Below are 57671 nucleotides of genomic sequence, written 5' to 3'. Positions count from 1 at the left end.
ATTAATAAGCTCTTGCAAATAGAATTGTCATAGTTGCAGGTTTACCTGTAACTGGACAAATTTCTGTTAATAATGGTTCATTAACGATAACACGTGCAGTAGCACCTGTTTCTGCTTTAATTTGGATTTCAGCATCTTGACCAGATACTGACATCTTAATGTAACCACCATTCTTTAAATGTTGTTTAAATTCATCATAAGTTTTAGCAACATTCGTATGTGTTTGAACATGGTTTAATGCTGCTTGATACATTTCTTCATGCATTTTAGCGATTGCTGGTTCAACAAATTCAACCACATCTTCAATTGCTAATAATGATTTTTCTCTTGTGTGACGGAAGACAACTTGAACATTACCTTGTTCAAGATCTCTTGGACCTACTTCAATACGAAGTGGCACACCTTTCATTTCATATTCAGCAAATTTCCAACCTGGTGATTTCTTAGAATCATCAAGTGCTACTCTAATACCACGTGCTTCTAAGTCTTCTTTTAATTTATTTGCAGTTTCAGTTACTTGATCGTTTGCTGCAATTGGAATAATTACGACTTGAGTTGGAGCAACATATGGAGGTAAGACTAAACCTTCATCATCACCATGAACCATGATGACCGCACCAATTAATCTAGTTGATACACCCCAAGAAGTTTGGTAAGCAAGTTCTAATTCGTTATTTGAGTTTGTAAATTTAATACCAAATGCTTTAGCAAATTCTTGACCAAAGTAGTGTGAAGTACCTGATTGTAAAGCTTGTCCATCGTGCATTAATGCTTCGATTGAATAAGTTTCAAGTGCACCGGCAAATTTTTCCTTTTCAGTCTTTCTACCAGTAACAAATGGAATAGCAAGTAATTCTCTACCTAGTTTTTCGTAAATTTCTAACATCTTTAATGTTTCTTCTTTAGCTTCTTCAGCAGTAGCATGGACTGTATGTCCTTCTTGCCATAAGAACTCTTTACCACGTAAGAAAGGACGAGTTGTCTTTTCCCAACGTACAACAGAACACCATTGGTTGTATTTCTTTGGAAGATCTCTATGTGATTTAACAATCTTAGCATAGTGAGTACCAAACAATACTTCTGATGTTGGTCTAATTAATAAACGTTCAGCAAGGTCTTCAACCCCAGTTGTTGTAACCATAGCAACTTCTGGTGCGAAACCTTCAACGTGTTCTTTTTCAATTTTAAATAATGATTCAGGGATTAACATTGGCATATATACATTTTGATGCCCTGTTTGTTTGAACTTCTTATCTAAATATGCTTGGATATTTTCCCAAATTGCATAGCCTAATGGACGATAAATAATAAACCCTTTAGCATCGCTATAGTCCATTAATTCTGCCTTTAAACAAAGGTCAGTATACCATTGGCTAAAATCTACATCACGTGATGTAATGCTTTCAACTAATTTTTTATTGTTACTCATTCTCTGTCACCAAATATGTCTTTCCGTCTTTAAAATTAATTTTTCTTGTTTTATATAATAAACCTAACGCACGTTTAAATGCTTTTCTTGATAAACCAAAAGTTTCAACAATTAATTCACTTTCGGTATCCGCTGTATAAGGCATTTGTCCACCATGTGATACTAAGTAATCTAGAATCATTTTAGAATCATCAACTCTAACTTCTTCTTTAAACTTACTTAAACTACCTTCATAGCCTTGTTTACTTTCATAAGTAATCTTTACTGAAACTTTTTCACCAAGACGATAATTATGTCTTACATTCGATTTTTTTACTAAGACAATATTACCATCTGCAGTATGAATGAAATAACCAACTTGACCGATTGCTTGTACTGACCCCTCAACATCTTGTCCAATTTCATAGTTACCAATAACTACTCTAAATTCAGAAGGTGGGATAAGTCGTGCAGTCATTCTTGTTTTCACTTTTAAATCAACATAGACCTCATCACCCGGTTCGGGCCATAATGCTTCATCTTGCGGGAGGTCATCTTTAGATAGTAAGACGTCTTTTGAAATCCCAAGATCTAAGAATACACCTAAATTTGGATTTTTAGAAACAACTTTTAATGTTCCTGGTTCACCAACTTGAACATAAGGTGTAGATAGTGTTGCAGCTTCTCTGCCTTTTGCATCAAAATATAAAAAAGCTTCAACTAAGCTACCTCTTGTTAATTCTCTTTTCCCTGATTCATTGACGTGAAGGAAGATTTCTTCCCCTTTTTCATTCTTCAGGATATATGCAATATCAGTTTTTCTATCAACTTTAAGGACGTTGATTTTACCTATAGTAAATGCCATATAATCACCTAACTTATTATAGCATAATAAAAAAATCCTGTTGAGGATTTTTTATTTTTCTAAGTATTCAATATAATTTTCGTAAGATTGTAGTAAAAGGTGGTAAATGTATTCTACAAATGGAGAAATGTCTTTCTCAACTTTAAATGTATCGATATGTTGTAGATAAATATCTTTTTGATCTAATGGGATTGAAACTGGCATATAACCGTCAAATAATAAGATGTAGTTTAGAACAAGTCTAGCAAGACGTCCATTACCTTCTAAGAAAGGATAAATTTTAAGAATTTGCATGTGTGCAAAACATCCTTTTTGCACAGCAGTTCCTTTAAAATTATCTAAATCATAAAAGAATTTTGCCATTCTGTCATAAACTTTAACGTAATCTGGTGGTTGGTGCATAGAACCTTGAATTTGAACATTAACTTTACGGTATTGTCCTCCGACAAATATTCCATCCACTAATATTTCATGTAAATCTTTTAATGTTTCTTCATCGAGTCGTTTACGTGATGTCACTAACTTAAATACATGTGCAAAAGCTTTCTTATAATTGAGTGCTTCCTTTTGCTCTCGCTCTGGTAATTGAATAACGATTACTTCCTTTTCAAGTAAGTTCGCGCATTCATCAAAACTTAAGTCATTCTTGCCTTCTATAGTTATGGATTCATAGGCAAACCTCTTAACAAACTCATTTAAAAGTTGTAGAAACTTTGTTTCTCCAACGGATTCTCGAAGTTCGTTAAAGTGTAGTTTATCTACTTCCAAAAGATCATGATTCATCGTCATCGCCCCTTTAAATTTATTATAACAAAAAAATCGAAAAAAAAGAGGTTTACGAATAAACCTCTTATTTCAATAGCGGATTAAACCTTTAATACGCTTGCAGCTTGATCGCCACGATCTGATGATTTGATTTCAAATTCAACCGCGTCGCCTTCTGCTAATGATTTGTAACCATCAGCTTTGATTGCTGAATAGTGAACAAATACATCTTTACCGTTTTCAGCAGTGATAAAGCCGTAGCCTTTGCCTGCATCAAACCATTTAACAGTACCCTTCATTAAATGCGTTACTCCTTCTTCATATCTAGGTTTTTACACCTACACTCATTATACACGTTAACAATTCAAATAACAACTAAAAACCCTTACGAAAAAAAAGAAATGATTTTGGGTAATTTTTATTGCCATTTGTTGGCTTAAATGAGAGAAAAAATGCACTTTTTTTGAATTATTAATAATCATGTTAAATAAAGTTATTCATACTTGGTCAAAAAAGGGCTTTATTTTTAATAAAGTCTTTGATATAATCTTTTTGCATGCCAAACTCGCCCCCATAGGTTAGTGGCAAACCGCATCCATGGTAAGGATGAATTGCAAGTTCGATTCTCGCTGGGGGCACCATTTAACAAAAAGTTATTCCTTCATAAAAAAGCGTTCTTGAGAAATCAAGGACGCTTTTTGTTTCTATTTATCTATTTTTAATTACTTTGACTCTATTAATGAATATGGTTTATTTAACTAAAGTACTTTCTGCTGTCATCATTTCTTTATTTTCTATTTTAGGTGCTCTTAATCCTTCCTTCATAAGGTTTTTCATAAAGAGCGGTATGAATGATAAAATCACCATAAAAATACCTGTTATTAAGATAACATGAGAAATATCCATTTGATCAGCAAGTGGTCCAAAGATTAACATACCAAGGGGCATTGAAGCTGTTTGAATTAGACCATAAACTGAAAAGACTCTCCCTATGTATTCTGGTTCTACTTTTTCTTGAACAAGTGTGACAAGTATTGGTGATGATAAACTCATGAAGAACCCCATAATACCCCAAACGATAATGTAAATCCAAAAGTCATAAGGTAAGCCTAATCCAATTCCACCAGCACCAATTAGTAAATAAGAAATAAAGAATGTTTTCAGTCGATTTTTAAAGCCACCCCAAAGCGAAATCGTAATTGACCCCAACACCATCCCAACTCCAAAGAAAGCTTCAAGGTAAGTTAGTCGCCATAACTCACCACCAAAGACTCTTCCCACTTGAATGTAAGTAAGGAAAGCTGGTGCTGCCATTAAAAAGACAAATAAGAATCCGAAAACAAGGATACTTAAAACAAACTTATGATTCTTCGCATAAACTAAACCATCTTTGATATCTTTGATATAATGAATTTCTTTCTTTTCTTCTTCTGCCTTATGTTTTGGAAGTTTAATAATAAAGATTAACATCCAAACTGCAATTGCAGCAGTAATTACGTCAATTAAGAAAATAAACTCAATTGATATTTGTGATAAAAGAAAACCTGCTAAAAGTGGTAACCCAACCATCGATGCTGATTGAATACCTTGATTAATACCTTGAACTTTTAAAAGTTTATCTTCTGGTACAATTTGTGGATATACAGCTGAAACCGCTGGTTGATGGATTGCTTGTCCGATGGATCTACCAACAGATACAATAAAAATAATCCAAATATCTTTTATGCCAAAAAAGAATAGTATTGCAATCACTAATGTTACTAAGGCAATCGCTAAATCAGCCACGATCATCAATGCTTTTCTATTTAACCTATCTGCCCAGACACCTGCAAATGGTGTGAGAATTAAACTAGGTATAAATGTACATAACACCATGATCGTCATCATTAAACCTGAATCACTATCAAGGGCAATATACCACATAATGGCGTACATAACCATCATTGAGCCTAGTAACGATATCGATTGACTGGTAAGAAACAACGTTACTCTTTTTTCCCATTTTTCCATGTTTAACCTCCCCCTCCGGATTAAAAACACTGCTTTTTTATCTTACCAAACATTTGAGGTTCAAACATTTATTTTGCATCAATTTTCTAATAGTTCTTTCAATTTTCTAACTGTATTTACATTTCTAATTGTTAATAGTTCATAAACTTTTGTACCGACAATTTTTATTAATCCACTTTTAGATTGGTTGTTTCTTGATACACAAACAATTAGTGCTTTATCGTGATAAACTGTATCTTCAATTTCTTTTTTAACTGGTATCGAATCAATCAAATCTTGAGTGATTTCAGGATAGTAAAATAAGACATCCGCTTTAGATTCATCATTATTTTGATAATTTTCTGGAATATGATTTGCTATATCAATAAATTCATGTTCACCAATAACTAATGTTCTTGAATCCACATTAAATACTTTTAAAATTAAATCATGAATTAATACTTGATGTTTTTTAACATCTTTGATCTCACTTTCAAAAATAATATTCCCAGAATTAATGTATGTTAAAACATTTATTAAACCCGCTTGTTCCATCTTTCTTTTTAAAGTTTTCATGTCAACCTTATTATTACCACCAACATTAATCCCTCTAAGTAAACATACAAATTTCAAGTTATCATCCCCTTATTTAATTTATTATAAGTCAAAAAGAAAAGCTCCTCACTTGGAGGAACTTATTATTCATTATTAAACAACCATACCGTATGTTAACCAAATTAAGAGATAACCCGTTATAACGGTGGCTAGTGTCGTTGGAACAGAAAGTTTTAAGTATGTACCTAAAGATACTGTATGGCCTTCTTTCTTTAAAATACCAATCGCTGCAACGTTTGCTGAGGCACCAATTGGTGTAAAGTTACCACCAAGTGTCGCACCAGAAAGTAAACCGAAGTATAGTACAGTTGGATCAATACCTAAATTAGTTGAAACTAATGCAATAATCGGAAGCATTGTTGCAACATATGGAATATTATCAATAAAAGCTGATACGATAACTGAAATGAAAACAATTAAAGTGTAAAGTAAGAATAAATTTCCACCAGCTACATCGCTAAAGAAATCTCCAATTAATGCAATTAACCCAGCGTGTTCAATACTGCTAATAATCACAAATAAACCAGCTAATATTAGGAGTGTTGTATAATCAATTTCTTTAATGTGTGGTAACACTGATTTAACTGATTTTTCTTTAATAGATTGATAAATTAAACCAACTAAGAACCAGAAACAACAAATCACACCATTTAATAAGGCAAATTCTATATTTTGACCAACAAATGATACAATCACAAGTGAAACAATAATTGCAACCAATAAGACAGTAGGGAAGAAAGATTTCACTTCTGTTTTCATTGATTCATCAAACTCAAGTGGTTGATTTTGATTTCTAAATATAATGTATAAAACTACTATAAAGATTACTAACGCGATTTGAATTAAAAAAAACATTCCAGGACGTCCTAAATACCAGAAGAAATCAAAGAATGTCATACCTAATTTTCCACCAAGTAAAATAGCTGTTGTATCCCCTACAAGGGTAGCAGCACCTTCTAAGTTTGAAGCAAGTGCAATCGCAATTACTGGTGCAACTGGTGATACTTTTAACTTTTTACAAATCATAATTGCAATAGGTGCAATAATGATAACAGTTGCTACATTATCAACAAAGGCAGATACTAAACCTGCAAAAATTGCTAAATAAATAACAGTCCATTTTAAATTCTTACTTTTTTTAATTAAACCATCTGCAATGAGATCAGGCATTTTAGATTCAATAAAAAGGTTTACAACACCCATAATCCCAAAGAGCATTAATAAAATATTCCAGTCAATGGATGGTAAGACATCATTTAAAGGAATTGTTCCAGCAAGAATGAAAATTAATGCGGATCCTAATGCTACAAAATGTTTATGGTTGGGGAAGGCAAATAATAATATATAAGTAACAATGAATAAAATCACTGCGAATGTTAATTCTGTCATTTTGTTTTCTCCAATCAGATAAATATCTTTTCATATTATAACAAAGTTATTTGAAAAAAGTTTGTTATAACTTTATGAAAATACTTTCAACATTATTCAATTTTCTTAAAGTCTTCTTTTAATTCAAGTGGAGCATAAATCCAAGCTGTTGAACTAGAATAATTATTTTTTGAATTACTTAAATAGGTTGATTCATCACTTTTTCCTAAGAGATGATTCGTTAATCGTTCATAATATTCTAAAACCCTTTTATCGACTTTAAATTCGATTGAAGGCTTTTTAGCTAACAACTCTTCTACTTTAAGATAGTTTTTCCTAGATTGATAGAAATACAACATGAAGTGATAAATCATTAAACCATCTTCACCCTTAGATAATCCTTTTTCAATTCGCTCTAGTTTATCATCAATCGATGTACAACTAATTCTTCCTTGGAAGGTTACCTCATCTAGATAAAAGGATAGTATTGTCAAATAGATTCGGTCATTTACTTTCGTATACTTTTCTAAGTACTTAACAATTTGTGGCCAAAGATAATCAACACTTTTTTCATCTTTCTCAACAAGATTAACAATTTGTAGAAAATAAGATAATCTAAATGATTTATTTAGATCAAGTGCTTTAATTGCAGCATAATCTCCATACATACCACCTTTAGCTATCCTGCTGGATAGAATCGCTAAAATAGTCATAATTGAAGTGATTAATGCATAAGTGAATAAGAAACCATTAAGTAGATAAAACGGTGTTAAAAAGAATGCTAGGAATGTTAAAACAACCACAGCCCCATAGATAATTGAAGCATTAGGTCCTGCAATTAAAACTTTCTTGAATTTTTCAACAATAATTAATTCATCTTCACTACTTCTAATCGGTATGACATCAGGAATTACAATACCACCTAAAAGTAATAAAAATTTAGGAATAAATTTGACTTTCCATCGACCATCTATTTTAACAAAAGCAAAACATAGTACATACATTGCTTTAACATTGATACCTAATCTCTTAAAAGCAATAAAGTGTCCTAACTCATGAAAAAAGATTGCCATGTATAATGCAATGATCGCGTAAAGCAAATGAATATAAATAGGCACAGAGCTTGTACCTTTAAAAAAATTTACCCAGACATCGTTATAATGAAGTATGGTATTTGAATATCCTAAGATAAATCCAAGGAGTAAAACTACGCCAATTGTGGCAAAGAATTTTTTCATTTTTATCATTCCTATCAAGTTTCATTATAACATTTAATGATTCCTATTTATTTATAAATAAATCTTACAAAAATAATTGACATTATGTATATAGTTGGTATAATACTGATAGATTAATTTTGTAGTTAATTGCGAATTAAAAAAAACTACAAAAAATATACAATGATGCTTGACATTTTATAGGTTCATTTGTTATCATAATAAAGCACGAAGACGACGTCGGTGTCGTATAATGGTTATTACAAGGCCTTGCCAAGGCTTAGACGGCAGTTCGATCCTGCTCACCGGCTCCAGTTGATATTAAACCCCTGAGAACTCAGGGGATTTTTTTTTGCCTTTTACTTAAAAATGTTAGAATGATATTAGATACCAAATGAGGTGATACAATGATTGAAAAACTATCCATTAACTCCAAAATACTTAATTCAAAGAGAAATTTAAGAATCTTTATTCCAGATCAAGTTGATGGTCCATTCCAAGTATTATATATGCATGATGGACAAAATCTTTATTTTGATCACGATGCTTCATACAATCATGCTTGGCATATTCATGAAACTGTCGCTGCCATGATTCATTCTAAAATGTTAAAACCAACGATAATTGTTGGAATTGATCATACCGATGATAGACTATTAGAATATTCTCCAGTAGATGTAAGTAGAATTTCAAAAGAGTTAAAGATTACTTTTGATAAACCGTATTTTGGTGATTTATATGTTGATTTTATAGTTCATGAGTTAAAATCTTTTATCGATGAAAGATACCAAACACTTAAAGATCAATCAAATACATTAATTACAGGAAGTTCGATGGGTGGTGTCATTTCAATGTATGCAGCATTAAAATATCAACACATCTTTGGAGGTATTGGTATGTTATCTACTGCTTCTTGGTACAACCAACCAGCATTCTTAAATTTAATTGATACATTAAAAACCGATCATACTCAAAAATTCTTTATTGGTGTAGGCACATCAGAATCCTATGACAAACCATCCTTAAGTAAATTGTATGTGAAAACTAATAAACAATTATTTAATAGGATTAAAAAAATGTCACCAAAGACAGTATTAAGAATTTATCAAGATGCAATTCATAATGAAAGTTTCTGGCGTGTAATTGCTGCTGAAATGTTATTAAATATACAAACTAAGTAAAAAGAAAATCCTCTATTTAAACAGCTATCCTATTTGTTGGTGTGTTTATTTTAGAGGATTTTTTATTTGTTTACTTTTTTAATATTTTACTTTCATACATAATCTTATCAACTGCTTTATGGAAATCAGTTAAATTGTGATGTACTTCTTTGTTATAGACACAGTAGCCAATAGAGGCTTGTAGTTTAAATGAATCGGATGTTTCATTAAACTTACGGATATTCTCATGAACGTTTTGAATAATTCTTTCAACATCTATGAGCTTATTCAAATTAGTTACAACAAAGAATTCATCACCACCAAATCTTGCAAGAAAATCATTATCTGAAATACTATCTCTGATAATCTCTGCAACTTTAACTAACGCTTGGTCACCTACTGGATGTCCAAATGAGTCATTAATCATTTTAAAGTCATCAATATCTACTAAAATTGCTGTAAATGTCTCATGTTTTTTCGCAGCTTTAATTTTATCTTGTAAGTAATAATCTAGTTGTCTTCTATTAAATGTACCAGTTAGATAATCACTCTTCATACGTTTATTTTGGACAAAGATATAAAGAATGGTGATTGCTAATGCGATTGCATTTAAGCTATAAGAAATTCCATAATGAACACTTTGAGCAATAAGCGCTAATCCAGGAATCAGTCCAAATATTAAATAAAGTAGAAAATGATTTTTAGTAAATCTCTTACGCTCAAGAATTAGCATTCCAAAAGTAATGATCATCACTGTAACGCTCATCACCTCAGGTAACATGTACATCGAACCTCGATGGTAGATGTTTTCCGCATCAATATAATAAATCCAACCATTGAACAATGAACCAATGACTAGAAACGCATTAAATAATAAAATTGGAATTGAACCAATTGTGAACCTTTTAATCATTTTCTCATTTGAATAAATTTCATAATGTATATACATAAACCACATAATTGAAATTAATGGATTAAATAAGAATAAAAAGAAATTACCAACGTGATTTAAAAATGGGTATATGGGTTGACTTAATCCATCAAATCTTGAAATTAAGTCAAAAAAGAGCATATAAATGGTTGTCATTAATAAATGATTAAACAACCTGTCTGAGGTTCCTTGTTTTCTAAATTTTAAGTTGGCAATGAGTATTCCAAAAAGCAACACATTTGAATAAATATAAAGTGCAGTATTAATCATTAGATAAAAGTGCATTGACGTTCTCCCCTACTATCGATGCAATCTAACCGAATAATGGTATTAGATTACTTTTAATTATATTTAAAATTAAATATTTTGAAAGTAAAATAATAATTTAATTAACGGAAAGATGAAAAAATAAGTCCTAAACAACATAGGACTTACCATTTATTTTACTTATTTCCCTTTTGATATGCTTCAATGACATAAGGTTTTTCAGCATATTTATGTGCAACAGAACTTGCAGCTGCAGCTGCAATCGCACCAACTAAATCATCAAAGAATGTGTTACATTTTTTACCTTGTGGATCTTTGTTGTCTAATTTTTGCATCACACCGGGTTTTAGTTTATCAACATAGCCAAAGTTAGTTGAACCAATTGTTCCATAAACGTTAACAATTGATAATGCTAAGATTTCATCAATACCGTATAAGCCATAATCTTTCATTAAAATTGTTTGAAGTGGTTCTGAAAGTAATCCTTTTTCTGCTAACATATCAAGTTCGATACCAGTCAAGATTGCATGTTGAACTTCTCTTTTCATCAAGACTCTTCTAATATGATCTAAACAGATTTCTAAAGTTAACTCTGGTAAATATTTTATTTGAAGATTTAAAGTGATATCAGCAATTTCTTCTAATGAAACGCCTCGTTCTGCCATTCTTTTAACGATTAATTCGTATTTAACGATATCGTGATTCTTGTCATTTTCTTGCATAATTTTTTCTCCCTTTATGCCTTATTTTTCTAGTGATTTTAAGTGACGTACATCTATTATAACTCAAAGTCTAAATAAAATAAAAATAGAATCAGATATTCTGACTCTATTCCTCATCTTCTTCTTGTTTAACTTTGTTTTTGGATTCTTGTTTAGACTTGTATTTATCTAAAATAACCTTGAATTGTTCATAATGTGCTTTGACAGTTCTTTTATCAAACGGTGGACGGCGTTCTTCAATCCAAACTTTTAAATCATCAATTGCTTGATAAATAATTCTTTGAACTTCTTCTGAATAATGCATATCCATTGAGTGTTCATCAAAATCCTTTTGGTCTAAGACAACTAATTTACCATTTGGAAATACTTTAATATCTAGATCATAATCAATATACTTAATCGCTTCACCATCATAGAGATATGGGGATGAAATATTACAATAATAATGTATACCATCACGTTTAAGCATTGCTATGATATTGAACCATTCTTTTTCATAGAAATAACAAATGGCTGGTTCTTTGGTATACCAACTTCTACCATCTGATTCGATCACTTTAGTTGCCTGATTACCAGTAACTAATGCTTCTGCAGTATCATCAATAACAAAAGATGATGTCCACACACGGTGTAGTGAGCTATCATGCTTATAACTTTGAATTTGGACTTTTTTACCTGCTTTAAGCTTCATACTAATGACCTCATTAAGATTATAACACAGTTATTTTTGATAGGTAATCTAGAAAACAAGAGAATTTTATTAACAAAAAAGGGGCTTCATTCATAACCCCTTATATTTATATATAAATTATCTTACAAATCTTCAATTATTGACAGGTATTAATAAACCTTTAAAATAATCTAAAGATGTTGATGCAATGAAACCTCTAATATCAAGGTTTACATCTAATCTTTTCTAAGTTATTTTGAATTATTTTCTTCTGTAAGTGTATAACTTATATAATGATGATACGCTTGACCGTTTTTTAGAATAACATTATTAAAATTTGGATTATTTATTGCATCCGGTTCAATCTGACATTCAATAGCAATCGCTCCATATATTGGAATTTCTTTTAAGTCTTTGGTAAGTTGTTTAAACTTATGATTACATGAATAAACTTGAACAGCTGGATAACTTGTATCTATTGAAAGTTTTTTATTTTTATACTTTAAAACAACTTGAGGATTACTTTCACCATTAAAGATGAATGCATGATCTAATCCTCTAACATTTTGTCGGTTTAAAAGTTTGATACTTTCTCCAATAACTCTCTCTTTGGTAAAATCGAGTGGTGTTTGTTTGGAATTTAAAAACTTGCCAGTTGGAATCAACTCTTTATCGACTTCTAAGATATGATTAGCATTGATGAAAAGTTGATGATTCAATACATCTTTATCACCTAAATTAAAATAACCATGATTGGTAATGTTTAGAATCGTATCTTTTGTTGTTGTAGCATCATATGAAAGTTTTAAATTATTTCCATTGAGTTCATATGTTACATATAATGTAACCTCTCCTGGAAAGCCCATTTCCATATCTGGAGAAATATATTTAAAAACAATTTTTGTTTCAGTGTGATCAACAACGTCAAATTTTTTTACATTAAAACCTTCTGGACCACTATGTAAATTGTTTTTATTAAAATCATTTTTATGTAATTCATAGGTTTTATTTCCAATGTTAAAAGTAGCATTTATGGTTCTATTTGCCACTCTACCTACTGTTGAACCAAAGTATCCTTTGCCGGAATCCAGATAATCTTCTAATTTGTGATTGTTTAACATAATAGATGTTTTATCAGAATAAGCAATCCACTCATAAATAGTGGCGCCGTGATCTAATAAGGATATGTGTTGAAAATCATTTTTAATTTCATATATATGCATTTTGAATTTCCTTTTTTAGAAATATTAATTTAAAAACATTATTAAAAATAAATACCTACAATTACCTTTTAATTCCTATTATACAACGAATAGATTTAACCGTTAGAAAACAAAAAGAAAACCGAGATTTCTCTCGGTTCAAATAAGCTTACTTTTTATTTTTCTTTCTTAAGATAGATGCTTTTCTTTGATTTTTCTTTAAATGTTTACCTTTACGGTTTTTGGCCATGATCATATTTGTAGCCCTCCTACCATTCATTATAACATAGCCTAATTTATTGACCTAATTTATCATGCCCTTTCTAGAGCATTATATGAAGTAAACCGAAAAATAAAAGCTAACCCTAACGAGTTAGCTTATGTGTTTTTATAAATTATGATAATTTCACTAAACTTGCTGCTGCAACAGATTGTCCTAGACGACGGAATTTCTCATCAGGTAATGAAATTGAAATTTTCTTCTTCAATTCAGGGAAAACATTTTTTAAGACTTCGTTTGCCTTTTTAAGAATAATATTTCCACCTTCACCTGACATCACGCGTCCTAATAATAAGACTTCGCTAATGTCATAGAAGTATTCATACCATGCTAAACCATATGCTAAGTATGTACCAATCGTTTCAAAGATTTCAACAAATCTTAAATCGTTTTTGTCTAATTTTTGAACAACTTTTAAACGTTCTGCTAAGGTTTGATTTTCTTCAAAAGTAATACCTGCTTTTTCTGCAAGACGAATTACAGCATCTTGTGAGAAGTATTTATTACCTGTTCCAAAATCTCCACTCCACTCGTCTACTGGGCCGTTTTCTTGGAAATCAACTGGGACGAATGCAAGTTCATTTAACCAACCTTCAATATTTCCCTTTTCATTTACGTAACCTGCTGCTTCACTTGTTCCCATCGCAATTCCAAGTAACTTCGTTTTGTTTAAAGTCATTGAACCAGCAAGTGCTGTAACATCACCATCATTAGCAACAATAATTGGAACATTTAATTCTTTTGCTACATCAATATAAATATTTCTAATATGTTTGTCAAATAATTCTTCTGGAACTTGGATAAATAATGATGCGACACGCGCTTCATTATTAATGTATACACCAGCAGATGAAACACCAATTGCATCTACTTTTGGTAACACCTTAGCAGCTCTCATAATTGCATTTCTAATATGTTGTTTATGATACTCTGGATCACTATTTAATTTTGGAAGCCATACGATTTCTTCACTAAATAGCACTTCTCCATCTTTAACAGCTGATACTTTCATATCAGAGCCACCAGCATCAAATCCAATACGATTACCATCTAAGTGTTTACCAATAGCTTCATCACCTTTTTTAATTTCAGGTAATGTATCGCTATGTAAGACTTCAAATTTTTCTAAATAGATACGTTCCATAAATTCTTTATCAAATTTGCGGAAACCATCCATGAAAATATGCTTAATACGTGCATAAACTTCTTTATTGCCAACAACGATGATCTTATAACCACCATATACCCATAATAAAGATTTTACGATACGTTCTAAGATAAAAATGTTTTCATCCATTTTTGCTGGATTTGAGAAAATATTTTGAGTAAATACTTCATTGAATCCATCATTTCTTTCAATTACGATTGAAAGTTTTTCATTAGCTTCATTTTTAACACGGTCGTTAAAGTCTCTAATTACCATTACCGCCGGTTTAAAATTTGGATCTAATTTTAGATTAGTCATAATAAAACTTCCTTATCAATTTTATTTTAGTAAAAGGCTTGCTGCATCTTGATCTAAATAAACATGTACATTTGGATGTTTTTGTAAGATTGATGCTGGAAGTGATTCAGAAACCTCACCTTTAATCATACCATATACTGCTTCTGCTTTGTTTTTACCAGTTGCAATTAAGACAATTTCTTTAGCACGCATAATATCTGCAATCCCCATAGTGACTGCCTCATGTGGCACTTCATCAATGTTTGAAAATAAACGTGCATTATCTTTTCTTGTTTTCTCAGCAAGCGTTACTTTATGTGTATGTGAATGAAATGAAGTACCTGGTTCATTAAAACCAATATGACCATTTGAACCAAGCCCAAGTAATTGAATATCAATATGTGCTTTATCTAATAATTCTTGATAGTTTTTGATTGCAGTTTCTGCATCAATTGAACCATCTGGAATAAAAGTCTTATCTAAGTTAATATCCACATGATTGAATAAATTATCTCTCATGAAGAAATAATAACTTGCTTCATGACCTTTAGGTAGACCTACATATTCATCTAAGTTATAAGAAGTTACATTTTTAAATGTAATTTCACCTTTATGATTGGCTTTAATTAATCTCTTATAAAGCGGAATTGGGGTAGTACCTGTTGCTAGACCTAATACAAGTTTTGGGTCTTTATTTAATTTTTCTTTATAAAATGAGGCTACATCATTGTAAAGTAACTCTGATGAGTCGTAAATCTTAATATTCATGATTAATATAATCCTCTTAATAGTCTGTCGTAGACATTTCCTTCTAATTCTATTTTGATTGCACCACAAGTTTTCTTGTAGAATTCAGCAACTTTTTCGTTTACACCACCAATAACTGCATAGCCATAACCGTCATAATGCATTGCTTCTAATGAATACATTAATAGTGCAGTACCGATGTTTAATCCACGATATTCAGGATCGACACCGATTGGGCCAAAGTAACCTTTAGCAGTTGCATCATAACATGCAAAACCAATTATCTTACCATCTTTATAAGCAACAAATGCAGTAGGTTGTGGTTTGAAGATGGCAGCTTTTACTTCGCTTGCCCAACCTTTTGAAAAATGCTTTTCTACAAAGGTAACCATTGCATCACTATTAGGTGATAATAATCTTACAATTTTAACATCATCTTTCACTGCTTTTAATGAAAGATCAAGGCGATACAAACTTACTAATAAGTCGTTCATTTTTATAGGCCTCCGTTGACATTCAAACTTCTTAATGCTTCTTTAATATTTCCATTATTTTGTAATAATAATTGATCAATCATTTCAACATCATCTAATTTACCTAAAATTGAAATGACTGCATGTTTAACAGATTTAAATCTTTCTAAATAGTTAATTGCCACATCTTCAGATACGCCAGTAACTTCACAAACGATAGATACTGCACGTGAAACAAGTTTAGCATTACTCATTTGGATATCAATCATTAAGTTTTCATACACTTTACCAAGTTTAACCATGGCAGTTGTAGAAATCATATTTAAGATTAATTTTTGAGCAGTACCTGATTTCATACGTGTTGAACCTGTAAGTGGTTCTGGACCAGTAACAGCTTCGATTGGGAAATCAACAGCATTTGATAATGGTGCATTATGACTCGTTGTAATACCTGCAGTTTTTGCACCAATGGATCTTGCATATTCAACTGCTGCAATAACATAAGGTGTTCTTCCACTTGCTGCAATACCAATCACGAAGTCTTTCTTTGTAACATTGTAACGCTTTAAGTCTTCAACTGCAGCTTCTTTGTCATCTTCTGCACCTTCTACAGCATTACGTAAGGCTTTGTCGCCACCTGCAATGATACCAATAACCATATTGTCTGGTACACCAAAAGTAGGGACGCATTCAGATGCATCTAGTACACCTAAACGACCTGAAGTTCCAGCACCAACGTAGAAAAGTCTTCCGCCTTTAGCTAACTTTTCAGTTACAGCATCAACAATTGCTGTAATACCATCTAAGACACCTTCGATCGCTTCAGGAACTTTTTTGTCTTCCTCATTGATCATTTGTAAGATTTCTTTAGTTGTAGCAACATCCATGTGCTTAGTTTTTTTGTTTCTTTGTTCTGTTGAAATTGATTTAATATCTACCATATTAATCATCCCTTCTAGTGTACGCCATACCTAGTACAAAGCCGCCATAAACGGGTTCATGCGTACCTTCTTCATATATAAAATTTATGTTTTTTGTTTTTAGTAAATCTAGTACAATTGCTTTTAAACCAGTCGCATTTTGGATAAATCCGCCTCTTAATACTAGTTTTACAGTTTGGTTAATTTTAAGTACTTTGATTGCTTTTTCTATACTTGAAACAATAGCTTTTGCTTGATTCTTGTATAGTTTTTGAACATAAGGTTTTGCATTTTCTAAATCGATATATTTAGCCAGCGATGCAATAGTTACCTTTGTTTCTTTGTGAGCAAATCCAATAATTTGTTCACGCGTTTTTAATTTAAATTGTTTTAGTACTTTCTTTTGAACAGAATTTGGATTTTTACCTTCATCAAAACGCATAAGTGCATCTTCTAATAGGTTAATGGATACGCCATATGCAGAACCATGATCTCCAAATATATGTCCAAAACCACCAAAACGATGTACTTTGTTTTGATCAATTGCATATGTAATTGAACCTGTACCTGCAACAGAGTAGATAAATGGCATACTTGGATCATAGTTTGAATATAATCCTAGATATGCATCTGGTACAACTTTAACTACTGTACCATATTTTTTTGTTAATTCTTGTTCAAATTTAGCAACATCAGGAATTCTTGAATAACCTGCGGCACCTAAAACAACTAAGTCAACTTCGACTTCATTTGTCATCGTTTTAATAAGCTCATCAATTGATAAAAGTGCTTTATCATAATCAACTGCAAAGTTAGATTGTCCAACAGTTAATTCTTTTATAACTTGTCCTTTCTCATCATAGATGATACCAAGCGTCTTTGTACCACCTGAGTCAATTGAAAGTATTTTATTACTCATAGGCAATTGGTGCCTTTCCATTAGGAACTAGAACACCTTTTAAGTACTTGATGCATGCTTCAATTGAGTTTGGTGTGTATTCATAGAATGCCACGTAGTTTTTAATATCTTTTGCATAATATAAATCATATGGATTTCTCAGTGCAAGAACATGAAGTTCTTTACCAAGAGTATTTAATGCTTCCATTAATTTAATTTGTGATTGATAAACGTTACCATTGTATGAAGTGAAAATAATTTGGTCATAGTTCTTAGCAAGTTCAACTAATCTATTAATATCTTCATCTGTTGGATTGATACCAACTTCTGCTTGTTTTAATGATGGAAGTTCAGCTTTGATACGTTTTCCAAGTGCTGAATTGAAGTCTGCTTCATCGGCAATTGTTGTAGCAATTGGTAATGTAGCAATCATTAATGCATTGTTTGATAAGACCAATCTTTCACCTTTAATTAAAGTTACGGCATTTTCAACAATATCACTTGATGCTTTCTTAGTTGCTTCATTCTCAACAATTGGTTTAACATCTTCATAAGTGCCATCTAAATCAACTGTTAAATCTTTCTTATATTTTAAGATACGTTCAACACGTTCATTTAAGATTTCTTCTGTTAATTCGCCAGTTTCTAAAGCTTTTGTTAAACGTTCTGATGCGCCAATTTGATATGGCATATCATGGCAGATACATACAAGGTTTGCACCAGCAACAACACTCATTAATGTTGCTTCGATTGCACCCCAAGTATTATGGATAGCTTTCATTTCGATACCGTCAGTAACAATTAATCCTTCAAAGCCCATTTCGCCTCTGAGAAGGCCAGTTAAAGCTTTTTTCGATAATGTAACAGGAAGTCCATTTTCAGTTAGTGCAGGGAAGACGATGTGTGAAGTCATAATGGCATGAATGCCAGCTTCAATCGCTTTTTTGAATGGTTTAAATTCAAACTTCTCTAATTCACTTAAAGGTTTAGTGACAGTCGGTAATGCTAAATGTGAATCAAGGTGTGTATCACCGTGACCAGGGAAGTGTTTTGCAGTTGCAACAACGTGATTTTGCATCCCTTTCATATTTGCGATACCAAATTCTGAAACCATATCTGGATTATCAGAAAAGCTTCTAACCCCAATGACTGGGTTTTTTGGATTATTGTTTGTATCTAAGACTGGTGCTAAGTTCATGTTAATACCAAGTTTGATTAATTCACGACCCATAGCATCGCCCATCTTATAGGCATTTTCAGAGTTGCCTGTTGCTGCCATTGTCATTGCACCTGGAAAGAATGTTGCATCCGTCATAATACGTGAAACCATGCCACCTTCTTGGTCAATTGTGATATACATAGGAATGCCTAATGCATCCATCGCAATTCTTTGAAGATCTTGGTTTAATTTGTATAATTGGCTAGCTGAAACGACATTTCTTGTGAATAAAAGTATATTACCTACTTTGTATTCACGAATTAAGTTTTCTAGTTCAGGAGTTACTTCTGTTCCATGAAAACCTGCAATAATCAGTTGTCCAATTTTTTCTTTTGTTGTTAGTGTATTAAGTTCACGCATATAGATGGTACCTTTCCTTGAGTTTAATAAATGCTTCTTCATCTTGTTTGAAACCATCAAAGATTGCTTCTAATGGTTTACCTAATTTTAAATCTTCATTTCCAGTTAATAAGTCAATCATTTGATGTTGACCTTCTCTCCAAGGTTCTCTAAATTCAAAACCTGGATAGTTTTTTTCAATCACTCTTAAGATTTGATAACCTGCCTTAACTGGTTCAAAGATATCTTTATCAATTAAGAAGATTTCAATACCTTGACATTGTACTTTTTCATGTTTAGAGAATGTCGGTGTAAAGAATGCAGGTCGAACTTTTATGCCTGGAATATTTAAACTATTGACTCTATCTGCTAAATCAAAGCCATCAATAAATGGTGCTCCGATTAATGAAAATGGTCTAGTTGTTCCTCTACCTTCAGAGACATTTGTCCCTTCAAAGATACAAGTTGCAGCATAAATATGTGCAGATTGATGGGTTGGTATGTTTGGACTAGGCGCAATCCACGGATAATTTGGTCCAACTGATTCTAAATCTCTTGTGTACCCTTCCATTGGAATTACTTCTAAATCACAACCAATACCAAATTCTTCGTTAAAGAGTTTTGCTAACTCTCCAACTGTTAGTCCATATCTTTGTGGAATTGAATAGTATCCCACAAATGAACGGTAATTTATATCTAGTAGATTACCTTCTACTCTTGACCCTAATGGATTAGGGCGGTCAAAGACGACGAATTTTAATCCGAATTCTTTGGCCGCCATCATCGCATAGGCCATTGTATAAATGTATGTGTAAAATCTTAAGCCTACATCTTGTATATCATAAGCTAGGACTTTTATATCTCCCACCATTTCAGCTGAAAGACGTCTAGTTTTCCCGTAAAGAGAATAGACATTTAAACCTAATTTTTGATCGAAATAACTTTCGAAATGCTCACCTGCTTCAACGTTACCAAAGATACCGTGTTCAGGGGCATATAGTCTAGTTAGGTTTACCTTGTCTTTTAAGATCAACGAGGTATAGACCAAATCAGAATTAACACCAGTCGGATTGGTGATTAAACCTACCTTTTTACCTTCAAATATGTATTTAAATTCATCAATGCGGTCGATACCTAATTTAATCATTTTTCTTTCCCTAAACTTTCTATAAATGTAGTGACTTTTCTAAATAAGAATGCATAAAGTAAAATTGGAATTGAAACTCCTGCAAAGAAGAAAAACACGATGGTTACTGGGAATGCAAGGAGTACAAATGGTACTAATATGATAAGAATTGCAAGTACTGTTCTAAAGATATATTTACCACTTAAGAAGAATGCAAACTTAATCATTAACCATGTATTTGTATTTGGATAGATAGTCATAATTGGTAATGTGTATAATGTGACAAATACAGCACTAATCACAAGTAAAATCATGACATAATAACCAATAATTGAAATGATGTCATTGTTTAGTTCTAGGTATGAAGAATAAATAGTCATATTGATCACACCTAATACAATTGCACCAGCAAGTAAGAAGCCAAGTTCTAGTTTCTTCTTAAAGTTTTCTTTAAAGAACTTAAAGAATCCTCTAAAAATCGGTACTTCTTTCTTTTCTAGGTATGAATTGAATAGTTTGTAACCTGCTAGAAAAGCAGGATAAATTGTAACAATTGGTAGTGAACAGATAACTACTAATAAGTTGATACACACAACTCTTAATACCCAGTCAGCAATCGTATTAATTTTTTGATATAATGAGCCTTCAAAATTCTTTTTCATTAGCCGACGATACCTGTTCTTTCAATAGATTCAACGAATTGTTTTTGTACGAATAAGTACATAATTAATAGTGGTAACATCATAATTAAGGCTGCAACATTTGAAATAGTCGCAAGGAAGAGTGGGTTTGACCAAATTTCTTGACCAATTAACTCTAATCCACCTGTATAGAATAAGGCAACACGTACGTTTTCAGCGACGTTTAACAACTCCATTGTAAGAATTGGGAATTCAGCCTTAGATACGTCGAAAACTTTAACAAAGTAAGTATCATTCCATTGCCATACAAAGGCGAATAATCCTACAGTGATAATTGCACCACGTGCATTTGGTAACATAACGTTCCAGAAAATTCTAAAGACGTTTGCACCATCAATTTGTGCTGCTTCTTCTAATTCTTTTGGAAGTCCCTTGAAGAAACTTCTGAAGATATAAATGAAGATACCAGACCTAATACCCATACCAAGACCACTCATCAAGTAAATCGATGATTCTTTACCAATCATGCCAATATTTCTAAAGTATAGGTATTGTGCAAGTGATAAAGCTTGTGGAGGTAAGATAATAGAAATTAATACGAACACGAATAAGATGTCAGATCCTTTGAACTTTAATCTTGAGAATGCATAACCAGCAAGTGCTGTTGATGCAATTTGTAAGACCATTGAAATTGCACTTAATTTGAATGTATTTAATAACGCATCCCAATAGTGCATTGCAATCGATGCAATTTTAAAGTTCATAGTTGACCAGTTTTTAGGAATCCACATAACCGTAGGGTCATTGGCATCCTGAGGCGCTCTAAACGCTAATAATAATTGTTGGACTGTTGGATACAGAATAACGAAACATAGCCCACCTAAGATTACTGCTCTAACTAATGCAAGTAAGAACGCTTGAATTTTACGTTTGCGGCGGATGATATCACCACGACGTTTTCTTTCATCCGCAAGTGTTAGGACACCTAACTCTAGATTGGCATTAACTTTCACGTTCATAATGAGATTCTCCAATTCTAAAGATTTTAAAGATTAAGAACACGACGATTAAGATAAGTAAGATCACACCGACATAAATCCATGCCATTGCTGAAGCTAAGCCCCATTCTTGTCTGTTTAATTCATTAGAAATAATTTCAGAAACAGATGATGTTAAGAAGGTATCAACTAAAGCGTAAATTGTAACAGTTAAAATATGTGGTGATACGTTTGGTAAAGTAATTAACCAGAACATTTCGTAAGGTGTAGCACCTTCGATTTTTGCTGCTTCATAAAGGTGTCCTGGAATTGATTGGATACTTGCTAAGAATAAGAGGATTGGTACCCCTGACAATGCAAGTATGGTATAAATTCTATCAATTAATCCAACAATGAAACCTACTAAGAACTCTGGGAACCCTGAGTTTAGAAGATAAAATTGTAAATCAAATAATTGAGTAATACCTTGTTGCTCCATGATTTGGCTAATAGCATCTCCCCCACCTAGCGCTGCAGTTACTGCTGCAGAGTTAAGAATAACTGGGATAAAGAAGATTGCACGAACAATACCACGGCCTTTGAAATCCATGTTTAATAACACAGCGATAAATAATGAGAAGATTAATAAAACTGGTAAGTTAATAACTGCGTCAGTCATTGTGTTAATGATCTCTAATCTAAAGCTTGAGTCAGTTGTTACATGTGTATTTAAGGCATATAGGAAGTTGTCAAAGCCAACCCATGTTTCTTGAATATAACCAACTTGCGCTTGTAAGTCGAATAAACTATAACGTAATGATTCAACAAACGGAATTAAGAATAGTACAACTAAACCAATCATCCATGGCGCTAAGAAGATTAATGCCCAAACGAGTTTTTCACGTTTATATGACATTTCATATTGTTTTTTAGGGGTATTTAATTGTTGATTAGCAGATGCTTGCATTATTGTGCCCCCTGTAATACGAGATAGTTCATAGCTGGAACGTGCTTATTATTAATAGTTACACCTGTTAAGTTGTAGTTAATTAATAGTTTTAAGCCGTTAGAATATGTAACTTCGTAAACGTTAGTTCTTACGCGAACGTGGTTTACTAATCTACCTTCTGCAATCTTTAGATTGTTTAAGGTTTCCATTTGATATGTAATCATATCTAACCAGTTCACATAGTGTGTTGACATATATTGGTTATGATCCGTGTTTAGAAGTTCTAAAGATGAATCATAAGATAATGTATATTTAAGATTGGACCCAGTTTCTAAGACCTTTAAGAATTGGTACTCAGGACTGCGTTCAGATGTAAGGTTAATTGATGATGTTGAATAGTCAACTAAACCAGATAACACTAATTGTAAAAGTGGAATTTGGTAATCGATTAACGCATAAAGTGTTGTTTGAGTAGGTAAGTCTGTAATGAACTTAGCGTAAGGAATAGCAAATGCTAATGGATTTTCTAACATTAAGTCTTGTTCTACTGATGCTAGGAATGCTTTTTGGATTGCAAGTGCATCTTGTTTGTAAATAACTTGGTCTTTTTCATATGAACCAACTAAAGATGAACCCATTAAACTTAGCGATAATTTATCAACGACATTACTTTGTTTGAATTTATCATATAAAGCTTGATAGTATAGTGGATTAATTAAGTTTTGTGATGAGTCAGAGGCTGGATCAAATTCTGTTTCAGCTAAACGTGATGGATAGTGATATCCAAAGTAAAGAGCTGACGCACCACGGATACGTTTTGCATTATATAAGAATTCATCAAATGCACCACGGAATCCATTAGATGCGACAAAGTTAACATTTTGATATAATTCGATACCTAAATCAGCTAAATAAGCATTTAAGTCTTCGAATCCTTCTTTCCCACCTAAGATTGATGGAATATCATTACGATCGTAAAGTTGGTTAGTTAACCCACCATTTGCAGCACCTATATATGAAATATTCATAGCCTCTACATTACGACGCTCTAATTCTTTAACGATGATTTTAGCTTGTTCAAATGTTGTTAATGTATCTAATGTTTGATAAGGAACCCCTAGGAAGAAGTCTTTCTTATCATAAGCCCCTAAGATTTCTGCTGTTAATGTTGGAACAGTTGTATTGTCTTTAGCAGTCATACCTAAAACATCTTGTAAGTATTGACGATAGACATTTGCAACACCAACATAGTTATTGTTAGCACCACTTAAGAACTTATAAGTTACTTCAAAATCTGTATGAACAATATCTTCTGTAACAAGATTAATACCGTATTTGTTATAACCAGTACCTAAGATGACACTTTCGATTTCTCTTAATTGGAATGAAGTATAAATCTTATTGTATGAGTCAACACGGTTTGAAATATCGGCAGAAATAAATGCCATAGCATCACCTTTAGTGATGATTGCTGCAAATCCACCTTCTTCTTTAACCATACCATATAATGGAATGTTAATTTTTTGTTGTTGTTCAGCCATTGCATAAGACATAGTTGCTAAATCTGCACCGTATAAACGTTTACGATAAACGTTTTGGCTTGTTTTGCCATTATTGAATTCAATAATCGCTCCACTACCATCAGGAACTACCATATAACCTTCAGTAGGTTCACCATTTTTTGACATTACCGCTGTACCAAATAATGGATATAAAGTAATTTCTGAAATAATGCCTAGTGATTCTTTTATTGAATCTCTAATGATTCTGGTTGAAATACCATCAGGTAGTAAAGATACTTCAATCGCTACTTCAAATTCAACTTGTTCTACAGTATCCTCAATACCGTACATAGCATTTTCTTCTTGAACACGTTCAAGTGTATAACCATATCCTGGATGTTCATCATTACCATAAAGCACTCGGTAAAGATTTCTTCTAACTGGTAAACTCATATTTGTGTTATAGTTACCAATTTCAAATGCTTGATATTCTTGGTTGAAACCAGTGTATGCAATTTGTTGTAGATATTCAGCATCTTCTGGTGCAAATTCTTCCATTTGTTCAATTGTAATATACTTAGGGAAGTAAAGGTATGTAATTTCTAAATCAACGATATGATAAAGAATTTGTACTGAGTTATCTAGATACTTAATAAAGTATGAACGTTCACCAGCTGGGTTTAAGATACCGGCTGGGTGATCAATTGATAAACGATAGTTATTAAGTGAGTTGATTGAACCACGGTCGTTGTAATAACTGATTTCTAAAGTAGATTTTTGTCTCCACTTAGCAGTATTTGTTGTGCCTGGTCTTGTATCATCGGCAGTTGGGTTTGAGTACCATGATTCACCTGTTGATTTATCTAATACTCTAATATATGATGTATTTTCATCAATGTATAATGCGAAATTATTATTTTCAGCAACAAGTTTATTTTGATCATTTAACTCGTTAGCATCAACAAAGCCTTCGCGTGTGAATTCTTCAGTTTGTGGGTATGCGTAAGTATTTTTTTCAAGTGGAATTCCAATAAGTGCGAATATCACAAGTGCAAATGCTAAGACGCCAATGATTAATTTGATGTAATTTCTTTTAAGCCATGTCATCATCGTCTTAACCCCAATTCTTGAATGATTGCTGAAATAAATGCGATAAATTGTTGAATTAGATCGAAGAATAATAATCCTAAGAACATCATTGCTAACATTGCAACCACAGTTAAGATGAATGCCCAAACAGTTTTAAACAAACCGTATTGGTGGATATTTAAAATACCCATGAATAACATCCAACCTGTTGCGAAGTATGCGATTCCCATGATTAATGAATAGAATGGCATTTCTTCTAATGTCATGTAGTTTGAAACTAATAATGCAGGAAAACCAATAATAATTAGTGGGAATAATGAATAGGCAGTAACCATAAAGATTTCTTTTAGGTTACCTTTACCTTCCATTAAAGTAGTCACTGACCAGTTACCGACTACGAATAAACCTATAAGTAGTGCTGCTGAGAATATTTCTTCAATATTATTTAAATCGAGTGGATTTCTTTCATTAATTAAGAACCCCTCGAATTGGAATGTTAAGATACGTAAGAGTGCAAATAATAACACAAATACGATCGCAACACTCATCTTACCCTTTTTATCGGTTTTAAATTCGTCATATCCATCAAATGGATGTGAAAGGATATATGTAGGGAATTTAATAAAATCTGTTAAAAAAACTTTTAGTTTTTCTCTCATTCAAAATCTTCCCCCTTTCTTCCTCTTTTAACTAACTTAACTGTGCCAATAACAACAGGGATTAAGACTATCGCACCGATAATATAACCGAAATTATCTTTTAAAATTTGATTGCGATATTGTTTGAATGCTTTTGAATAATAGAACTTATCTTTACCAACATTGAAATACTCAAGCGCTGTTTTGTAGTCACCTTTACGTAGGTAGAATTTACCAATACCGTTATAAGCAACTTCATAGTTTGTATTTAGTGTTAAAACTTCTTCCCAAACTGATGCAGCAAGCTCAAATTCACCTTGTTCATGATAAGCGATTGCTTGGTTAACTTTTTTACCAAACTCTGTGTGTTCATAAATGACAACTGTTGCTTGACGTTTGTCAAGAACTAATAAATAGTCATTTAGATAATCGATTGCAACACCTTCAGCAAAGCGGTCTGATTGAGAACCGATATCACCATTAATGTATAATAATGAACCTTCACTATCATAGGTAAATAAACGAGAACGTTTTTGATCTAAGACAGTGTAAATGCCATTCTTATAAATAGCAATGTCAACTAATTTTGATGGTCCATCAATAACATAGTTGTTCATACCGACAACAAATTCTATATCACCTTTTGGTACTTGGTAACCATTACGTTTTAAAACGTCGATACCTTTAGGGTTAATTAATTGAATCATGTTGTCTGAGTTGTTATCAGATGGTAATGATGTTGAATAGATGAAGTTCTTATCACTCATCGCAACGTTTGTATACTCAGTCGGTAGGAAACGTGGTAATTTAGCAATTTGTTCTTCTGTCATAAAACTTCTTTGGAAGATTTCAAGTGGTGTTAATGTTAATGGGTTTACACCAGTGTATCGGTTGAATGACCCATCGCTATCAAGTTCTAAAATACCTTCATAGATGTTTTTGGCAACAACATACATACGACCAGTTGAGTCAGTTGTAATCTTGATTGGTTCAAATTGGATATTTTCAAATGTTACGTCATCAACAGTGTCAAACACTGCGACAACTTCAAACATTGAATTTAATTTAATAATTCTAAAGTTAGATGAGTCAGCAATATAAATACCGTGTGATTTAACTTCAATTCCGCGAGGTTTATTTAAAGTTAAGTCCGCAGTTGATTTACCTTCTGAAATATATTTTTGTTTAAGTTCTGGTGATAACTTGAATTGTGTATAAGTTTTTTCTAATTCAAAGCGATCATTTACAACGATTAAACCATTGTTAAGTGATGAAATGATGTAAATTTTATTGTTGTAAACAATCATATCTTCAGCATCTTGAAGCATGTTTGTACCTAAAGATTGACCGTTAAAATACATCGCAAAAGTCATACCCGGAGCTGAATGAATGACATCACCATAGTATGAATAGTTATAGCGGGCTATGGTTGCCATTGTTGGAAGTGAAAATAGTAAGGTTATAAATGCTAATAATTTTAATCTCATAACTTACCTCCTACTTCATACCTGAATGGCTGAATGTTTCAACGATTCTAGATTGTGAAATAATGAAGAATGTTACTGGAACAATCATCATAATGAAGGCTACAGCCGCTACTGTACCTGAACGTTCAATAGAACCTTGTGCAATTTGACGTAATGCATATGATAATGGTTTTAATTCTTCTGAGAAAATGTATGTGCCACCATCTGCTGTCCATAATCTTTGGAATAGCAGAATGATTAATGTTAACCATGCTGGTTTAACAAGTGGCATAACGATTTGGAAGAAAATTCTATATTCTGACGCACCGTCAATTTTTGCTGATTCGATTAATTCAAATGGAATTTGTTCCATGAATTGCTTCATTAAGTATAAACCTAATGATGATGCAATCGCAGGAAGAATAATAGCCCAAGGCGTGTCTAACAGATTTAACCATGAAATCATGATGTAGTTAGGCGTTGCTGTAACTTGCGGTGCAAACATTAATGAGTACACAACAAGTGCGAAAATTAAATTTCTACCTGGGAATTTATATTTAGCAAGTGGGTAAGCACACATTGATGCAATTAAAACGTGGCCTACTGTACCTGTTAATGTGATAAAGATTGTATTAAAGAAATATCTTGAGAAAGGAATCCAAGAGTTACCAATTAACTCAGTTAAATCTCTGAAGTTTTCTAATGTAGGGTTTCTTGGAAATAGGTTAGGTGGGAAAACGAATAATTCATCTAATGGTTTGAAAGCATTAGACGCCGTCATAATTAACGGATAAGCTGAGAAGATACCAAATACTGCAAGTAATGCAAATAAGACGATGTCCCCTGCTAATGAACGGTTGATACGTTTTCTTTTCTTATACTTTCTTTCGAAGGCTTTTCTTTTTAGAAATTCTTGTATTTTGTTAGCCATTGTTATTCACCCATCCTTCTTAAAACTTTTCTCACGAGTAAGTTTGCACCAATCATGATAAAGAATAAGACTGTTGCAATTGCTGATGCATAACCTAAGTCGAATCGGATGGAACCATAGTCAACTAAGTGGGTTACGATGGTATGCCCTTCGTATTGTACCGATGGGAAACCTAAGAGTTGTTGTGATACTTCTGCAATCGCAAGTGATGTAGTAATTTGCATTACTGCACCAAATAATAATTGTGGCTTCATTGATGGAATTGTAATAAACCATAATTCTTGCCATCTGTTTTTAATACCGTCAATTGAACCTGCTTCATATAAAGTCTTATCAACTGATTGTAAACCAGCGATGAAGGCTAGGAATGATACCCCTAATGATAACCATAATTGAACAATAATAATAACAATTAACATCCAGTCTGGGTCTCTCAACCACAGAATTGGATTATCGATAAATCCAAAGTTCTTTAAAAACGCATTGGCATAACCGTGTAAGTCACCAGAGAAGATTAATAACCAGATAAGATACGCATTACCTGAAATCGATGGTGCATAGAAGATTAATGTCATAACTGCTCTTGCTTTTGGCTTAAGTTCATTAATTAACCACGCAAATACGAAAGCAAGTAAGTATGAAACCGGTCCGGTAACTACCGCTAAGATCAATGTATTTCTAATTGCAATAATGAAGATATCATCTTCTAAAAATAATTTTGTATAATTATCAAAACCAATAAAACGTGGTGCTTCTAACATATTGAAGTATGTGAAGCTGATGCCAAGTGACATCAAGACTGGAATTACTGTGAATAGGATGAAAAGGACAACATAAGGCGCTATTAATATGTAATGGTGCTTATGTGCCTTCATTTCTTCCCAAGTATATTTCATCTTTTGTTTAAATGGTATTTTGTTTACTTCTTGCATAAAATCCTCATTTCTAATCTAAACCGAATTCACGACGTTTCTTTTGAATCTCATCGTTGATCATTTGAACGTAGTCGTAAATAGTTTCTCTTGGATTCGCAGACTCATTGTAAACCAATCTAAATGCATTGTCTAAATGACGTCCAGTCATGTATCCACCTGCAACTTCAGGAATACCTTTGACCCAATCCCATTGTTCTAATAATTTGTTAAGTTCGTTTACAGTCCATGGGAGTTGTTTCATTGCTTCGACATTGGCTGTTGGGAAACGTGCTGCTGCCCCTAAAATACCTTCCATTTCACGGCCAAATCTCACTTGAGTTTCAGTAGATGTCCACCATTTCATGAATTCCCATGATGATTCTTTCTTATCTGATTGTTCAAGCAGAATTGCACCTGTACCAGTTGATACAGTTTCTCTTCTAATTTGGGTTTGACCATTATTATCTAGATATTCAGTACCTGGAACTGCGATGAAGTTCCATTTACCACGAATTTCTGGTGCGAATACGGATAAAGTATTATAAGTGTTGTAATATGTGATACCAATTGGCATTTGACCTGATCTAAAACGGTTAACAAAGTTTGCTTCAACTGGGAATGAATAGTCAGTGTAGAAACTTGTCCATGTTTCAAATATTTGTGGTCCTAATCCCTCATTAAATCCTGATTCAGTGTTGCCATTTATATAGAATTCACCATCATTTTGATAGAACATAGTTGAGAAAATTGGGTTTGGTGGGAGTGCTACTGTTGATCCTTCTGTTAATGGAACTGGTAAATAGAATTCAAGGTTATGTTTTTGAAGTGACGGAATCATTTCAGTCACTTCTTTCCATGTTTGTGGAGGAGTTAATTCTAATTCTTCAAAGATATCTGTACGATAGAACATCATTAAGAAAATTTGTTGTTCCGGTAGTGCATAGATTGAATCATCAATTGTATAAGGTGTCATTGCACTATCCATAAATCTCGTCTTAACATCTTCAAAATCACTAAACTTCGTTAAGTCGTAAACCGCATTACGAAGCGCATAATTGACTGGGATAGAATTTGATTGTCCAATCGCAACATCAGGACCCGAACCAGCGAGTGTTGCTGGTAGTAATGCTGATCCTGCAACCAGTTTTAAGTCAACTTGAATACTTGTTTGTGGTGCGAAAGTTTCATCAATTAATTTACGTAAAATGTTCGCTTGGTCTTGACCTAATGATAACCAAACTTCAATAGTTTCATTAACTTCACCAGTATCTCTTCTACCAACTGCAGAATAATCAGTTGTAAATGTTGCTAAGAACGCTCTAAAATCATACCAAGTACGCTCGAAGAACATTGCTTGTGTATCAGGTAATTTCGCACCTTCTTGATGCAATACCATGTAGTCAATTTCAATTGGTTGACTTGATAACATGATTACTAATGTACCTAATGATGAAATATTTGATACATACTCTGATAAGTTGTTTTGAATGTTTCTAGGTTTTTCTAAGAAGTCTTCTAGTTGTACGATTACTGTATCTAAGATACCAGTCTTTTCAGATCTAGCACCTGAAATAGAAATTAATGCTTCTCTAATAGCTACTAAGACATCACGTTCTTCTTGGAATCTAGCCATAAGGCTTGGAATACGAGAACTTAATTCGTAGTCACGATATGGGTCAGGTGAAGGACCTGTAAAGATTAAGATTTCACGGTAAATCTTATTTAAGTTATTAATAACATCCTGTAAGTCAGAAATAATTGTTCCATAAACCCCTAAGGATACTTCCATAGTGATTGTATGGCGACCAGCTTCAAGGTAGAATTGGAATGCTTCTGATTCTGTACCTAATGTTTGAGTACGCCAGTCACTTGAATATGAGAATACATAGTTTTCCATTTCAGCAAATGGAATTTCATCGTCGATATAGATGTTTCTAAATACGACCATACCAGTTGCCAATCTTTGTTTTACTCTCATACTAATGTTGTATAAACCAGTTTCTTCTACTTCAAATTCCCAAGAGATTTTATCGCCTGCTGTACCCCAGTTTGTTCCACCGATCGTGTTTAACTTAATTAAAGATGGATCAGATGGCATTGTTTTTGCACTGGTTCTATCATTTAAAGGATAAAGTGTTGGAGAAGTTGTGAAGTTAGCATCTTCAGCTTGGATGAATTGTAAATCACGATTTACAAATGAATATCCATTTTGTTGATACTCTGATTTAAGTGTTTCATAAGACTTGTAACCTTTAATAGATTGAATTTTAAATGATTCTATTAATAAAGGCTCACGGAGTGATTCAATCGTTAATTCGTTTGCACCTTCTTCAAAATAGAAATAGAAAGGTGAATCAATATAACCAAGTGAATCTTTGATATAGACTTCACTCCAGAATGGTTTTTCAATTTGTGAAGGTCTAATATCATTTCCTAAATAGTCTTGATAAATATCTTCTTTATTGCCATAGTATCTATGTAAAACAATGTTTTCTAGGGCAATAAATGGCGTTTCGCCATTAATTTTAATTGAACGTTCGATTGCTGATGCTTTACCTTCGTATGCAAAATAATTAATTTTGACATAGTAAAAACCAGCTGTGTCGATATCAAAGCGATATGTAAAGGAACCAGACTCTTCTGTAAGTAAAGATTGTTCTACCCCTTCATGTCCTAAGACAATTTGATATTCCCCTTCATGATCGACAAAATCAGTACCATAAACAGTGATGTCAACATTCTGTGGAAAAGAAGCCTCATGGCTTGCCACATAGTTTTCATAATTTTTTACATATGATTCATCGGATGATTCACGTTCACTCGTGATATTGACTGTACGGTTGTATTTTAAATAGTTAGTATCTGTTGCAATTCCAATCGCATCAATTACTAAATATAAAATAATTGCGATACAGCCTATTAAAGCAAAAATATGTAATTTTTTCAAAATCTCACCTCATGAAAATGGTATAACCTTCCTTAAAAGGAAGGATGTCCCCTTTAAGGAAGGTGTATACCAAGTTCTTTCTTATTCGCCGTTTAGGTATTTTTCTAATGCTTCTGCGTAAACTGGATAAATTTCATCCATTTTAGTTCTTGTTTCACCATTCTTGATTGCTGCATTGATATTTGCAGTCCAACCATTTGCTGCGTATCTTCCGATACCAATAGCACCGATTAAATCTCTTTGTGCTTTGTCATAAATTTCTAAGAATGCTTCGATTGATGCTTCATCATTAAATCTTTGCATTAATGTTGTTTCAAATTCATTCTTGAATTGTTGATCAGTCTTCCATAATTGAATTTCATTCCAAACTTGGAATACTAATTCTTCTTTAGCTTCTGACATACCTGATGCAATGTTGTAAACTGCAACACCTGATACAGGTGATACATATTCACCAGTGTAAGTATCAGAAACCGGATATGGAACGAAACTTAAATTGAAGTTTAAGTTAGCCCATCTATCAGGTGAACCAACGAACCAGAATGAACCTGGATGCATAATTACTTTACCTGCTTGCCATAATGGTGAACCAGCATCATACGCACCACTTGGTTCATATAAACCTTTATTCCATAATGAACCGATGAAATCATAAGTTTGAAGCGCTGGTGTTTGATGGAATGCAACACGTCCTGATTTAGCATTGATTAACGCACCACCATTTAATGGAACCATGTTTTCAGCATAGTTAGCTAAGACACCACCTAATACATAATAGTCATCACCTTTAGCAGTTAAAGCTGCTTTTGCTGCTGTTGACCATTGATCAAACTTAGACCAATTCCATTTACCTTCCAAGAATAACTCAGTTGGATTTTCAATACCAAGTTCTTCAACTAAGCCAGCGTTGTAGAATAAACCTACTTCAACTGTTGGTTTGTTAACCATAAATGCATAGACTTGATCATTGTATGAACCAATTTCTTGAGCTTCTGGAGTAATCTTTGAACCGTGAGTTCCTAAGTATTTATCTACTGGAACAATTGCTGAACCATTAACTAATCTTTGAGTCCAGTCAGATGTTGTCCAATAAATATCTGCTAAAGGAGCACCATCAACTGACGCGTTAACGATTGCTGTAACACGAGAATCACCCCAAGCTGCTGAAGCCGGATAAGCTTTATAAACAACTTTAACGTTTAAACGTTCTTCAACTTCTCTTTGTTTTTGTTGACGAGCAAGTTGTTCTTTACCAGTAAAGTTTTCATGGAATGGGTCCACTTCATATGGAGCACCATGCATGATTACAATTTCAGTTGGTGGTTCTGTTTGTTCTTTTGGATTAACTGTAACAACTCTTGTAACTGTAACAGTTTTTCCATCAGATCCAGTTACTTTATAAGTTAAAGTATAATTTCCAGGAACATTTGTTAATACACTACCTGTAATAACGATACTAGCAGTAATGTCGCCTGTTTCAGTATCTGTAGCAGTTACGCCTGCCTTAGGGTCAAAATTATCCCCTGCAATAATTGTGACATTTGTTGCGCCACTGATACTAGCAGTATTGCCAGTCAGTGGATTGTTACCATCATCCCCTGGTCCTACAGGCTCGTTATTACAAGCTACTAGTAGGAACGCAAAGGCAAGTATTGTAAGAATGCCATAAATTTTTTTCATTCTTTTTCCCTTCTTTCTTATAGTTTTTATTAGATTTTATTACACACTAATTATACTATATACATAGTATATATAGCCCTACTCTAGGGCTATTTTTCATATTATAAAAAGTTTTTTCAAAAGCGTTTACATTTTCGTGTGAAATAATGATATTTTAGTTATTTACTACCTTATTATCTTGATATCCTGTTTTAAATGGATTTTTGATGTATTTAACCAATAAAATTACTGCAAATACTAACATAATGATACTTTGCCATTGTGATGGGGAGAATAATGGTAGAAGTGTACCACGTTCATCTCCTCTTAGAAATTCTATAAAGAATCTAAAAATTGGATAAGCAATAAAATATAAGAATGATACATAATTGACTTTCTTCTTCATGATCATATAAATGCCTACACCAATTAATGCAAACATAAAGATTGCTTCAAAAAATTGAGTCGGTACAACCGTATGATCATGTGTTACAAATTTCATACCATACCAAGCATCTGTTTCAATGCCGTAGCAACAGCCTGCTAAGAAACAACCAATGCGACCAAACGCATGACCTATCATAATTGAAAATGTTGCAATACTTGTAACTAGGAAGAATTGTTTTCTCGCTTCTTCTTTTGCAAAGTAACGATTACCAATAAACCAAGTAGCTAAACCACCAATAACGCCACCCATCAAGGTCATACCTTGAGCTTGATATTCTCTACCTTCCATTAAAGCATCGATTAAGTTATACGCTTGTTGGAATAAAAAAGCAAATAAGAATCCAACAATCATTGAAATCAACGCTAATTTAAGATAGAAATTGTAAGTCTCAAAAGGTACTTGATAATGCTTCATTACCACTTTAAATGCGGATAATGCAACAAATATACCAATGATGATCATGACATAATATGATTCTAAAAATTCAAAACCAAATAAATATGGATACATAGTTTGCCTCTTTTCTTGATGTTAAGAAATTGAAGGGGACTTACTCATATTGCAGTAGTCCCCCTCGTTTTGTGTTTATATTATGATGTTATGTCAGGTATTAATATTTTCTTTTGAACATAGCAAATGCAACACCTGCTAATGTTACTAAACCTAATAATGACATTGTGATGTTTGATATGTTGAATAATGCAGCACAACCAGTATCAGTTGGGATTGCATCAACGTCTGCTTCTAAAGCAGCAACTTTAGCTTGTAAAGTAGCGATTAAAGCTTGGATAGCTTCTACATCATCGCCTAATTCGCCAGTTTGTTCAGCTAATAAAGCTTGTAATGAAGCGATTTGAGCTTGTAATGCAGCAACATCTTCAGCAACTGTTGAAGCAGCAACTACTTTAACTTGGAATGAAACTTGTGATGAATTACCAGCACGGTCTTCAACAACAACAGTTACATTATAAGTACCAGCAGTAGTTAAGTTCATACCACCATTTGCTTCTACGAATTTAGCAAGTTGTGCAGTTGTATCGTAGTTATCAAATGCGATAACGTTAGCTAAGATAGCTTGGTTAACGTTTGTGAATGAACCTAGTGTTAATGTGTAATTAGGGTTTGCTACTAATGCAGTTGGTGCAGTAGTATCAAGAATTGTTAATTTGTAAGAAGTTGAAATGTCGATGTAATGATCTTCATCAGGAACACCAGCAACTTTAGGGATAATTACTTGATCACCAATTTGAAGTGTTCTAGCAATATCAGCTGCATTAGATGCACCAACAACGTGGTAAAAACCTGCATAAATTACATAGTGACCAGCAGCCATTGCTTGATCTAAGAATGCTTTAGCTTTAGTAGCGTCGTTAACAACAGTTGTTGGAGCTGTAGCATAATCAGGATTATCTGCGTTCCAGAACTTCCAGTTTGATCTGTCGAAGCCTGCAACTAATTTACCTTCAGCATCAATTTCCATGAATACAGCATTACCAAATGCTACAGAATATGGATAAGCAGTAAGGTTTTCAAATAAGTGTAAACCTGTTGTAGCAGGAGCTGCAGGTGGGTTTACAGTATATGTTGTAACTTCTGTTTCACCTAAGAACATTTGTAATGGAATATCTGGAGTACCAGCAATGTGAATGTGTTGAGTTAATTCTAAAGTAATGTTGTATACGCCTGGTTTTGGAGCATATGGGTTGAATGATGCAGGATATGAAATTCTAATATCATCAGTCATATCAACACCAGCACCACTTACAGCAGTTACTGAACCTAATAAGTCGACTGGAACATATTCGTTACCAAATCTACCAACAACACCTACAAAACGTGGAGGTACGATACCTACAACGATGTCAACCATAACTTCAGTTACTTGACCATCTGGTGCAGTAGCAGTGAATTTAGCGATATAAGCAGCACCAAATTCAGTTGTGTCGATAACATTCACTTCAGCATCTTTTGAATATGTGTCTGTATCAGCATCATAAGTGAATTCAATTGTTTGTAATGAATCATAAACGATTTCTTCATCAACTTGTGAAGCTTCTAAAATTTCAACTGTATAGTCTAATTTTTCAGTTTGGTTGATAATTTCGCCTTCTTCACCAAACATTCTTACCCATGAAACTGATGGAGTTAATGGTAAATCCCAAGCAGCTTTATGATCAATAACGATTTGAACACCAGCATTGTTAGGGTCTTTATCTAATGTAGTTAAACCAGCAAATGCAGGAGCTAATGGTTTGTAAGAAATATTTGCTCTTTCAGCAGTGTTAGCACCGATTAAAGCAGGCATACCTTTAATGAAAGCAACTGTACCAGCTCTTTCACCATCAACGTCACGGTCTTTAGTACCGAATGATAATACTGAGTGACCAGCAGGAACCATTACGTTTCTTGGATCGTAATCTAATAATAATGTCTTATTAGCATCTGTTACACCTTCGCCAACAACATCAGGGTTAGTCCAAGCTAAACTTGTTAAAGGTTCAGCAACGTGACCATCTGGGTCAGCAGCGTCTAACATAATACGAATTGGAACATAGCGAGTGTTTGGAGTTAATGTAGCAGCATCAGCACCAGCAGCTGTGAAAGCATCGATTTCAGCTTGTGTAGCTAAACGCCAGTCAGCATTTTCATTAGCATCCGCACCATCATTATGAATGTAATATGTATTGATGTGGTCTTCAAACATGTATAGTTGACCTTCTTCATTGAAGTAAGCATACATACGATGTACTACTGTAGAAATGTCAGTACGGTTATTTGAAGTCGCAATTTCGATATCTTCATCAGTATCGTTTAGGTATAAAGAAGCGAATGCGTTCCATGACAATGCAGTCATTTCATTTGCTTCAATTGTACCGTTAGCATTGCTGTCTGTTACGAATCTTAACATACGAACACCAGCACGAACGATATGATAACGATATCCAGCAAATTCTACATCCCAGTTAGAATCCCCAACTAACGTGTAGATTGTTGATGGACCATATAAAGCGTTTGGATCGCCATATGGATATAATTCAATTAATTCTTCTTCGTCTGCAGCATAAGTAGGTGCAAGCACTACTAATACGGCGAAGACAAATAATAGCATAGCTAGAATTTTTTTCATTTTTTACTACTCCTTCTTTTTTTGTATTTGTGAGTCTTACGTATTCATTTTAATGAAACATGAAAGCGCTGTCAAACAAAAAGTCCATATGTTCTATATTAATGTGTGTATTTACACATTATGAAAAATTATTTCATATAAGAGCTAATTTTAAGATTATCTCATTGTACCAGGAACGTTAACTGTAAATGTACGTTGTTGTGTTGAACCGTTCACATTAACAGAAATTGTATATGATACCGCTGTCGCATGGTCAGGTTTAGCGATAATACGTCCGTGGTGATCTAAAATGTCTGTGTTATGTGATACAAAATCGATTTGAGCATTTGCATATTCTGACCAAATCTTATATTCGATATCAGCCATTTCTTGGAAGTAATTTGCAAGCCCTGCAGTTAATAATGTATTTGGACAGTTTTTACCTGAAAAATCTCTATGGAATTTGAAATGAGATCTTGGAAGGTTATAGTAAACCATTCTGTTGGTTGCAAACTTAGCAGTTCTTTGCCATACACGCCAGATATCATCATCTTGTGCAACCGACATTTCAATTGCGATACCATTTCTGTTACCACCACCAAGATAATTTGTACTTTGACCAGGTAATGTTGAGCCATCACCAGCATGGTATGAAACTTCATCTTCTGGCACGTGTTGATATAAATATTCATCATCCATTGTATATGTCCATGAAGTATTTAATACAGTACCAGCAGCAGCTGCATTCCATAAATAATTGGCATGTGATAATGCACCAGAACCTGGAGCGTTATTTGCTGTATCATGGATAACTAACCAATAAACATTTTGTGGGTTATAAGTTGTAATGCCTTCAGGGTGCGCAGGTTTCTTTGTACCTGGTCTAATACCATTACTCACTGGTACCATCTTATCGGTATTAATTGGCATATTATTCTCAAAATAATATTTTGAAACTGACTCATAATCAATATTTTCATATGAAGTTCCTGTACCAATGATCATATATCTAAACTCTTTTGTAAATGCCATTTGATTCAATGTTAATAAGTCTAAAAGATTATTTTCATCTAAACTTTCATAGAATGTGACAACATAATCAGCATACACTGAATATTCATTCACAAGACGTGCACGAATAATTACTTCACCTTCAGCTAAACCAGTGACTAAACCAGCTTCATTTACTGTAGCAATATTCGTATTTAATGATTCATATGTCACTTGTTCATTCGCATAAGTGTATGGGAATGGATATGCATTTAATTGTAATTTGTCACCAACAACTAAAGATTGTTCTCTTTCTTCTGGAACAATATCAATACCAGGATCAGTTGTCACTGAAATTTGTAAGGTTGTATTAATTGTTGCTGCATTTGCAGAACGGATAGTAATTGTTACTAATCCACTCTTTACCGGTGTTAAGTAACCAGCATCATTTGGCAATAACAATTTAGCATCGGTAGTCAATACTCTAAATCTAGCATTGTTTAATTCATATGGTAAATATTCCCATTCAAGTTTATAATTTGTGCCTAAATAGATTTCTTCAATAGGATTTGTAACAAAGATAAATGTTGGAACTGCAGGATTATAAGATGCCTCACTAGGAATAGCATTTTTAGTCTTATAGTGTCCTAATAACATTCTTTCAGGAATACCTTCAAACTTATTCAAGTCTAATTCTTGTTGACCCCAATAATTCATTGTAAAGTCAATATACGCACGGTTTGCTTTAGCAAGTTTTGAAGTTCCTGTAACTGCGTTGAATCTAATAATTGCAGTCATGGCTGATTCAGCTAGTTTAATATCAAACGCTGATACAACATTTTGAATGTCATTTCTTTGGATGTATAAACTTGCTGTATTATCGTATTCTGTACCAGTAATATCAACAGCTAATTTAATATTTTGAATTAAATTCTTTTGAGCATCATGACGGCCACCTTTTAAGTTTTGGATCACTAATGCTGTGTGAGCAAAGTCTTTAAATGTATTTGACTCAACAACTAAACCATTAGATTCAATAATTGTAATCGCGTCTTGATTTAAACCTTCAAAATGATTACCTCTAATAACTAAATTTGTGGCTTCTTTTGTTGCTTCAATATGACCATTACCTAAGAACTTTAGATTTTCAATTGTTACTGATGCTTTATCAATTGTCAGTTTATCTTCAAAAATGACTCCAGTTGCAAAGATTACACTTTGCACATCATCATTTATTGTAAATGCACCATAAGTTCCTGCATTAAGGTATAAAACTGAAGTTTCAGCAAATGCACTTTGTGCATCAGTAATATTGGCAAATAATTTTTCACCAAAAACAATGTCTAAATCGTCAATAGTAACAACATCATCCGCTTGTTTTGATGCATCAACAACAACAATATCAACAATCTCAATTTCTTTTGTTGCTACTAGTGATTCGTCAAATGCGTAAACCGCACTAATTGTAACTACGCCTGGTTTTAAGAATGTGACTTCACCTGTTGATGATACAGTAGCTAACGTTTCATCGCTTGATGAAAACTCAACTTCAACTACTGCATTTTCTGGTGCAGCAACCACTGATAATGTACGTTTAGTACCAACATTACCTTTATCAACACCTTGGATTGCAATTCCTTGTGCCAAGTCTAATACATTTAATGTAATAGTATCAGAGACTTCTGGGTCTAATTTTGAAGTTGCAGTAATTGTTACAGCCCCTGGACCAACTAATTCAACAAAACCAGTTGCAGATACCACTGCAACATTCGTATTTGATGATTGGAATGTTAATTCATCATTTGCTTCAAATTCTAAATCAAATGTCATACCTACCCAAAGTACACCATCTGGCGCACTAAGATTTACATTTACAATCTTTAAGACTGTAACTGTAACTTCGGCTTGTTTAGTTTCATCTGATTTAGCAGTAAAAATAATCTTGGTTGAACCATGTGCAACTGCAGAAACCGTTAAGTCTTCTGAAATACTTGCAATGGAACTATCTTCGACCGAGACAGTATAACCTGCTTCGTCGTTTGTTGTTACAACTAGTTTTTCAGTATCACCTTCATTTAGTGATACAGTTGATTTGTTAACTAAAATTTCAATTACAACATCTTCTGTACATGCAACTAAGGTTAGTGCTGTGAAAACCATCATGAAAATATAAAAAATTTTCTTCATACTTTCCCTCCTTATATATTATGAATGTTAATTAACGTAAAGAACCAGGGATATGAGTGTAGAATACACGTGATTCTGTCACCCCATTAAATGTAACTGTTACTTGATATGAAACGGTTCTTGCATGATCTGGAGAAGATAAAATTCTGCCATTATTATCGAGAATATCTAAATCAAATGATTCAAATAATATCTCTGCATCAGCAAAGTTTTTAGCAACCTTATATTCAACATCGACAAACTCATGGAAATAAGGCATTAAACCGGATGCAATTAAGACTTGAGGACAGTTTTTACCAGAGAAATCTCTATGGAACTTGACATTTTCACGAGGTAAATTATTTCTAACTAGTGCGTCACCTGCAAACTTAGCAGTTCTTTGCCATACACGGTAAATATCTTGTCCAATAGATGTTGCAGTTTCAATACCAATACCGTTTCTGTTTCCGCCACCAGTATATGACCCTTCACCAGGTCTAGTAGAACCATCACCGGCATGCCATGCAACTTCATCTTCTGGAATATGTCGATAAATATCTGCATCATCAATTGTGTAATGCCATGATGTTGAATCACTTGGACCATTTAATGCTTTATTGACTAAATATTGTGCATAATATTGAGCTTGACCAACATGGGTGTTAACTGCTGTATCGTGAACAACTACCCAATAAATATTTTGTGGATTATAACTTGTATAACCTTCAGGTAAATCAGGTCTACTTTGTGCACCACGGGTACCTGATGAATATTCTCCATCAAGTGGAACAAGCATTTCATTAATTACTAAATTATCAAAATAATATTTAGACACGGATTCTTGATCCGCTCTTAAATAAGGGTCACCAATACCTGTTACTGTATAATTATAAAGTTTTGAATAATGGACTTGATACATCGTTAATAAATCCATTAAATTGTTTTCATCTAATGCATTATAGAATGATAAAGTATACGTATTTTGAATATTTGAATCACTTGCTAATTTTGCAGTGATTGTAACTGTTCCTTGTTCAAATGAACGCACTAGTCCTTGATCATCAACAGTTGCAATATCTGGGTTGCTTGATGTGAAAATCACTTCCTCATCAGCGAGTGTATATGGGAAAGCTACTGCTGTTAATTTAATCGAGTCACCTTTTAATAATTGTTGTTCTTTGGTTTCAGGTGTTAACTCAATACCTGGTTCAGTTAAAACTGAAATATCTAATTCTGTTTTAATTTTATTATTTGTTACTGAACGCACTGTAATTTTAACTAAACCACTTCGTAAGGCTTTTAAGTTACCTTGGTTATCAACTGTTAAAGCTGAGATTTGTGACGTTAAAAATTGAACATTTGCTTGTGGTAATTCATAAGGTAAATGAATCCATTCTAATTTATAAGTATCTCTCACATCTAAAGTTTCAACTGGATTTGTAATAAAGAAGAATAGTGGTTGATTTGAATTATATTCACCCTCACTAATAATACTTTCTTTAGTTGGATAATTACCAATTAACATGAGTTCAGGAATATTAATAAACATATTTGGGTTAAGTTCTTCCTCACCCCAATAGTTTAATGTAAAGTCAATACGATGTGCTGAATTAGAAGATTTAGCCATGTATGACTCTATTCCTTTTTTCAATGCATTAAAACGTACAATTGCATAAATTGCTTGATCATCTAAAAGTACAGTAAAACCAGTTTCAAAGTTTTCTAATTCATTTCTTTGAATACTAATTGAAGTTGTTTCATCATATTGATTACTTTCAAGATAGATACCATCTTTTACATTTTTAATGATATTTTTGTTGATTGAAATTTGTCCTTTTTCAAAATCAATAATTTTAATTGCAGCACCATCAATATCATTAAATTCATTACCTTCAATTAAAACGCCTTCGCTATTATATAAAGAAATAGCATTATTTGACACATGATCAAATTTGTTATTCTTAATAACAAGATTTTCTGCATTTAAAGTACTTGTAATTAAACCTTCGTTAGTGAAATTGAAGTTTTCAATTTTGATATTTTTCGCATCAACTATCAACGGACGGGTAATGATGACATTTTCATCAGTAACAATTTTTAAGCCGTCAACTGTAATAGCAAATTCGGTATCGTATGTACCTTCTTTAATATAGAGTGTAGTAGACGAAGATAATAACTCTTCGGCATCTTCCAGATTATCAACTAATTTTTCTCCATAGAATACCTCAAGACCATCAACAATAACAGAATCGTCAGTTTTAGTCCCTGCTTTAACAACAACGACATCAAAAACTTCAATGATGAAAGTTGCTACATCACCATTTTTAGTTGCAGCAGTTATGACAACAAAACCTAAACCTTTGAATTCGACAACGCCATCTGAAGAAACTGTTGCTTTGGTTTCATCTGATGACATGAAAGTCACTTCATCTTCTACAATATCCCATACGATTGCTAATTTTCTTGATGTATTTAGATTAGCTTTAGAATCATCTGCAGTAAGCTCTGGTAGCTCAATTACAGGTGGTTCCTCTTCATCAATTGGATCTTTTGGATTTTCACATGCAACAAGTATCATTGCTGTGAAAATAAGACCTAGACTTAATAACCATTTTTTCATACAAGTCCTCCTTTATGTTCATAAATAATATCCCCGATTTTATTTCTATACGGAATAATTCCGTTCATACTTCTTTTCGGATGTACTGCATTTGAAAGTAGTACAAATCCAATTTTATTTTTTCTATCAATAAATAAGTGACACCCAGTAAAACCTGTATGACCAATGGTTTCTTTTAAATCATGTAAGTTGCCAGCAAATGAACCTTTATCTGGTTTTAGCCAGCCATAGGTTCTAGTTACATTCAAACCATTAATTTCTTTTGAAATGATAGGTGTAAACATATATTCCATTGTTTCTTTATTTAAAACAAACGTTTCATTTAAAATAGATTGAATAAAAAGTCCTAAATCATAGGCTGTTGAAAATAAGCCTGCATGACCGGATAAACCGTCCATAGCAAAACTTTTCTCATCATGAACTCTTCCCTTTAAGAGTCCATTAAAAACATCATCTTCTCTAACTTCTGTAGGAACAACCCTAGATAAGTTTGGTCGATATGAAGTGTCCTTCATATTAAGTGGTTCAAAGATGACTTCAAGAGATGCTTCATTAATTTCTTTCCCATAAAGCAGTTTTACGATTTCTCCTAGTAAAATATACCCACAATCAGAATAGACATAGTCCTTTCCAGTTTCATAAAGCAAATCCATGTCATAGATTCTGTTTAAGACTTCATCTTTATTTTTAAGAAATCTGGCACCAGAAATATCTGCTGGTAATCCTGAGTTATGTCCTAAAAGGTTCATAACAGTAATACCACGATGTTTAAATCGTGGTAGTAGTTTACTAATTTCAGTATTAAAAGATAACTTGTTATTTTCTACAAGTTTTAAGATTAGCGTCGTTGTGGATACAACTTTGGATAATGACGCCACGTCATAGATTTCATTACCCAAAGTTTCCTCCACGGTTGGGACTAATTGTTTTTTCCCAACATAGTCAAAGATGATTTGATTAGGTGTTACAATTGCAAACTGACAGCCGGGAAAATGCCCTTCTTTTACACCAGTTTCAAGCAATTGTTTGATTAAACTTTTCAAATTTATTGACCTTTCTTAATATTTTCTAAATGATACATAGGCTATGCCCATTAAGGTAACTGCCCCAATTAAAGTAAAGATAAAACTTGGTGCATCCCATAAGAACCAACATCCAGATGATGGTTGTGGTTCTGGTTCTGGTTCAGTGATTGGTGCTTCTTTCCATTTTGCAAAGAGTACCAAATTGCTATTAATTTCAGTGTTTGGATCAAATGCGACATTATATGATGCATCTAGGAACCAACCATCAAACTCGAATCCTTCTTGAGTTGGATTTGCTGGCATGTTTAATTTCTTACCTGCTTCTACAACCATCTTAGAGATTGTTGTACCATTACCTGTAAAGAACTCAACATCATAGTAAATTGGTTCTGGTTCAATGACTTGTGGTTCACCAACAGTTGATGCCCATGGGAAACCAGCACGTTTAGTCCAGAACGTGTTATTTAATCTTGTTAATGCTTGTGTGACATATTGGTGAGAACTATTTAATGTCTTATAACTAAAGATTGATGAACCTTTAATTGCTTCATATTGTGAAATGTATCTAATTTGTTCTAAGAATTCATCTTGGCTTGTCCAGTTATTAGATGTTTCTGCATAACGGTAGAAACCATGGCCAATAATTAGATTAACATCGGTACCTTCGACAGTTTCTACCCACCAATCAACAAGGTCAGCAAATCTTGCCACTGAGTGGTCAAATTGCCAGTAAAGTTGAGGCATAATGTAGTGTAACCAGCCTTCTTTAACCCATTTTCTAGTGTCTGCATATTGTGCACTATAACTTTGGTTACCAGCTGTATTTGAACCTAGTGGATCTGCTGATTTATTTCTCCAAATACCAAACGGAGAAATACCAAATTTAATGGCAGCTTCATTTTGCGTATTGTGAGCTTCTACCATTTCAAAGATTGTTTTAACAAGTTCGTTAATGTTTTCTCTTCTCCAATCATCACGTGATAATGATTGAGGATTGTACTGGCTAAATGCTGCTTGATCTTCTGCATTTGGCGTGCCTGAATAACTATAGAAATAGTCATCGAAGTGTACACCATCAACATCATAGTTAGCCATTAATTCTTCAATGATGTTATATAGATATGTTCTAACTTCCGGAATACCAGGATTTAAAATTAATGCACCTGTTGTATCTTGAATAACATAATCTGGGTTTTGTTTTGCAAAATTACCATCTGATAATTCTGCTAGTTGTTCTGCTTTTGATTTAGTTCCTGTTGCAACACGATATGGATTCATCCAAGCATGGACTTCAATACCGCGTTTATGTGCTTCAGTAATAAAGAACTCAAATACATCCCATCCTGGGTCAACACCTTCAGTACCAGTTAGGTATCTTGAGAATGGTGCATACTCTGAAGGATAGAAACTATCATTCATTGGTCTAGTTTGGAAGAATACAGTATTAAAGTTTAAAGCAGATAATCTATCTAAAATTGCAATCATTTCAGCTTTATATTGAGCTTGATTTTGATGTAATTTGATATCGATATTTGAAACGGTTGCAACCCAAACTGCACGTACTTCATCTTCTTTTTCTGTGTAAGTTGTAGGTAATTCAACTGGAGTTTGTGTTTGATAATAATAAACTAAACCACCGTTACGATATACATAAGGATTGTCTTCGTTATATGGGATAGAAAGTCTAATTCTAATTTCTTCAACATCACTTTCTTGTCCACCTAAAGTTGATTTAAATTGAACAGTATAGGTAGCATTGATTGTAAATTCAATTGGTGATGAATAGGTTTGCCAGCCAGTCCAAGTTAATCCATTATGAACACGGTATAAGACTGTGCCTAGACCTACTGGATGAATTGTTAATGTTGCAGGTGATGTGTAATAGTTACCTTCTTTAGTACCCGTTACTTCATAAGTTGGCATTTCAGGTGCACCAACGATATTAAAGTTCTTGGTATACGTTGTATCACCACTTGCATTTCGATAGTCAAACTTATAAGAACCACCTGTATTAAATAGAATTGGCCCTGTATAGTTTGTCCATGAACCATTATTGATTCTATATTGTGGTTGAGGTGACTCTGAATTAATAACAATTTCTAATGTTGAGTAATCTGGATCAACACCATCACCAGATAATTCAAGAGTTGGTTGAGGATATCCTACTTGATAAGATTTTTGTACTTCAGCTGATTCAACATTTCCTGAATCAATTGTTTTTGCCATAATAACATAGTTACCAGATACTAAAGTTGCATCACTTAAAGTGATTGGTCCAGTATATTCGGTCCAATCAACACTTTGTGCACCATGGTTAATCTTGTACCAAATTGTATTGCTTGATGCAGTAATTGTTACTTGTGAACCAACTTTATAACGACCGTTAGGTAAAACTTCACCAGTTATATTAATTGTTGGTAATACGCTATTTGGTCTATTAGAGTTGAATTTAGTTTCAACAATATTTGATTTTTCCGTTCCATTTTGAGCATAGAACTTAATTACATTTCTGCCATTTGTGTTAACAGTAATTGGACCCTCATATAATGTCCATTCACCATTATTTAATTTGTAATAAACATCATATGCTGAGTTAATAGTTGCATTCACACTTGTTGTGTAGAATACACCGGTCTTAATTCCTGATAATGAAATTGTTGGTTCATCAAGAGTTGCAACATATGTTGGTCCTAAGTAGTTTGTGCCAGATAAAGCTCTAACACTATAGTTATAACTGCCATCTAAATCATTTGTTGAAATAGAAATTGTGGCTGCTTCTGATGCTCCAACAACTTTAAATATTTCTTCATTAGAATATGTTAAGTCATCATTTGAGCGATAAACGTAATAGAATTTAGCGTTTGGTTGTGTATTAAATGTTAATGTGCCAGCTGAATGGTTAATACCAGTTACTGCATCAACTAATTCTCTTTCCATATTTTTAATTTCTGGTAAAACAGTTTTAGTTGGCCATGCAATTGGTGCACCATTTCTTACTTGATTAGCTGCTTTTGAACCGGTATTGTTATAAGCATCTTTGACCGCATTAAAATGATAAATACTCACACCATTTGCAGCCTCTAAGGTTCTAAAGTATTCCATTTGTTTAACAAATTCTTGAGTATCTGTTGCCCAAGAGAAACCATCAGGATCATTAGCAAGATAAACACCTAAGCCTGAATATAGGTTTACATCTAGATATTTGAAGGCTTTATTCCACCATCCCATAACCTCTTTATAACCAGCAACTGAGTGTGAAATAGCCCAATAACTTTGTGGTAATAGGTAATCAATCCAACCTTCTTCAGCCCATTTCAATGTATCAGCGAATAAGTATGAAGCATAGTGTGATTGACCGTTTGTATTTGAACCATTTGTTACAGCATGGCCATCATTATCATAAGTGACCACACCATTACCATTTTTATAAATACCCGTTGGTGAAATACCAAATTGCACATGACGGTTATTTTGTTCATTAAATTCTGTTAAGACATTATGAATGCCTTCAATAAGTATATTGATTTGATCTCTTCTCCAATTAGCTTTATCAGTTGCTGATGTTAAAGAGTAATTGCCTTTGTATAGGTTATAGGTTGCTTGGTCAGGTTCATTTAAAATTGTGTTTGCCCCTGAAGTTGCACCATTCGCACCTAAATTAGCATAGAAATAATCATCAAAGTGAATTGCATCGACTGGATAGTTTTCAACAATTTCTAAGATTGTATCATAAATGTGTTGTCTAACCGCAGGGCGACCTGGGTCTAAGATTCTTGTGCTTCCATTTTGTAAAACATTGACTGGGTCGTTTTGTGGATTAGCTGATGGAATTGAACCAACATATTGTGTACCTAAACGATATGGGTTTAACCATGCATGGAATTCAATACCACGTTTATGAGCTTCATCAGCTAACCATAACATTGGATCAAATTCATTAAAATCCACTGCCCCAAACCAGCTAGCTTTTGGATTAAGTGATGATTTGTATAACGCATTATTATGTGTTCTAAAGTGAATAATCATTGCGTTAAAGTTGTAATATTCTAAAATGTCTAAAACTTGAGTTGCTTGTTGTTTAAATGAAGCCTCAGTTAAATAATTTGGCATTGAACCAATATAATGTGAAAGCCAGGCAGCACGAAACTCTCCTTTTTCTTCCATAATTATTTGATTCGCTTCAAGTACTTCATTCATTTCATCAGCATATGCTTCTTCTTTTGGCAAGAAGAACATTGCCGATGCTAGTAACATGATTGTAATTAATAATTTCTTCATCCGTTATTATCCCTTCCTCTCATTCAATAAGTCACAAACCAATTTCATGCCTTGTTCTGATTTATCTTTATCTAAGAATGTTTTATATGTAAAGAAAATATTTCCTTTGACGGTTTCAAATTGATTAGCGAACTTTAATTGATTAACAACTTCAAGTGGATTTTCATATCCACCTTCGCTACCTAATCGGTATGCACCATGTCCGATATAAAGGTCTACTTTACTGCCTTTAACAGCTTCACTCCACCAAACTGCTAAATCAGCAAATGGTGCTAGAGAGTGAGCAAAGTCCCAATATAATTGTGGAACAATGTAATCAATATATCCTTCTTTAATCCATAAAAGTGAATCAGCATATTGGTTTGAATAACTTTCAGAACATCTTGGGTCTGTATTTGATCCAAGACTGTCCGATGCTTTATTCTTCCAAATACCAAACGGTGAAACTCCAAAACGTTTACCAGGATGTTTGGCTTTAATTTCATCTTTTAGTCGTTTAATAACTTCTGTAATTTGATCACGTCTAAATTGATCTAAACTTACCTTTTTACCAGATGCTTCATAATCAGCTAAATCATTATCATTATCTGATAAACCTGCATAAGGATAGAAATAGTCATCAAAGTGAATACCTGCAACATCATAGTTTTCTAAGATTTCAAGCATTGAATCAATAATGAAGTTTTTAACTTCACTTCTTGCTGGATTTAAGATTAAACCACCATTTTTATCAACAACTACTAACTCAGGATGACGTTTGGCAAAGTTTAAGTCATCACAAGTTTCTAAGTACTGTTCTTTAGTTAAGTCTTTTTGCATAGAAACTCTATAAGGGTTACACCATGCGTGAATTTCAATACCGTATTTTTTTGCCTCATCTAATACGTATTTAAAGACATCAAATGGAGGAACATCCCCTTCTTTTTCAACTAAGTAACGACTTGTTGGATTTAACTTAGATTTATAGAATGCATCATTGGTCGTTCTAACTTGGAAAAAGATTGTATTAATGTTGAATTTTTTTGCTGTTTCAAACATTTCTTGAATTTTAGCTTTGTATTCAGGATTAGTTGCTTTTGGAAGGTCAATATTAACAACATTTGAAACCCAAAAAGCTCTAACATCTTTCAAATTGAATTGTTCAGGTACTTCAATTTGAACATCAGTTTGAAAATAATTCATTGGTAAGCCTGTTTTATAATTAATTAATTTCATCATTGAAATCTCCGTAATATGTAAGATATGGTTTGTTAACCTTTAATAATTCATTAAATGCATTGGTTGCTTGTTTACTTGAACGTGTTAAAGGATGTAGTTTTAATGCCATTAAGGCTTTTGTTAAATTCTTTTCATAAATTGCATCACACAGTAGTTCTTCATATGCTTTTTGATGTTGAACAAGTCCTTTAACTGACTGAGGTAATTCACCAATATGAACAGGAAGTGGGCCTTTTGATGTTAGACGAGATGTAATTTCAATTGCACACTCTTCTCTAATATCTGTAATATGTCCACGATTGATGGTATTGACTACAAAATAGTTCTTCTTATTTTGAACCATCGAAATCATGATGTCAATCACTTCTTTCGCATAGTTTGTACCAATACGTTTTTCTAGTTCTTTTGGTTTTGTATCAAGATGTTCATCTTTATAAATTTCAAAAAGCTCATTTTCGATTTGTGCAACTACTTTAGCACGTGCAGGTTTCTTAGCTCTAGTTTCTAAGATTTCTTCATGATGAATGTTAAATCCAACTGCTGGATTTGGGTAACATTCTAAAACTGTTAATTCGTTTTTAGAAAGGTTAACACATTCATGTAGATTAGAATTCTTTAGAAGTTCAGGTAATTTATCTTTATGATTTTTATATACTTTTGTTGCAAATGATAATTCATTTACACCACCAATGTATGGAATGATTTCATTTCGTTTAACATTCATTGCTTCTGCTAATTCTTCATGCATTGTTAGAGGGTCAGTACAAATTCCAATGAATCTTTCATATTCAGAAAATCTAAAGACTGCTTCGCTGATAATTCCGATTGGATTTGATACACATAGTGTCCAAGCATTTGGACAAATTTCTTTAATGTCTTCAATGATTTCATAGATCACAGGTACTGTTCTTAGTGCACTGAATAATCCACCAATTCCAATTGTTTCATGCCCTAGTAAACCATATTGGTAAGGGATTGTTTCATCAAAGAAACGAAGATTTTGTTTACCAACTCGTAGCTGTAAAATAATGAAATCTGCATTTTTTAATGCATCACGGCGATTTGTTGTTGCGATGATTTCAATATCTAATTTAGCTTTTGATAACATTCTTTTAGATAATCCCTCGATAATTGAAAGCTTTTCTTTGTTTAAGGCAATATCTAGTAAAGTAATTTTAGCTAAATTTAATTCATTCTGATTGTTAATAATTTGGTCGATTAATTCAGGGGTATAAGTTGATGCCCCACCAATCACGACTAAGTTGAGTTTTTTCATGGAGAACTTCCTTTTATTTGTAGTAAACAACACTTCCAGAAATCACTGCTTTAGTAGCCCCTGTGGTTGTAGGTATGGTTGATATTTCTTTATTTAATGTTTGATTTCCAATAACAATGAAAGCCAATGCTTCTTTAAAATCACTTGAAAGATTTAACTCGTCACTAGTTAAAATCTTGGTTGGAAATAGTTTAGTTTGTAGAACCTTAAGTAAGTATGTATTTTTAGCACCACCACCAGATACAATTAATTCATCAATTGAATCTAACTTTGAGAACCGTTTGATTGCATCTGCCATAGTCAATGCTGATGTATATGTGATTGTATGCACTAAATCTTCTTTTGAATAAAACTTATATTTGTTCAAAAGTTGGTCGGTGTATTCTACTCCAAATTGTTCACGACCTGCTGATTTAGGTGGTAGTTTAGTTAAATAAGGATGTGCCATAATCTCATTTTTCAATTCTTCAATCAACTTACCTGAGGCTGCGATTTTGCCACCATCATCATAAGGTTTTGAGAATAAGACTTCCATTGCACGATTAATCATCATATTTCCAGGACCGGTATCAAAAGCAAACACTTTCTTTGTGTCAAAACCTTTTGGAAGTACTGTAATATTTGAGATACCACCAATGTTTTGAATAATTCTGTTTTTGTTCTGATTAGCAAATAATATGTAATCAACAAATGGTACTAGTGGTGCACCTTGTCCACCTGCTGCCATATCAGCCACTCTAAAGTCATAAACTACATCAGTGCCAACCATTTGAGCAATGATTGCTCCAGCACCAAGTTGTAATGTTGATGGATAAAAGTCTTTATCCGATGCACCTTGATGATAAACTGTTTGTCCATGAGATGCAACAAAGCTTAAACTAGAAGGTGTTATACCTTCTTCTTTACAAAGTGCTAAGACAACTTCCCCGTAAAGTCTACCTAACTCAAAGTTGAGATTAGATATTTCTCGCACATTAAGTTCGTTTTGAATCGCTTTTTTTACCTGGTTTAAAATATGCTCTGGGTATGGATAGGTCTTTCCACAGATCATCTCGATCTTAATTTCAGAACCAACACCTGAGATTGTTGCGATTGCAACATCAATACCATCGAGCGAAGTACCACTCATAATCCCGGCAGCTAATCTTCCCTCATTCATTTTTGAACCATCCTTTTTTCAAGACATCTTTATTATATAAGATTTTTCTTATATAAATGTAAGCGTTATTATTTTAGATTATTTATTTCAAAAATAGAAAAAAACACATTCTTTTGGCGAATGTGTTTTATTGCTCATTTTTATTATCTTTTGAACTTTTTAAAGGTTCTATAAGTTGTCTCTAACGCTTGAATTGAACGGTCAATATCGATATATGCACATTTTGCAAATAAAGCATCAACAACTGACATTTGAGAAATTCTTGATGTCATTGCAGCTGATCTAAATTCAGACTCAAGTGCTGATGTATATAATACAACATCTGAAAGATCTGCTAATGTTGATGAACCAATTCTTGTAATCGATACAATTGGAGTCTTATTTTCTTTAGCAAGTAGCGCAGCACTTACAATTTCTTTTGTTTTACCTGAGTTTGATACAAAGATTATCACATCTTTTGAGTTAATGAATGAAGCATCAACTAATTGATCATGTGATTCACCTTGGGCAATACAGAATTTATTAATTCTTCTAAGTTTCATTTCTAAGTCTTTACAAACTAAGTAACTTGAACCCTTACCGAAGATTAAAATTTTTCTTGCATTCATGATTAAATAAGCCGCTTTAGTAAACGTCTTTTCATCATATAATTTAATGGTTTCTTCTAGCGCACGAATATTATTTTCGATGGCTTTTATACCACTGTTTTGATCTTTTATTAAGATAATATCATTGTATTCTGAACTCTCAGGAATCTCTACTTTTGAGTTTGAAAGGATAAAATCAATTTTAAAATCTTTAAACCCTTTATAACCTAACTTTTTACACATTCTAACCACTGAGGCTGGAGATGTATAAGCCGCTTCAGCAATTTTTTCGACTGAAAAGTCTGTTAAAACACTCTTATTTTCAATAAGATAGTCTAAAACAACTCTTTCTGCCATACTCAAAGCTTCTTTATTTTTTAGCATGTTTAACATTACACTCATCGTATAACACACCCTCTTCTGCTGCATCATTTTGCTATTTGTAATTATACCATGAATGAAACCGTTTTAAAACTATTAAAGTTTTACATTGTTATGAAATAACTTTATTAGGATTTAGTAAGTTTTTAGGGTCGAAAACTGCTTTAATTCCACGCATTAAAATCAGTTGCTCTTCACCTAATAATTGCTTCATATAGGCTCTTTTCGCTAAACCAATTCCGTGTTCACCTGAAACTAAGCCACCGAATTCAAATGCTTTTTTATAAAGTTTATCAAAGCCTAAATTGACTAATTCTTCCCATTTTTCGTCACTCATATCATCTTTACATAAGTAAATATGTAAGTTTCCATCACCAATATGACCAAAATATGGAATTCTAATTGCTAGTTCTTCCGAAACTGATCTTACATAAGCTAAGAATTCTGAAATTCTAGCACGAGGTAAAACAACATCACATTCATCCATGAAGCTTGATGATGCTTTAATCGCTTGTAAGAATCCACCACGCACATTCCAAATATTAGAACGTTTTGAAGCAGGGTCAACACTCATCACATCACCTGCACCATAATTTTCAAGACATAATTTCTTTACAGCAGCTAAATCTTTATCCAATGACTCTTCATCATTTGCATCGTAGCTTAATAGTAAATATGCTTGATAGTTTCCACCATCAACAGATGTACCTAAAAATGCTTCATTATAATCAAGTGCTTGTTTTTCAAAATATTCAACAGCAGTCGGTAGTACATAATCTTTAATGATACGTGGTGCAGCATTGATTGCTTTTTCACGGTCATCAAAACATACTAACATACTCTTGATAAATCTTGGTTTTGGAATCAGTTTTAGGGTTGCTTCAACAATGATAGCAAGCGTACCTTCACTACCAATAATCAGGTCTTTTAAACCATACCCGGTTGAGTTTTTAACAACTTTTGAGCCAAATTTTAATAATTCACCTTTTGGTGTTACGACTTCTAAAGCACGTACCCATTCTCTTGTAGTTCCATACTTGATAGCACGCATACCACCAGCATTTGTAGAGATGTTACCACCAATTGATGCATTCTTCTCACCTGGGTCTGGTGCATAGAATAAACCATGAGGTTCTACTGCTTGATATATTTCAAACAGCTTTACGCCTGGTTCTACTGTTAATGTTAGGTTAGTTTGATCTAATTCTTTAATCTTGTTCATTAAAGACATATCAAGCATAATACCACCACATACAGCGACAGAACCACCCACAAGGGAAGTCCCTGCACCGCGTACGGTAACAGGGATATTTTCTTCATATGCATATTTCATTACTTTTTGAATTTGAAACTTATCAGCAACTTTTACAACAACTTCTGGGAAGTTTTTAACAGTGCCTAATTGGTCAAATGAATATTTAACATCCACTTTATCAAATGCTTGGATGAATTCATTGCCAACAACAGATGATAGATAATCAACATCTGCTTGTGTTACTTTTTTATAATCCATAATATTTTCCTTAACTATCTTGAAGCCATATTACGCATCAAGTCTAAAATTGCTTTAACGTTATCTTTATGAACGTTATATGTATATGTTTCTGAGTATGCAGAAGTTGCATATTCGGCATTACCTTTAACTGCTACTTGGATTTGATATTGTCCAGCAGGAAGTAATAAAGGTACTGATTCTTTTGTAATATACATTGGTTTACCATTAATCATTAATGTGTAATGTGCGTATTCATTATTTCCTGAGAAGTGGAATACACCTTCATCATCAATATATAAACCAGTTGGAGCGTCAAATTTCTCACGAGTATCAGGATAATTAATCATTTGCATCACTGGTTCTAAGTCACCTGTTGCAAACATAATACCGTTTGAAATTGAACGTAATCTCAAGTCAGATAAGAAGTTAACAGTTGTGTACTCAACATCATCAGCATCTTTAATAATTGCAGTTGATGATCCACCACCATCAAGGTTATATGCAGTTTGAGCACCTAAACTCTTCATGATTTCAGCAAGTTCTGGTAAAGTCACACCATTTCTTCCATTTGGAATATCGCGACCTTCAACCATTAACATAATTACTGTACCATCCGCTGCTTGTCCAACTGCTGTTCTTGGGTGACGTCCGTTTGGAGTTGCAGATTCAACTGATGCTGGAATTTCACCATTTAGTACTAATGCGGCACCAACACCAACAGCAAATCTTGCATCTTGGAAACCATTACCTAATAATTCTTGTACAAGTAAAGTATCATTTTCGGTAATTAAGTTTTCATCGCTTAAAGCGTTACCAACTAAAACAAATTGTCTTTCACCAACGGTAATAGCATCAGTTGTTCTTGATAATAAAACACCTTTAGCATATTGGTTGTTACCACCAGCATCCGATTTGATATCTGATGCTTTTACGACTACTTTGTTATATCCTTCCGGAATTGCATTAGCATAACCTGGATAGAAAATAGCAAGTTCAGTGTTATTTGCAGGTAATGCATTTGTTTTGTTAATTTTAATTCTTTGTTTGATTTCACCAAATTCATTTAAGATGTTTAAATGTTGACCTTCATATGAAGGTTTACCAAAGATTAATTGGCCATTATCTAAAACACCCATCGCATTACGTACGGATGCAGATGAACCTCTATGTAATACTTCAAAGTTTACAATATGAGTTTGAGTTGCACGACCAGTATTGTTAAAATCGTAGAAGTCAGCATTCATACCTGCAACAAAGTTTAAATGAGGGAATCTTTGTTTAGCAACATCTGCCATTACTGGTAATGTGTACATACTCCAAGCAAATGGTTGATAGTTATCAACGGCAACAACTGTAAAATCAGTTGTTACTGTATTTGCTGAGAACACATGATAATGTTGTTCTTTTGTTTCACCTTTAAGTGTTAAGTAACCTCTTGTATCAACATATTTAACCCCTTGGATATATGTTGTTTCACGTTCAATCATTTCCCAATGGAAATCACTTGCCGCATGAGTATTTGGAGTATAGCTTAATACAAGTAAAATTGATAGGAATAATGCAATAAATATTCTTTTAATTCTCATCTTCTTAAGCCCCCACTTCTGGTAAAGTTAAGTCGACTTCACCGAATAAACTAAATTCTAAATTGAGATCATATGTTGTTCCATTAACTACTAATTGGAATTGAATTTTATTAACAAATTCATCACCAGGTTCAACTGATAAATTCTTAATTTGTTCAACGCCTTCACCTAAATTTAGGAAGTTGTTGAATTTAACTTCTTCACCAATATTTAATACAAATAATTCATTAACATAAGTGAATGAAGATGCTTTGAATTCATAATAGAACATTGGTTTTAGATTAGATGTATAAGATGTAACTAAATAATTAGCACCTTGTTGTTCATACATCTTATAACCACTAGCAGTTTTTTCATAAAATGCTACATAACTGCCATCAATGTATTTTCTAACGTTTCCATCAAATAACATTTCTACAACAGTAACTGCTGCTTTATCTTTTTCATTGATAGATATTTTTAATGAATAATTATTTTCAGTTAAGAATGCAAATTGTTCTTCAAATAATAATGATGCACTATCAATCCATTTAGCACTTAAAGTAATATTTACAGTAATTGGTGTGTCAAAATTAAATTCAACTGCTTCATTTGTTGAATACCAATACTCGAAAGTGAATCCATCTTGAGTTGGATCTTCTGCTGGTTTAACTGCTTTTTCTCCATCTTTGACAGTTTGACTAGCTACTTCTGAACCACCTTTTGAATCAAAGGTAACTGTATACTCTTTTGGTGCTGCAACTGCATCTGTACATGCCGTTAACAAACCAAAAAAGAGAAAGAGTACCCCATATAATATTTTTTTCATTCTTCTCTTCCTTTCAAATTATGTTTTGAAACTGCTTTCATAGCCTTATTTTATATAAGAAACCATGAAAATTATTTTTAATATACGATAAATTAAGCGTATTAATCAATTTTATGAAAATTATTTTCATTAAAAATCATTCAATTATTTAATTCACTAAATATTAAAAAAGTTAGCAAGTATATTAAAT

General features: G+C 33.1%; 43 protein-coding genes and 2 tRNA genes. 3 read left to right on the top strand and 42 right to left on the bottom strand.

The genetic code is table 11. From position 1 onward, the window contains the following. Position 1: 1 nt before the first annotated feature. The 4 genes from proS to PG914_RS03060 form a co-directional block, all read right to left on the bottom strand. The gene (proS, locus tag PG914_RS03075) at positions 2–1429 is read right to left on the bottom strand and encodes a proline--tRNA ligase (protein WP_488822246.1); all 1428 of its coding nucleotides are present in this window, start codon (positions 1427–1429) and stop codon (positions 2–4) included. Next, on the bottom strand, positions 1422–2273 hold the full coding sequence (locus PG914_RS03070; protein ID WP_488822245.1) for a S1-like domain-containing RNA-binding protein: 852 nt from the start codon (positions 2271–2273) through the stop codon (positions 1422–1424). Before PG914_RS03070 ends, proS begins: the two co-directional genes overlap by 8 nt. A gap of 51 nt (positions 2274–2324) precedes the next feature. After that, the gene (locus PG914_RS03065; protein ID WP_488822244.1) at positions 2325–3056 is read right to left on the bottom strand and encodes a Fic family protein; all 732 of its coding nucleotides are present in this window, start codon (positions 3054–3056) and stop codon (positions 2325–2327) included. 83 nt (positions 3057–3139) lie between these two features. Beyond that, the gene (locus PG914_RS03060) at positions 3140–3337 is read right to left on the bottom strand and encodes a cold shock domain-containing protein (RefSeq protein ID WP_205735043.1); all 198 of its coding nucleotides are present in this window, start codon (positions 3335–3337) and stop codon (positions 3140–3142) included. Between the two features lie 268 nt (positions 3338–3605). Here PG914_RS03060 and PG914_RS03055 point away from each other — a divergent pair. Beyond that, positions 3606–3679, top strand: a tRNA-Thr gene (locus PG914_RS03055). A gap of 109 nt (positions 3680–3788) precedes the next feature. On the opposite strand, the gene PG914_RS03050 is transcribed toward PG914_RS03055, so the two are convergent. From PG914_RS03050 to PG914_RS03035, 4 genes are all read right to left on the bottom strand, one after another. Beyond that, positions 3789–5048 carry an MFS transporter gene (locus PG914_RS03050; RefSeq protein WP_488822243.1) on the bottom strand — a complete coding sequence of 420 codons (1260 nt, stop codon included), beginning with the start codon at positions 5046–5048 and terminating at the stop codon, positions 3789–3791. A gap of 78 nt (positions 5049–5126) precedes the next feature. Beyond that, the gene (locus tag PG914_RS03045; RefSeq protein WP_488822242.1) at positions 5127–5660 is read right to left on the bottom strand and encodes a DUF1697 domain-containing protein; all 534 of its coding nucleotides are present in this window, start codon (positions 5658–5660) and stop codon (positions 5127–5129) included. A gap of 75 nt (positions 5661–5735) precedes the next feature. Next, positions 5736–7031: an ArsB/NhaD family transporter gene (locus PG914_RS03040; RefSeq protein WP_488822241.1), complete on the bottom strand. Its 1296-nt coding sequence runs from the start codon at positions 7029–7031 to the stop codon at positions 5736–5738. A 92-nt stretch (positions 7032–7123) separates the two neighbouring features. Then, positions 7124–8248, bottom strand: coding sequence for a M50 family metallopeptidase (locus tag PG914_RS03035; RefSeq protein WP_488822240.1), 1125 nt, complete (start codon positions 8246–8248; stop codon positions 7124–7126). 218 nt (positions 8249–8466) lie between these two features. Between PG914_RS03035 and PG914_RS03030 the strand changes: the two genes are divergently transcribed. Both PG914_RS03030 and PG914_RS03025 read left to right on the top strand, forming a co-directional pair. After that, a tRNA-Gly gene (locus PG914_RS03030) sits at positions 8467–8541 on the top strand. Between the two features lie 93 nt (positions 8542–8634). Beyond that, complete coding sequence (locus PG914_RS03025; protein WP_488822239.1) at positions 8635–9408, top strand: alpha/beta hydrolase; 774 nt, start codon at positions 8635–8637, stop codon at positions 9406–9408. A gap of 70 nt (positions 9409–9478) precedes the next feature. Here PG914_RS03025 and PG914_RS03020 read toward each other — a convergent pair whose 3' ends face one another. The 34 genes from PG914_RS03020 to PG914_RS02855 all read right to left on the bottom strand — a co-directional run bounded on the left by PG914_RS03020 (position 9479) and on the right by PG914_RS02855 (position 57481). Beyond that, positions 9479–10603: a GGDEF domain-containing protein gene (locus PG914_RS03020; RefSeq protein WP_488822238.1), complete on the bottom strand. Its 1125-nt coding sequence runs from the start codon at positions 10601–10603 to the stop codon at positions 9479–9481. 158 nt (positions 10604–10761) lie between these two features. Further along, positions 10762–11307, bottom strand: coding sequence for a phosphatidylglycerophosphatase A family protein (locus PG914_RS03015; RefSeq protein WP_488822237.1), 546 nt, complete (start codon positions 11305–11307; stop codon positions 10762–10764). 106 nt (positions 11308–11413) lie between these two features. Continuing rightward, on the bottom strand, positions 11414–11998 hold the full coding sequence (locus PG914_RS03010; RefSeq protein WP_488822236.1) for a DUF402 domain-containing protein: 585 nt from the start codon (positions 11996–11998) through the stop codon (positions 11414–11416). A 230-nt stretch (positions 11999–12228) separates the two neighbouring features. Then, the gene (locus PG914_RS03005; RefSeq protein WP_488822235.1) at positions 12229–13200 is read right to left on the bottom strand and encodes an aldose epimerase family protein; all 972 of its coding nucleotides are present in this window, start codon (positions 13198–13200) and stop codon (positions 12229–12231) included. A 374-nt stretch (positions 13201–13574) separates the two neighbouring features. Continuing rightward, entirely contained in the window at positions 13575–14924 is a 1350-nt protein-coding gene (locus tag PG914_RS03000) for an ROK family protein (protein ID WP_488822234.1), read from the bottom strand. A 21-nt stretch (positions 14925–14945) separates the two neighbouring features. Continuing rightward, the gene (nagB, locus tag PG914_RS02995; RefSeq protein ID WP_488822233.1) at positions 14946–15671 is read right to left on the bottom strand and encodes a glucosamine-6-phosphate deaminase; all 726 of its coding nucleotides are present in this window, start codon (positions 15669–15671) and stop codon (positions 14946–14948) included. A gap of 2 nt (positions 15672–15673) precedes the next feature. Beyond that, complete coding sequence (locus tag PG914_RS02990) at positions 15674–16144, bottom strand: GNAT family N-acetyltransferase (protein WP_488822232.1); 471 nt, start codon at positions 16142–16144, stop codon at positions 15674–15676. Between the two features lie 2 nt (positions 16145–16146). Then, complete coding sequence (murQ, locus tag PG914_RS02985) at positions 16147–17064, bottom strand: N-acetylmuramic acid 6-phosphate etherase (protein ID WP_488822231.1); 918 nt, start codon at positions 17062–17064, stop codon at positions 16147–16149. Between the two features lies 1 nt (position 17065). After that, on the bottom strand, positions 17066–17962 hold the full coding sequence (locus PG914_RS02980; RefSeq protein WP_488822230.1) for an N-acetylglucosamine kinase: 897 nt from the start codon (positions 17960–17962) through the stop codon (positions 17066–17068). Then, positions 17955–19520 carry a glycoside hydrolase family 3 protein gene (locus tag PG914_RS02975; protein ID WP_488822229.1) on the bottom strand — a complete coding sequence of 522 codons (1566 nt, stop codon included), beginning with the start codon at positions 19518–19520 and terminating at the stop codon, positions 17955–17957. The genes PG914_RS02980 and PG914_RS02975 overlap by 8 nt, the downstream gene beginning before the upstream one ends. Next, a complete protein-coding gene (locus PG914_RS02970; protein WP_488822228.1) occupies positions 19513–20646 on the bottom strand; it encodes an exo-beta-N-acetylmuramidase NamZ family protein in 1134 nt (377 codons plus the stop codon). The genes PG914_RS02975 and PG914_RS02970 overlap by 8 nt, the downstream gene beginning before the upstream one ends. After that, the gene (locus tag PG914_RS02965; protein ID WP_488822227.1) at positions 20643–21287 is read right to left on the bottom strand and encodes a DUF624 domain-containing protein; all 645 of its coding nucleotides are present in this window, start codon (positions 21285–21287) and stop codon (positions 20643–20645) included. Before PG914_RS02965 ends, PG914_RS02970 begins: the two co-directional genes overlap by 4 nt. After that, positions 21287–22285, bottom strand: coding sequence for a carbohydrate ABC transporter permease (locus PG914_RS02960; RefSeq protein WP_488822226.1), 999 nt, complete (start codon positions 22283–22285; stop codon positions 21287–21289). The genes PG914_RS02965 and PG914_RS02960 overlap by 1 nt, the downstream gene beginning before the upstream one ends. Beyond that, positions 22269–23210 (bottom strand): carbohydrate ABC transporter permease, encoded by a 942-nt coding sequence (locus PG914_RS02955; protein ID WP_488822225.1) that lies wholly within the window; start codon positions 23208–23210, stop codon positions 22269–22271. Before PG914_RS02955 ends, PG914_RS02960 begins: the two co-directional genes overlap by 17 nt. Next, entirely contained in the window at positions 23210–25804 is a 2595-nt protein-coding gene (locus PG914_RS02950) for a DUF5696 domain-containing protein (protein ID WP_488822224.1), read from the bottom strand. Before PG914_RS02950 ends, PG914_RS02955 begins: the two co-directional genes overlap by 1 nt. Then, on the bottom strand, positions 25801–26442 hold the full coding sequence (locus PG914_RS02945; protein WP_488822223.1) for a YIP1 family protein: 642 nt from the start codon (positions 26440–26442) through the stop codon (positions 25801–25803). The genes PG914_RS02950 and PG914_RS02945 overlap by 4 nt, the downstream gene beginning before the upstream one ends. Next, the gene (locus PG914_RS02940) at positions 26439–27908 is read right to left on the bottom strand and encodes a hypothetical protein (protein WP_488822222.1); all 1470 of its coding nucleotides are present in this window, start codon (positions 27906–27908) and stop codon (positions 26439–26441) included. Before PG914_RS02940 ends, PG914_RS02945 begins: the two co-directional genes overlap by 4 nt. Positions 27909–27918: 10 nt before the next feature. Next, the gene (locus tag PG914_RS02935; RefSeq protein WP_488822221.1) at positions 27919–28818 is read right to left on the bottom strand and encodes a carbohydrate ABC transporter permease; all 900 of its coding nucleotides are present in this window, start codon (positions 28816–28818) and stop codon (positions 27919–27921) included. A gap of 2 nt (positions 28819–28820) precedes the next feature. Next, the gene (locus tag PG914_RS02930; protein WP_488822220.1) at positions 28821–29750 is read right to left on the bottom strand and encodes a carbohydrate ABC transporter permease; all 930 of its coding nucleotides are present in this window, start codon (positions 29748–29750) and stop codon (positions 28821–28823) included. A gap of 13 nt (positions 29751–29763) precedes the next feature. After that, positions 29764–32679, bottom strand: coding sequence for an extracellular solute-binding protein (locus tag PG914_RS02925; protein ID WP_488822219.1), 2916 nt, complete (start codon positions 32677–32679; stop codon positions 29764–29766). An 81-nt stretch (positions 32680–32760) separates the two neighbouring features. Next, entirely contained in the window at positions 32761–34359 is a 1599-nt protein-coding gene (locus PG914_RS02920; RefSeq protein ID WP_488822218.1) for an immunoglobulin-like domain-containing protein, read from the bottom strand. A gap of 154 nt (positions 34360–34513) precedes the next feature. Next, positions 34514–35296, bottom strand: a complete 783-nt coding sequence (locus tag PG914_RS02915) for a prolipoprotein diacylglyceryl transferase (RefSeq protein ID WP_488822217.1) — start codon at positions 35294–35296, stop codon at positions 34514–34516. 100 nt (positions 35297–35396) lie between these two features. Then, positions 35397–37913 carry a hypothetical protein gene (locus PG914_RS02910; RefSeq protein WP_488822216.1) on the bottom strand — a complete coding sequence of 839 codons (2517 nt, stop codon included), beginning with the start codon at positions 37911–37913 and terminating at the stop codon, positions 35397–35399. Between the two features lie 156 nt (positions 37914–38069). Continuing rightward, positions 38070–41069, bottom strand: a complete 3000-nt coding sequence (locus PG914_RS02905; protein WP_488822215.1) for an Ig-like domain-containing protein — start codon at positions 41067–41069, stop codon at positions 38070–38072. A 31-nt stretch (positions 41070–41100) separates the two neighbouring features. Next, complete coding sequence (locus PG914_RS02900) at positions 41101–43668, bottom strand: N-acetylmuramoyl-L-alanine amidase (protein WP_488822214.1); 2568 nt, start codon at positions 43666–43668, stop codon at positions 41101–41103. Next, on the bottom strand, positions 43665–44711 hold the full coding sequence (locus tag PG914_RS02895; protein WP_488822212.1) for a serine hydrolase domain-containing protein: 1047 nt from the start codon (positions 44709–44711) through the stop codon (positions 43665–43667). Before PG914_RS02895 ends, PG914_RS02900 begins: the two co-directional genes overlap by 4 nt. A gap of 15 nt (positions 44712–44726) precedes the next feature. Continuing rightward, a complete protein-coding gene (locus PG914_RS02890; protein ID WP_488822210.1) occupies positions 44727–48971 on the bottom strand; it encodes a family 10 glycosylhydrolase in 4245 nt (1414 codons plus the stop codon). Between the two features lie 6 nt (positions 48972–48977). Next, on the bottom strand, positions 48978–50186 hold the full coding sequence (locus PG914_RS02885; RefSeq protein ID WP_488822208.1) for a glycoside hydrolase family 10-like protein: 1209 nt from the start codon (positions 50184–50186) through the stop codon (positions 48978–48980). Continuing rightward, the gene (locus PG914_RS02880) at positions 50173–51465 is read right to left on the bottom strand and encodes a family 4 glycosyl hydrolase (RefSeq protein ID WP_488822206.1); all 1293 of its coding nucleotides are present in this window, start codon (positions 51463–51465) and stop codon (positions 50173–50175) included. Before PG914_RS02880 ends, PG914_RS02885 begins: the two co-directional genes overlap by 14 nt. A 13-nt stretch (positions 51466–51478) precedes the next feature. After that, positions 51479–52624 carry an anhydro-N-acetylmuramic acid kinase AnmK gene (anmK, locus tag PG914_RS02875; RefSeq protein ID WP_488822204.1) on the bottom strand — a complete coding sequence of 382 codons (1146 nt, stop codon included), beginning with the start codon at positions 52622–52624 and terminating at the stop codon, positions 51479–51481. Positions 52625–52767: 143 nt separating this feature from the next. Then, positions 52768–53613 (bottom strand): MurR/RpiR family transcriptional regulator, encoded by an 846-nt coding sequence (locus PG914_RS02870; protein ID WP_488822203.1) that lies wholly within the window; start codon positions 53611–53613, stop codon positions 52768–52770. A gap of 91 nt (positions 53614–53704) precedes the next feature. Then, positions 53705–55105 (bottom strand): FAD-binding oxidoreductase, encoded by a 1401-nt coding sequence (locus PG914_RS02865; protein ID WP_488822201.1) that lies wholly within the window; start codon positions 55103–55105, stop codon positions 53705–53707. Between the two features lie 14 nt (positions 55106–55119). Continuing rightward, positions 55120–56673, bottom strand: coding sequence for a phosphodiester glycosidase family protein (locus PG914_RS02860; protein WP_488822199.1), 1554 nt, complete (start codon positions 56671–56673; stop codon positions 55120–55122). Between the two features lie 4 nt (positions 56674–56677). After that, positions 56678–57481 (bottom strand): InlB B-repeat-containing protein, encoded by an 804-nt coding sequence (locus PG914_RS02855; RefSeq protein WP_488822197.1) that lies wholly within the window; start codon positions 57479–57481, stop codon positions 56678–56680. Positions 57482–57671: the final 190 nt, after the last annotated feature.

This window comes from Acholeplasma sp. ORD1043 (assembly GCF_057808485.1).
Note: the sequence above shows the minus strand (reverse complement) of the source record. Positions and strands in the feature narration are given on the sequence as shown.

Coding starts and splice junctions, on each gene's coding strand:
- proS (WP_488822246.1), bottom strand. CDS start 1,429: ATGAGTAACAATAAAAAATTAGTTGAAAGCATTACATCACGTGATGTA.
- PG914_RS03070 (WP_488822245.1), bottom strand. CDS start 2,273: ATGGCATTTACTATAGGTAAAATCAACGTCCTTAAAGTTGATAGAAAA.
- PG914_RS03065 (WP_488822244.1), bottom strand. CDS start 3,056: ATGAATCATGATCTTTTGGAAGTAGATAAACTACACTTTAACGAACTT.
- PG914_RS03060 (WP_205735043.1), bottom strand. CDS start 3,337: ATGAAGGGTACTGTTAAATGGTTTGATGCAGGCAAAGGCTACGGCTTT.
- PG914_RS03050 (WP_488822243.1), bottom strand. CDS start 5,048: ATGGAAAAATGGGAAAAAAGAGTAACGTTGTTTCTTACCAGTCAATCG.
- PG914_RS03040 (WP_488822241.1), bottom strand. CDS start 7,031: ATGACAGAATTAACATTCGCAGTGATTTTATTCATTGTTACTTATATA.
- PG914_RS03035 (WP_488822240.1), bottom strand. CDS start 8,248: ATGAAAAAATTCTTTGCCACAATTGGCGTAGTTTTACTCCTTGGATTT.
- PG914_RS03025 (WP_488822239.1), top strand. CDS start 8,635: ATGATTGAAAAACTATCCATTAACTCCAAAATACTTAATTCAAAGAGA.
- PG914_RS03020 (WP_488822238.1), bottom strand. CDS start 10,603: ATGCACTTTTATCTAATGATTAATACTGCACTTTATATTTATTCAAAT.
- PG914_RS03015 (WP_488822237.1), bottom strand. CDS start 11,307: ATGCAAGAAAATGACAAGAATCACGATATCGTTAAATACGAATTAATC.
- PG914_RS03010 (WP_488822236.1), bottom strand. CDS start 11,998: ATGAAGCTTAAAGCAGGTAAAAAAGTCCAAATTCAAAGTTATAAGCAT.
- PG914_RS03005 (WP_488822235.1), bottom strand. CDS start 13,200: ATGCATATATATGAAATTAAAAATGATTTTCAACACATATCCTTATTA.
- PG914_RS03000 (WP_488822234.1), bottom strand. CDS start 14,924: ATGACTAATCTAAAATTAGATCCAAATTTTAAACCGGCGGTAATGGTA.
- nagB (WP_488822233.1), bottom strand. CDS start 15,671: ATGAATATTAAGATTTACGACTCATCAGAGTTACTTTACAATGATGTA.
- PG914_RS02990 (WP_488822232.1), bottom strand. CDS start 16,144: ATGAACGACTTATTAGTAAGTTTGTATCGCCTTGATCTTTCATTAAAA.
- murQ (WP_488822231.1), bottom strand. CDS start 17,064: ATGGTAGATATTAAATCAATTTCAACAGAACAAAGAAACAAAAAAACT.
- PG914_RS02980 (WP_488822230.1), bottom strand. CDS start 17,962: ATGAGTAATAAAATACTTTCAATTGACTCAGGTGGTACAAAGACGCTT.
- PG914_RS02975 (WP_488822229.1), bottom strand. CDS start 19,520: ATGCGTGAACTTAATACACTAACAACAAAAGAAAAAATTGGACAACTG.
- PG914_RS02970 (WP_488822228.1), bottom strand. CDS start 20,646: ATGATTAAATTAGGTATCGACCGCATTGATGAATTTAAATACATATTT.
- PG914_RS02965 (WP_488822227.1), bottom strand. CDS start 21,287: ATGAAAAAGAATTTTGAAGGCTCATTATATCAAAAAATTAATACGATT.
- PG914_RS02960 (WP_488822226.1), bottom strand. CDS start 22,285: ATGAACGTGAAAGTTAATGCCAATCTAGAGTTAGGTGTCCTAACACTT.
- PG914_RS02955 (WP_488822225.1), bottom strand. CDS start 23,210: ATGCAAGCATCTGCTAATCAACAATTAAATACCCCTAAAAAACAATAT.
- PG914_RS02950 (WP_488822224.1), bottom strand. CDS start 25,804: ATGATGACATGGCTTAAAAGAAATTACATCAAATTAATCATTGGCGTC.
- PG914_RS02945 (WP_488822223.1), bottom strand. CDS start 26,442: ATGAGAGAAAAACTAAAAGTTTTTTTAACAGATTTTATTAAATTCCCT.
- PG914_RS02940 (WP_488822222.1), bottom strand. CDS start 27,908: ATGAGATTAAAATTATTAGCATTTATAACCTTACTATTTTCACTTCCA.
- PG914_RS02935 (WP_488822221.1), bottom strand. CDS start 28,818: ATGGCTAACAAAATACAAGAATTTCTAAAAAGAAAAGCCTTCGAAAGA.
- PG914_RS02930 (WP_488822220.1), bottom strand. CDS start 29,750: ATGCAAGAAGTAAACAAAATACCATTTAAACAAAAGATGAAATATACT.
- PG914_RS02920 (WP_488822218.1), bottom strand. CDS start 34,359: ATGAAAAAAATTTATGGCATTCTTACAATACTTGCCTTTGCGTTCCTA.
- PG914_RS02915 (WP_488822217.1), bottom strand. CDS start 35,296: ATGTATCCATATTTATTTGGTTTTGAATTTTTAGAATCATATTATGTC.
- PG914_RS02910 (WP_488822216.1), bottom strand. CDS start 37,913: ATGAAAAAAATTCTAGCTATGCTATTATTTGTCTTCGCCGTATTAGTA.
- PG914_RS02905 (WP_488822215.1), bottom strand. CDS start 41,069: ATGAAGAAAATTTTTTATATTTTCATGATGGTTTTCACAGCACTAACC.
- PG914_RS02900 (WP_488822214.1), bottom strand. CDS start 43,668: ATGAAAAAATGGTTATTAAGTCTAGGTCTTATTTTCACAGCAATGATA.
- PG914_RS02890 (WP_488822210.1), bottom strand. CDS start 48,971: ATGAAGAAATTATTAATTACAATCATGTTACTAGCATCGGCAATGTTC.
- PG914_RS02885 (WP_488822208.1), bottom strand. CDS start 50,186: ATGAAATTAATTAATTATAAAACAGGCTTACCAATGAATTATTTTCAA.
- PG914_RS02880 (WP_488822206.1), bottom strand. CDS start 51,465: ATGAAAAAACTCAACTTAGTCGTGATTGGTGGGGCATCAACTTATACC.
- anmK (WP_488822204.1), bottom strand. CDS start 52,624: ATGAATGAGGGAAGATTAGCTGCCGGGATTATGAGTGGTACTTCGCTC.
- PG914_RS02870 (WP_488822203.1), bottom strand. CDS start 53,613: ATGAGTGTAATGTTAAACATGCTAAAAAATAAAGAAGCTTTGAGTATG.
- PG914_RS02865 (WP_488822201.1), bottom strand. CDS start 55,105: ATGGATTATAAAAAAGTAACACAAGCAGATGTTGATTATCTATCATCT.
- PG914_RS02860 (WP_488822199.1), bottom strand. CDS start 56,673: ATGAGAATTAAAAGAATATTTATTGCATTATTCCTATCAATTTTACTT.
- PG914_RS02855 (WP_488822197.1), bottom strand. CDS start 57,481: ATGAAAAAAATATTATATGGGGTACTCTTTCTCTTTTTTGGTTTGTTA.